We start from the raw sequence: 55,199 nt of genomic DNA, 5'->3' as shown, positions 1-55,199 counted from the left end.
CGTGTCCACGACCTGGAGTCCGCTGATGAAGGTGTACCGGGACGCCTTCGGCGAGGGCGACATCCACGGGGCCGCGGCGCAGGCCGTGATCATCGCCTTCGCCACGCTCCTGCTGTCCTTCGGCTTCCTGCGGGCCGCGAACCGTCGTCAGAAGCAGGAGGCCGCTCGATGAGCTCCCTCGCCGTCCCCCAGGCCGAGCCGGTGGCGGGCAGCGCTCCCGGCACCGCCCAGGACCGCCCGCCGCTGCGCCGCCGGATCTCCCTGATCCCGACCGTCACGCTGCTGCTGGGTGCCGCCTACTGCCTGCTGCCGGTGGCCTGGGTGGTCATCGCGGCCACCAAGTCCGGCGCCGAGCTGTTCTCCACCTTCACCTTCCTGCCCGGCACGGGCTTCGTCGACAACGTCCGCGACCTGAGCGCCTACCGCGACGGCGTCTACTGGGAGTGGATGGCCAACTCCGCCCTGTACGCCGGGGTCGGCGCGCTGCTGTCGACGTGCGTCTCGGCGATCAGCGGGTACGCGCTGGCGACCTACCGCTTCCGCGGCCGCGAGACGATCTTCAACGTGCTGCTCGCGGGTGTGCTGATGCCGCCGGTCATCCTGGCCATCCCGCAGTACCTGCTGCTGGCGAAGGCCGACCTCACCGACTCCTACCTGTCGGTGCTGCTGCCGCAGATCCTCTTCCCGTACGGCGTCTACCTCGCGCGGATCTACGCCGCCGCCGCGGTGCCCGCCGACGTGATCGAGGCCGGGCGCATGGACGGGGCGAGCGAGTGGCGGATCTTCACGCGGATCGCGCTGCCCATGATGATCCCCGGCATGGTGACGGTGTTCCTCTTCCAGTTCGTGGCGATCTGGAACAACTTCCTGCTGCCGTACATCATGCTCAGCGACGACGAGAAGTTCCCGATCACCCTCGGGCTGTTCACGTTGCTGGAGCAGGGCGCCAACACCCCGGCGCTGTACACCCTGGTGATCACGGGCGCGTTCCTCGCGGTGTTCCCGCTGATCGCCCTCTTCCTGGTCATCCAGCGGTTCTGGAGTCTGGATCTGCTCTCCGGAGCCGTAAAGTCATGACCATGAACGCTGCGGGGGGCAGGCGCAGGCCGCCCACGATCCACGACGTGGCGCGCGAGGCGGGTGTCTCGCGCGGCACCGTCTCGCGCGTGCTCAACGGCGGCCACTACGTCAGTCCGGCCGCCCAGGAGGCGGTCAACGCGGCGATCCGCAAGACGGGCTACGTCGTCAACCGGCACGCCCGCTCCCTGATCACCGGGCGGTCCGACTCGATCGGCTTCCTGCTCACCGAGCCGCAGGAGCGGTTCTTCGAGGATCCCAACTTCAACGTCCTGCTGCGCGGCTGCACCCAGGCGCTGGCCGCGCACGACATCCCGCTGCTGCTGATGCTGGCGGGCACGGAGGACGAACGGCGGCGCATCACGCGGTACATCACCGCCGGGCACGTCGACGGGGTGCTGCTGGTCTCCAGCCACTCGGGCGACCCCGTCGCCGAGCAACTGCGCGGGGCGGGCGTGCCGTTGGTGGCCTGCGGCAAGCCGATCGGGCTGGGCTCGAAGGTGAGTTACGTGGCCGCCGACGACCGCGACGGCGCCCGGGACATGGTGCGCCACCTGCTGTCGCTCGGGCGGCGCCGGGTGGGCATGGTGACCGGTCCGCTGGACACGCCCGGCGGTGTCGAGCGGCTCGCCGGCTACAAGGAGGTGCTCGCGGAGGCGGGCCTGGAGTTCGACGAGCGGCTCGTGGTCTCGGGTGACTACAGCCGGGCCAGCGGCGAGGCGGGCGCGGAGCGCCTGCTGGCGCAGGCCGCGGACGTGGACGCGGTGTTCGTCGCCTCGGACCTGATGGCGCAGGGGGTGCTGGCGGCGCTCCAGCGGGCGGGGCGGCGCGTGCCGCAGGACGTCGCGGTCGGCGGCTTCGACGACTCTCCGGCCGCGCTCGCCTCCCGCCCCGAGCTGACGACCATCCGACAGCCCTGGGACCGCATCAGCGCCGAGATGGTGCGGGTGCTGCTGGCGCAGATCGGGGGCGAGGACCCGGCGGCGGTGATCCTGCCGACGGAGCTGGTGAAGAGGGAGTCGACGTAGGGCAGGCGGGTCCCGCCGCCGTCGGGCGGCACGCTCAGTCACGGCGCCGACCGCGCGGTCCGCAGGGCTTACATGGCCGCGGGCGGGCCCGCCGCGGTCGCGGGACCGCCACGGCCACCGGCCCACCGCCCGGTCCCGGCGGGCTTCCGCTCCCGGCGGGCTTCCGCTCCCGGCGGGCTTCCGCTCCCGGGGCGCTCCCGATCCGTCGCGCTTCGGTCCCGGGGCGCTCCCGATCCGTCGCGCTTCGGTCCCAGCGCGTTCCCGCTCCCGGCGCGCTCCGGTCCCAGCGCACCCCCGGTCCCAGCGCGCTCCCGATCCCGGCGGGCCTCCGGTTCTGGGCGGATCTCGGGTTCTGGGCGGATCCCTGGCCCTGGGCGGGCCTCTGGCCCTGGGTGGGCCTCCGGTCCTGGGCGGGCCCTCCAGTCCTGGGCGGGCCCTCCAGTCCTGGTGGGCTCTCGATTCGACGTCAGCGCCGCGCCAGCGCCAGCAGGCTCAGCCCGAACATCAGGACGCCCAGGGGGAGATGGACCGACGGCACGTGCGCGATGCCGAGCACGACCTGGACCGAGGCGAGGGCCAGGAAGCCGGACGCGTGCCAGACGGGACGCGGTGAGCCGCCGCCCGGCTTCCACGCCAGCACCGCGGCGAGCAGGTACAGCATCGACGCGCCGTACATCACGCGCGCTCCGACGCTGTGCAGCATCTCCCCGTGAGGGGAGGTCAGCAGCAGTCCGGCGGAGACCGCCTGCAGGAAGAGGGTCAGGGTCTGAAGGGTGATCGCGGTCCGCAGGAACGAGAATCCGCGCGGTGCCGTCGCCTGGGTGGCCATGCCGTCCCCCTGTTCCGCCCGCCTCGGGGCAGTGGATCGATAAGGTCTCACCAGCCCGACGACGCGGGCCCGCGAAAGGTAAGGCGACGAGGCGACCGGGGGCGGGGATGGCCGGGACGAGCACCGACGAGGTGGCCGCCGAGCGGCGCCAACTGATCAACGTGGCCTACCGGTTGCTCGGTTCACTGGCCGAAGCCGAGGACGCCGTGCAGGAGGCGTACGCACGCTGGTACGCGCTGCCCCGGGCCCGGCAGGAGGAGATCGTCTCCCCCGGCGCCTGGCTGACGACGGTGACCGGCCGCATCTGCCTGGACGTGCTCGGCTCGGCTCGGGCCCGGCGGGAACGCTATGTCGGCGCCTGGCTGCCGGAGCCGCTGCCGGACCGCGCCGAGTGGGACCGCGGCCAGGGGGCCGACCCGGCCGACCAGATGGTCATGGACGAGTCGGTGACCATGGCCTTCCTCGTCGTCCTGGAGTCGATGACGCCGGCCGAACGGGTCGCGTTCGTGCTGCACGACGTCTTCCGTTACCCCTTCGCCGAGATCGCCGCCGTCCTCGGCCGCACCCCCGCGGCGTGCAAACAGCTGGCCGCCTCGGCCCGGAGGCGGGTGGGCGCCGTGCGCGCCCCGGTGACCGCGGCCGGGCAGGCGGACGCGGTGCGGCGGGTCAGACAGGCCTGGGAGACGAAGGACATCGCGGCCCTCGTCGACGTCCTCGACCCGGCCGCCGTGATGACCGCCGACGGCGGCGGCATGGCCGGTGCCGCCCTCCACCCGGTCGAAGGCGCCGCGCGCATCGCCCAGTACATGGTCGCGATCGCCGACAAGGCGCCCGGGCTCGAACTCCTGGAACGCTCGGTCAACGGTGCGCCGGGGCTGGTGGCCCGGCGGGGCGGCGTGGTCCTGACCGTGGCCTCGTTCGACGTCGTGGACGGACGCGTCGCCCGGATCTGGGTGGTCCGCAATCCGGAGAAGCTACGGCCGTGGGGGCGCGAGGGCTGAGTGCGGCGGGTCCGGGCAGACCTGCCGCAAGGGGCACTGCATGCACACTCATGGAACGGCGTGACGGGTGTTACCGTGCACATATGGCAGCGAAAACGGCTGGTGCGCGGCTCGAGGAACGGTGGCGGGACATCCTGTCGGCGCACGCGCGCACGATGTGCGAGATCGACCGGGTGCTGCATCCGCACGGCCTCGGCGCGTCCGATTTCGAGGTCCTGGACATGCTCGCGACCGCGGCGCCCGAGGAGGCCGAGCAGTGCCGGGTGCAGAACCTGGTCGGGCGGGTGCACCTCAGCCAGAGCGCGCTGTCGCGGTTGATCGCCCGGCTGGAGAAGGACGGGCTGGTGACGCGCTCGGTGTGTGTGGAGGACCGGCGCGGGGTGTGGGTGGCCCTGACGCCCAAGGGCCGTGACCTGCACGCCGAGGTGCTGCCGCTGCAGCGGGCGGCGCTGGCCCGGACCCTGGGCGAGTAGACCGCCCGGGCCCGGACGGGGCCGGTCGCCCTACGGGCGTGCCAGCAGGGTGCGTACTCCCTCCGAGGTGAGCGTCAGGCGGTGCTCCGAGCTGCCGTCGATGGTGAGCGACAGGTCGTCGGCCGGCCACTGCGCGGCGAGGGCGCCGAGCGGTACCAGACGGTAGCGGGACACGAACGGCAGCAGCCCTGCCATCTCCATCTCGGAGGTGAACACGGGCACCACGGGATCGCCGCCCGGCTGCTCCAGCACCGGCAGGGCGACCGCCGAGGGGCTGGCGGCGTCGGCGTCGTTCGCGTCGTCGGGCACGGGGATGAGCACGTCGCTGTTGGCGAGCGCGTCCAGAGCCGCCGCGTCCTCCGTGTTCTCGGCGAGGACGTCCAGAGCCCGCTGGGCGGGCGTGGGCGTGGGGTCGTTTGCGGGTGTCTCCATGGCAGATTCCCTGGTAGCGGCGGTCGTGCGGCCTGCCCGGGGCATGATCCGCCCCGGACGCGGTCCTGCTCGCGTACCCGATCGGGACCGGCGCAATCCTGGTGGATCCGCTGGTTTCGTGAGCCCCTGGCCAAGGCCTCGGGGAGGGTGCCGGGACGCCCCGGCAGCGCCTACCGGGGCAGGGCCGGGGCGTCGTCCCCGAGGAAGCGGCAGGGCAGGGCGTCCTCGCTCGCTCCCCCGGCCCCGTCCGGTGCCACGCGGTACACGCCGGCTCCTCTCACGCGGGTGACGGCCTCCGTCGGCGCGCCGTCGGTGAAGAGCGCTCCGGCCCCGTCCTCCACGGCCCAGCCGGCCGGCAGCTTCCCGGTCGCCACGGCCGCACGGTAGGAGGGCCGGCGGCCCGGTTCGCTGTCCCAGTGCGGGCAGACGGAGCCGGGCAGGAGCCCGAGGCCGTCGGAGAGGTGCGTCAGCGGCCCGAAGGAGTCGGTGTGCGAGCCCTCGGCCCAGCAGTTGGCGCCGGCGCTGATGCCGCACAGCAGCGTGCCGCGGTCGCAGGCCTCCCGCAGCAGCCGGTCCACGCCGTGGGCACGCCACACAGCGAGGAGGTTGGCCGTGTTGCCGCCGCCCACGTAGACGACGTCCTGGGCGAGCAGGAAGGAGCGCAGGGCGTCGTCGTCCAGCTCCCGGCGGAACAGCTGCAGGACGGAGGGCTCGCAGGGGCGCGCTGCGAACGCCGCCCGGAAGCGGTCGACGTACGCCGGCGCGTCGCCGCTCGCCGTCGGCACGAAGCAGACCGCGGGCCGGGGCGCACGCGCCCGGGACAGCACCCAGTCGTCCAGCAGCCCGTCGTCGTCGGTGGAGAAGCCACCGCCGAGGAGGGCGAGGCACTGCGGGTGTGCGACGGCCACGGCGTTGCCTTCCCGGAGGGCGGATGCTGTGCGAAGTACCGTGCCGGGCGGCCGCGTTCGGCCGCAATCGATTAAGCGCGGCCCGACCGTTCCCAGCCTTGCCCTCGCCACCCGGCAGGAGCGGCCGCGGCATCTCATCCGCCCCGTCACAAACATGTTGACGACCCCTATGTTACCGGTAACATCATCTGTGCTCCAGCCGTTCGCGCCTGTCCCCCGCCCGCCCCGGTGGGCCGTCCCCCGGAGTCCGTGTGACCGAAGAGCAGACCGCTCGGCGTGCCGCCCCGCCCTCCCCGGATGCCGCCGCTCCGGTCTTCAGCAGGGCGGCCGTGGTCGCCTCCTGCGTGGGCTTCGTGCTCATCGGTGTGCTGCAGGCCCTGTACGGGCCCGCCGTGCCCGCCTTCCGGGCGGAGTTCGGGCTCTCCCCCTCCACCGCGGGGCTCGCGCTCAGTGCCCACTTCGTGGGCGGCGTGGCCGGGGTCCTGCTGTTCGACCGGCTCTACGGCCGGGTCGGCAACCGGACCGTCCTGGGCTGCTCCTACCTGCTGATGGCCCTGGGCGCGGCGGGCTTCGCGCTCGCGCCGCAGTGGGCCGCCGCGCTGGCGGCGGCCCTGCTCGCCGGGATCGGCTTCGGCGGCATCGACTACGGGCTCAACCAGCTGTTCGCCGTGGGCTTCGGCCATCGTTCGACCGCGATGCTGAACATCCTCCACGCCCACTTCGGCATCGGCGCCGTCCTCGCGCCCGCCCTGATCGGCGTGGTCGGTTCCGAGCACTACCCGGCCGTCTTCCTCGGTTTCGCCCTCGCCAACCTGCCGTTGCTGCTGTGCCTGCGGGGCGTGCGGAACGACCCGCCGCTCCCGGACGGCACCGGGACCGGCGGCGGTTCGGTCCTCGGCCGGAGCCTCGGCTCGGTGCTCGCCGTCTTCGTCACGCTCTACGTGCTGCACGTCGGCGTGGAGGCCGGAGTCGGCGGCTGGGAGCCCACGCACCTGGAGACCGTCGGCTACGGCGCGGGCGTCGCGGCCACCGCCACCTCGGTGTACTGGCTGATGCTGACCGTCGGCCGCTTCCTGGTCGCCCCGCTCGCGCTGCGCTTCTCCGCCCCGGCCATCATCACCGTGTCCTGCGCCGGCATGACGGTGTGTCTGCTGGCCGCGACCGTGCCGGCACTGGCGCCGTACGCGTACGCCGGTGTCGGCCTGTTCATCGCGCCGATCTTCCCCACCGGACTGCCCTGGCTGCACCGGGTGGCCCCGCGGGCCCGCCGGGCCGGTGCCCTGGTCATCGCCGCCTCCATGGTCGGAGGTGTCGCCGCCGGGCCGGCGCTCGGCAAGGCCATCGAGTGGTCCGGGGTCCGCGCCGTACCGCTGTTGCTGTGTGGTGTCTCGGCGCTCTGCCTGGCCGCCACACTCTGGCTGATCCGCGGCACCCGTTCCCGCTGACTCCCCTCCCCCCGTCTTTCGAAGGGAAGCCTCCGCATGCCCGCTCTGACGACGACGTCCGACGGATTCCTGCTGCACGGCGAGCCGTTCCGGATCATCTCCGGCGCGCTGCACTACTTCCGTGTCCATCCCGGCCTGTGGTCCGACCGGTTGCGCAAGGCGCGGCTGATGGGCCTCAACACGGTCGAGACGTACATCCCGTGGAACCACCACCAGCCGGACCCGGACGGCCCCCTCGTCCTCGACGGCTTCCTCGACCTGCCCCGGTTCCTGCGGCTCGCCCGGGACGAGGGACTGCACGTGCTGTTGCGCCCGGGGCCGTTCATCTGCGCCGAGTGGGACGGCGGCGGCCTGCCCGACTGGCTGACCGGCGACCCGGACATCCGGCTGCGCACCAGCGATCCCCGTTTCACCGGGGCGGTCGACCGCTACCTCGACCTGCTGCTGCCCGCCGTCCGGCCGCACCTGGCGGCGGCGGGCGGCCCGGTCATCGCGGTGCAGGTCGAGAACGAGTACGGAGCCTACGGCGACGACTCCGCGTATCTGAAGCACCTGGCCGACGCGTTCCGCTCCCGGGGCGTCGAGGAGCTGCTGTTCACCTGCGACCAGGCCGACCCCGAGCACCTGGCCGCGGGCAGCCTGCCCGGCGTGCTGGCCGCCAGCACTTTCGGCAGCCGGGTCGAGCAGAGCCTCGGGCGCCTGCGCGAACACCGGAAAGAAGGGCCCCTGTTCTGCGCCGAGTTCTGGATCGGCTGGTTCGACCACTGGGGCGGGCCGCACCACGTCCGGGACGCGGCCGACGCCGCCGCCGACCTGGACCGGCTGCTGTCGGCCGGGGCGTCCGTCAACGTCTACATGTTCCACGGCGGCACCAACTTCGGCTTCACCAACGGCGCCAACCACAAGCACGCCTACACGCCCACGATCACGTCGTACGACTACGACGCCGCACTCACCGAGTGCGGCGACCCCGGCCCCAAGTACCACGCCTTCCGCGAGGTCATCGCCCGCCATGCGGCCGTACCCGACGAACCCGTCCCGGCGCCCGGGCCGAAACTCCCGCCCACCGAGGTCGAGTTGAGCGGCCGGGCAGCTCTGCTGCCGCTCGCCGGGCCGCCCGTGCGCGCCGACGTCCCGCTCACCATGGACGCCCTCGGGCAGCGCACCGGGTACGCCCTCTACCGCACCACCGTCCCGGTCGGGGGCGACGGCCTGCTGCACTTCGCCGGTGGTGTCGGCGACCGCGCCCTGGTCTTCCTCGACGGTGCCCCGGCCGGAGTCCTGGAGCGCGAACGGCACGACGAGACGCTGCCCGTGCGCGTACCGCGCCCCGGTGCGACGCTGGAGGTCCTCGTCGAGAACATGGGCGGCGTCAACTACGGGCCTCGCATCGGCGCCCCCAAGGGACTGCTCGGACCCGTCTCCTTCAACGGCACCGCCCTGCCGGGCTGGGACTGCCACCCGCTGCCGCTCGACGACCTGGAGGGGGTGCCGTTCGCCCCCGCCGCGGGGAGGGCCGTCACCGTGCCGGCCCTCCACCGCGGCACCTTCGAGGTCGGCACCCCCGCCGACGCCTTCCTCTCCCTGCCCGGCTGGACGAAGGGCCAGGCCTGGGTCAACGGCTTCCACCTCGGCCGCTACTGGAACCGGGGCCCGCAGCGCACCCTGTACATCCCGGGCCCCGTACTGCGCCCGGGCACCAACGAGCTGGTCCTGCTGGAGCTGCACGGCACCACCACCGCCCGCGCCCAGCTCACCGACACCCCCGACCTCGGCCCGGAGAACACCTGGTGACACACCTCCTGCGCGTTCCGGCGCCCGCCGCTCCCCCGCTGACCGGGCATCTGCCCTTCACGGACGCGCCCGGCGTCCCCGACCCCATCGGCATCACCAGCCGCTGGCTCACCCGCGGCGGCCGCCCCTGGTTCCCCGTCTCCGGCGAGTTCCACTACTCCCGCTACCCGCACGGCCAGTGGGAGGAGGAACTGCTGAAGATGAAGGCGGGCGGGGTGACCGCCGTCGCCTCCTACGTCATCTGGATCCACCACGAGGAGATCGAGGGCCGGATCCGCTTCGACGGTGACCGGGACCTCAGGCGCTTCGCCGAGCTGTGCGCCCGTCACGGCCTGGACTTCGTCCCGCGCATCGGCCCCTGGTCGCACGCCGAGGTGCGGGGCGGCGGCCTGCCCGACTGGGTGCTGGCCCGCGCCCGCGCGCCCCGCACCGACGACCCGGCCTACCTGGAGCCCGTCCGCGCCTGGTTCACGGCGATCGCCGGGCAGTTGCGCGGTCTCGACCGGGCGAGCGGCGGCCCGATCGTCGCGATCCAGATCGAGAACGAGCTGTACGACCAGCCGGGCCACCTGCGCACGCTGAAGCGCCTGGCGCAGGAGGCCGGGCTGCGCGCGCCGCTGTGGACGTCGACCGCATGGGGCGGCGTGCAGCTCCCCGGCGACGAACTGCTTCCGCTGTACGGCGGGTATCCCGAGGCGTTCTGGACGGAGGCGGACGGCGGCTGGCCCGACACCTGCCGCAAGCACTTCTTCTTCACCCACGAGCGCGACGACGAGGGCATCGGCGCCGATCTGCGGCCCACGACCGTGCGCGGCGCCGATCCGGCCCCCACGGACCGGTTCCCGTGGGCGACCTGCGAGCTGGGCGGCGGGATGGCCGTGGCGTACCACCGGCGGCCCCGGGTGGAGGCCGCCGACATCGCCGCGCTCGGGCTCACGAAGATCGGCTGCGGTTCGGTGTGGCAGGGCTACTACATGTTCCACGGGGGCACGAACCCGGCGGGCGAGTCCACGACGCTCCAGGAGTCGCACGCCACCGGCTACCCCAACGACCTGCCGGTCCTGACGTACGACTTCCAGGCCCCGCTCGGCGAGTACGGCCAGGTGCGCCCCTCGTACCACGAACTGCGCCTGCAGCACCTGCTGCTGGCCGAGTTCGGGCATCTGATCGCCCCCATGGAGTCCGTGCTGCCGGAGCGGCGGCCGACGGGCCAGCACGACCGGGACACCCTGCGCTGGGCCGTCCGCAGCGACGGCACCGCGGGCTTCCTCTTCGTGACCAACCACCAGCCGCACGAGCCGCTGCCGGACCACCCGGACACGGCGTTCACGGTCGACTTCCCGGCGGCGCCCGCGCTGACGCTGCCCAGCACTCCCGTCACCGTGCCCGCCGGCGCCTCCTTCTGCTGGCCGCTGCGGCTGGACCTGGCCGGGCTGCGGCTGGAGTGGGCCACCGCGCAGCCGGTGTGCACCGTCGAGGCCGACGGGCGCACCGTCCTGGTGCTGGCCGCGACCGACGGCATCGCTCCCGAACTCGCCCTGGACGCCGAGACGGTGGCGTCCGTCGCCACGCCGACCGGGGAGGTCACGCCGGTCAACGGCCGGGTCCTGGTCAGCGGGGTGCGGCCGGGCACCGACGCGCTGGTCGAGGTGGACGCCGCCGACGGTTCACGCGTCGGCCTGCTGGTGCTGGACGCGGCGACGGCCCGGACCGTCTACCGGGGACCGGCCTGGGGAGCCGAGCGGCTGGTGCTGTGCGGGGACGGCGTCGTCTTCGACCGGGACGAGGTACGGCTGCACAGCCCGTCCGCCGAGCCCTCCTTCGCGGTGCTGCCCGCACCGGACTCGCCCCTGCTGGTGGAGGGGTCACCGGTGCGGGAGGTGCCGGACGGCGTGTTCCGCCGCTACCGGGTCGAGGCCGGGCCCGTCGCGCACAGCGTCGCGACCGTCACACGGGTCAGGCCCGCCGGTCCGGCGCCCGAGCCCGTGACCGGTGTGCTGGGCCGGGCGAGTGTGCCCGCGGAGAAGCAGGTGGCGGAGCTGGCCGCCCAGTACCGCGTCGACGTGCCGGAGGACCTGCTGCGGGCCCCCTCCGGTGTGCTGCTGCGGCTGCGCTGGACGGGTGACCTGGCCCGCGCCCACGTGGGGGACGTCCTGGTCGCCGACCAGTTCTACTCGGGCCGGGTCTGGGACATCGGCCTGGACCGGCTGCCCGCCGGGGAAGTGCGGGAGCGGGGGCTGCGGCTGACGGTGCTGCCGCTGGCCGCGGACGCGCCGGTGCACGTGCCGGGACAGGTGGGCGACGCCTGGCGGGCGGCGGGAGTGCAGGGCGCGGAGTGGGTGGTCACCCGCTCCTGGGCGGTGCGGACGGGCTGAGGTCCGGTGGCTTCCGAGGTCCGGCGCGCACCCGCCCGCCTATGCTGTGCTCCTGCCGGGCGGGTCAGCGCCGCCGTACCGACACCGAGGATTCCCCCGCCATGACACCGAGCGTCACCGACGGCCCCGTCCCCAGAGGCCGCAGCAGGCGCAACTTCGCGGGGGCGCGGCCGGTGATGGCCGACGTGGCCCGGCTGGCCGGCGTCTCCAAGCAGACCGTCTCCCGGGTGCTCAACGACCACCCGGCCGTGCGCCCCGAGACGCGCGAGGCGGTCCTGGACGCGATGCGCACGCTCGGCTACCGGCCCAGCCGCAGCGCGCGGTCGCTGGCCAGCGGCCGGACCCGGATGCTGGGGGTGATCTCCTTCGACGCCGCCCGGTACGGGCCCGCCGCCATCCTGACCGCGATCAACACCGCGGCCCAGGAGGCCGGTTACCTGGTCAGCTCCATCGCGCTCGACACGGCCGACCACGACACGGTCGTCGAGGCCGTGAACCGGCTGTCCGCCGAGGGCGCGGACGGCGTCCTCGCGATCGCCCCGCAGCTGTGGGTGGGCCGGGCCCTGGCGGAGACGACCGATCTGGGCACTCCCCTGGTGGTGCTGGAGAGCTCCCTGGACGACAGCACGCCCCTGGTCACCGGCGATTCCCGCACCGGTGCCCGCAAGGCCACCGAGCACCTCCTCGGTCTCGGGCACGCCACCGTCTGGCACATCGCGGGCCCGACCGGCTGGACCTCCGCCGACCACCGGCTGGGGAGCTGGCAGGCGACGCTCCAGGCGGCCGGTGCCGACGTGCCGGCGCCCCTCGTCGGGGACTGGAGCGCCGACTCCGGCTACGAGCTGGGCCGCCGCCTGGCCCGGCGCCCGGAGGTGACGGCGGTCTTCGCCTCCAACGACCAGATGGCCCTGGGCCTGCTGCACGCCCTGCACGAGGCCGGGCGGTCCGTCCCCGGGGACGTCAGCGTCGTCGGCTACGACGACATCCCCGAGGCCGCGCACCTCCTGCCCCCGCTCACCACCGTCCGTACGGACTTCGCGGAGATCGGCACGCGTTCGCTGCGTCTGCTCCTGGACCGCATCGACGGTCCCGGTGACCGCCCCCGCGTCGACACGCTCGTCCCCGTGGATCTCGTGGTGCGGGCGAGCAGCGGTCCGGCGGCGGCGCGCTGACGGGACTCAGCCGGTCCCCTCGGCGGCGGCGCGCCGCCAGGCCGACTCCCTCAGCAGCCGCAGGCCGTTGAGGCCGACGAGGACCGTGGAGCCCTCGTGGCCCGCGACGCCCAGCGGCAGCGGCAGGTTCCCGGCCAGGTCCCAGACGACGAGGCCGGTGATGAACACCCCGGCGATGACGAGGTTCTGGACGACGAGCCTGCGGGCGCGGCGGGAGAGGGCCACGGTGGTGGGAACCGCCGCGAGTTCGTCGCGCACGATCACGGCGTCGGCGGTCTCCAGGGCGAGGTCGGAGCCCGCCCGGCCCATGGCGACCCCGGTGTGGGCGGCGGCCAGGGCGGGTGCGTCGTTGACGCCGTCCCCGACGACCAGCACCTTGCGGCCCGCGCTCTCCAGCTCCTGCACGGCGGCCATCTTGTCCTGCGGCAGCAGCCCGGCGCGGACGTCGGTGATGCCGGCCTCGGCGGCGAGGTGCGCGGCGGCCCGGGGGTTGTCGCCGGTGAGGAGGGCCGGGGCGGCGCCGGTGAGCGTGGTGAGAGCGGCGACGGTGGCGGCGGCGTCCGGGCGCAGCCGGTCGGCGATGCCGAGCAGTCCGGCGGGGGCGCCGTCGACGACGACCAGGACGGCGGTCCGGCCGGACTCCTCCAGTTCGGCCGCCGTCCGCGCGGCCGCGCCGGCGGCGTCGTCCAGCAGCCGGGCCGGTGCGCCGACCGCGATCTCACGGCCGTCGACGACGGCGGTCACGCCCACTCCGGGCGCGGAGGTGAAGTCGCGCGCGTCCGGCAGGTCGAGGCCGCGTGCGCGGGCGGCGTCCACGACCGCCCGGGCCAGCGGGTGCTCGCTGGGCCGCTCGGCCGCCGCCGCCAGAGCCAGCAACTCCCGCTCCTGGAGGCCGGATCCGGGCAGTGGCCGTACGTCGGTGACGCGCGGGCTGCCCTCGGTCAGCGTGCCGGTCTTGTCCAGCGCGACCGCGTCCACCTGGCCGAGCCGCTCCATCACCACGGCGGACTTCACCAGCACGCCGTGCCGGCCGGCGTTGGCGATGGCCGACAGCAGGGGCGGCATGGTGGCCAGGACGACCGCGCACGGGGAGGCCACGATCATGAACGTCATGGCGCGCAGCAGCGCGTCGGTGAGCTGTTCGCCGAAGGCGAGCGGTACGAGGAAGACGGCCACGGTCGCGGCCACCATGCCCAGCGAGTAGCGCTGTTCGACCTTCTCGATGAACAGCTGCGTGGGCGCCTTGGTCTCGGACGCCTCCTCCACCATGCGGACGATGCGGGCGATCACCGAGTCGGCGGCGTCGCGTTCGACGCGGATCCGCAGGGCGCCGGTGCCGTTGAGGGTGCCCGCGAAGACCTCGTCGCCCTGCTCCTTGGCCACGGGGAGCGGCTCGCCGGTGATGGTCGCCTGGTCCACCTCGCTCGCCCCGTCCAGCACCCGGCCGTCGGCGCCGAGGCGCTCGCCGGGGCGGACGAGGACGGTGTCGCCGACGGCGAGTTCCCCGACCGGCACGGTCTGTTCGCCGCCGTCCGGGGTGAGCCGGGTGGCGGTGGCGGGGGCCAGGTCGAGCAGGCCGCGGACGGAGTCTGCGGTGCGGGCCGTGGCGAGTGCCTCCAGCGCGCCGGACGTGGCGAAGATGACGATGAGCAGGGCACCGTCCATCACCTGCCCGATGGAGGCGGCGCCGAGGGCCGCGACGACCATCAGCAGGTCGACGTCGAGGGTGCGTTCCCTCAGCGCCTTCAGCCCTTCCCAGCCCGGCTCCCAGCCTCCCGTGGCGTAGGACAGGGCGTACAGCGGGCCCCACGTCCAGGCGGGGGCGCCGGTCAGCTGGAGGGGCAGCGCGAGCAGGAAGAAGACGGTGGCCGCCGCGGCCCAGCGCGCCTCGGGGAGCGCGAGCACACGGGTACGCCGCCGGGGGACGGCACCGGTACGGGCGGGCTTCGCCCGGTCGACCGGCTGCGGCGTGAGGGTGGAGGTCATCGGGGGTCCTTCGGGCGGGGACGCGGGACTCCTCACCATACAGGAACACATGAAGACTGATTCATGTCTTCATTCCGGCGCCGCCTGCCGGTACCGTCCGGCCCTGCCGTGGACAGCTCTTGCGCAGGTCAGTGCCGCTTGTCAGAGTGACCGGGCACCCCCTGGAGACACTGTGAACGAACACGCCTCAACGGCCGCCCCGGCGGGCCGCGCGCCCACCGTCGCCGACGTCCTGGCCCTGCCCGTCCTGGCCGCCGGGCAGCCCCAGGTCGTCACCGGGCTGGACCGGCTGGACCGGCCGGTGCGGTGGGTGCACATCACCGAGCTGACCGACCCGGCCTCCTTCCTCAAGGGCGGCGAGCTGGTCCTGACCACGGGCATGCCCCTGCCCGACGACGCGACGGGGGTCCGCCGGTACGTCGACGAGCTGACCGAGGTGGGGGCGGCCGCCCTGGTCATCGAACTGGTGCGGCGCTACCACCGCCCGCCCGACGCCCTCGTCCAGGCGTGCCGCGCCCGGGGCCTGCCCCTGGTCACCCTGGCCCGGGACGTCAACTTCCTGGAGGTCACCCAGGTCGTCCACGCGCTCATCCTCGGCAGCCAGGCCGACGCGATGCGCCGGACCCAGCGGATCCACGAGGCGTTCACCGCGCTGACCCTGCGCGGTGCCGGACCGGAGGACGTGGTGCGGGCGGCGGCGGAGATGAGCGGCCGTACGGTCGTCCTGGAGAACCTGGTGCACCAGGCGCTGATCTGCGAGCCGTCGGGAAGCACCGTGCGGGAGGCGCTCGCCGGCTGGGAACGGCGCTCCCGGGCCACCGAGCCCGGCGACCGCACCGAGGTGGGCGGACCGGAGGGCTGGCTCACCGCGCCCGTGTCCTACCAGGGGGAACGCTGGGGCCGGCTGGCGATGCTGCCCGCCGACGGGGCGGCCTTCGGCCCGGAGCACCGCACCGTCCTGGAGAGAACGGCCATGGCCCTGACGGTCGCCCGCCTCATCCACGCCACGCCGTGGGAACACACGGCCCACCGCAACGCCCTGCGGGACCTGGCGGAACAGCGCCACCACTCCCCCGAGGACGCCCGGGCGCGCTGTGCCGCCCTGGGCCTGCCGACGCAGGGCGGAGTCTTCGTGGCGATCCTCGTGGACCTGGGCCCCGGCGGGGACGGCGCCGAGCCGGAGACGCGCCTGCACCGGGAGCTGGGCTCGGCGGGGGTCCCGGCGCTCGTCGGCGCGCTCTCCCCCGGCCGCCTCGGCGTCCTGCTCGCCCTGCGGCCCGGCCGGCCCTGGCGTCCGGTGGCCGAACGGCTCAGCCGCACCGTGCGGGGCCTCGCCCCGGCCGCGACCGTCGGCGCCGGCTCCGAGGTGGCCGACCTGGCCGACACCGCCCGTTCCTTCCGGGAGGCGGCCCGGGTCCTGGAGGCCACCCCGCCCGGCCAGCCGCTCCCCGCGGACCGCTCCTTCCACGAGCCGCCGGACATCGATCTGCGCCGTCTGCTGTACGCCCTGCGCGAGGACACCCGGGTCCAGGACTACACGGAGCGCCGCCTGGGCCGGCTCATCGACCACGACACCCGGCACGGCACCGATCTGCTGACGACTCTGGGCCACTACCTCGACGCCGCCGGCAACAAGACCACCGCCGCCCGGCGCGGCGGCCTGTCCAGGGAGACCATGTACCAGCGCCTGCGCACCGTGGAACGCCTCCTGGACACCGACCTGGAGTCCGGCGAACGCCGCACCGAACTCCACGTGGCCCTCACGGCGTTGCGCGTCCTGCGCGGCGACTGACAGCGGGGGAACCGCGCCGGCGGCCCGGTCAGGTGTCGAAGTCCACCGTCAGCGCCTCCGACACCGGGAACGACTGGCACGTGAGGACGTAGCCCGCGTCGACCTCGGCGGGTTCGAGGGCGAAGTTGCGGCGCATGTCGGCCTTGCCGTCGGTGACCAGGGCGCGGCAGGTGCCGCAGACCCCGCCCTTGCAGGCGAACGGCAGGTCCGGGCGGGTCTGCTGGGCGCCTTCGAGGATGGTCCGCTCCCGGGGCAGGGCGGAGGTGGTGGAGCGGCCGTCGAGGGTGACGGTGACCTGGCTGACCGGGCCGGTGGGGCCCGCCTCGGTGTGCCGGACCTCGCGGACGGGCTCGTCGTCGGCGTAGAACAGCTCCTGGTGGACTCGGTCGGCGGGGACGCCGAGGCCGGCCAGGACCTGCTGGGCGGCGCGGACCATGCCGTGCGGGCCGCACAGCCACCAGTGGTCGGCGGACTCGACGTCGACCAGCGCGTCGAGCAGCGCGGACAGCCGCTCGGCGTCGAGGCGGCCGGAGAGCACCTCGGCCTCGCGGGGCTCCCGGGAGAGGACGTGGGCGAGCTGGAAACGCGTCGGGTACAGGTCCTTCAGGTCGGCCAGCTCGTCGGCGAACATCACCGTGCCGGTGCGGCGGTTGCCGTAGAGGAGGGTGACCGTCGAGCGGGAGTCTGCGGCGAGGACGGACTCGGCGATGGAGACCATGGGCGTGATGCCGGAGCCGGCCGCGACGAGGACGTGGTGGCCGGGGGTGGTGAGGTCGGGGGTGAAGGCGCCGGTGGGGGCCATCACCTCGACGGTGTCGCCGGGGCGTACGTCGTGCACCAGCCAGGAGGAGAAGAGGCCGCCGGGCACCACGCGCACGCCGATGCGCGGGGCCGTGCCGACGGGCGAGCAGATCGAGTAGGAGCGGCGCTCGTCGCGGCCGTCGACCTCGCGCCGCAGGGTGAGCGACTGGCCGGGCGCGAAGGCGAACTCCCCGGCCAGTTCGGCGGGGATGTCGAAGCTGACGGCTGCCGCGTCCTCGCACAGCGGCTGCACGGCGGCGACCCGCAGGGGGTGGAAGACCGGACGGCGGCGGGCACGCGCGCGTGCCGCCGGGGCGGGGGCCGGCTCCATCAGGTCCTCCATCAGATCTCCTTGACGTACTCGAAGGGCTCGCGGCAGGCGAGGCAGCGCCACAGGGCCTTGCAGGACGTGGCGGCGAAGCGGGAGGTCTCCTCGGTGTCCGCGCTGCCGCAGCGGGGGCAGTGCACCGAGCGGCGGATCGGCGACAGCACCAGCGGGACCGGGCCGGCGGCGCGCGCGGGCGCGGCCCCGGGCGGGGCGATGCCGTGCTCGGCGAGCTTGCGGCGGCCCTCCGCCGTGATCCAGTCGCTGGTCCAGGGCGGGTCGAGGACGGTGCGGATCTCCACGCGCGCGTACCCGGCGTCGCGCAGCCGGGCGGCCACGCCGGCGCGCATCTCCGCCATGGCCGGGCAGCCCGAGTAGGTCGGGGTCAGGCTCGCGACCACCGTGCCGTCCTCGGTCAGGGAGACACCGCGCAGCACGCCGAGGTCGGCGAGGGTGAGCATGGGCAGTTCGGGGTCGGGCACCTGCTCGGCGATCCGCCGGGCCCGCCGCGCGTCCAGGAGCGTGGTCACCATGTCGCCTCCGGATGCGCCCGGGCCACGCCCTGCAACTCGGCCAGCAGCGGGGCGAGATGCTCGGTGTGCTCGCCGGAGCGGCCCGAGCCGGGCAGCGGGCGGTAGACGGGCATGGGCAGCCCGGCCGCCTGGGTGACCTGGCGCAGGACGGCGACGACCTCGTCCCGTACGTCGTACGCCGTGAACAGCTCGCCCAGGTAGGGGGCGACCTGCTCCTGGGCCTTGCGCATCCGGCGGTGCGACTCCTCGGTGCCGTCGCCCAGGCGCACGGCCCACTCGGCCGCGTACTGCCGGTGGTACGCCAGTTCCTTCACGCCCTTGGCGGCGATCGCCGCGAGCACCGGGTCGCCGTGGGCGGTGAGCCGCTCGAAGTGCGCGAGGCGCCAGGTGGCGAACACCAGCAGCCGGACGACGGAGAAGGCGAAGTCGCCGTTGGGCAGTTCGGCCAGGCGTACGTTGCGGAAGTCGCCGGCGTCCCGGAAGTAGGCGTAGGCGTCCTCGTCGCGGCCGGTGCCGTCGACCTGGCCGGCGCGGGAGTACAGCAGGCGGGCCTGGCCGAGCAGGTCGAGTCCGATGTTGGCGAGCGCCACCTCCTCCTCCAGCTCGGGGGCGCGGGTGGTCCACTCGGCGAGCCGCTGGGCCGAGACGAGGGCGTCGTCGGCCAGGGTGACGCAGAGGTCCGCCAGTTCGGCGGGGTCGACGCCCTCGGGCACGGTGGTGTCCACGCCGTGCAGGGGGTCCTCGAAGCCGGTGCCGTAGGCCCAGCGGGTGTCGTCCTCGTGTCCCTCGGCGAGGGTCAGGTAGACGTGGTCGTCGCTCATGCCCTCTCCTTCAGATGTGCGGGACGTCGTCGGGGATGTCGTAGAAGGTCGGGTGGCGGTAGACCTTGTCGGCGCTGGGTGCGAAGAAGGGGTCCTTCTCGTCGCGGGTGGAGGCGGCGATGTGCTCGGAGCGGACCACCCAGATGCTCACGCCCTCGTTGCGCCGCGTGTAGAGGTCGCGGGCGTGGGTGAGCGCCATGCGGTCGTCGGCGGCGTGCAGCGAGCCCACGTGGACGTGGTTCAGGCCGCGCTTGCCCCGTACGAAGACCTCGTACAGCGGCCAGTTCTGCTGGTCGGCGGTCATGCCACCGCTCCCTTCCGCTCGCGGGCCGCCTGTTTGGCCGCGTGGGCGGTGGCCGCCTCGCGCACCCAGGCGCCCTCCTCGTGGGCGCCGCGGCGCCGCTCCATCCGCTGGGCGTTGCACGGGCCGTCGCCCTTGATGACCCGCATCAGCTCGTCCCAGTCGGGCGTGCCGAAGTCGTGGTGACCGCGCTCCTCGTTCCAGCGCAGTTCCGGGTCGGGGAGCGTCACGCCGAGCTTCTCGGCCTGCGGGACGGTCATGTCGACGAAGCGCTGGCGCAGTTCGTCGTTGCTGTGCCGCTTGATCTTCCAGGCCATGGACTGCGCGGAGTTGGGCGAGGAGTCGTCGGGCGGTCCGAACATCATCAGCGACGGCCACCACCAGCGATTCACCGCGTCCTGGACCATGTCGCGCTGCTCGGGGGTGCCCCGCATCATCGTCATCAGCAGCTCGTAGCCCTGCCGCTGGTGGAACGACTCCTCCTTGCAGATCCGCACCATGGCGCGCGCGTAGGGCCCGTACGAGGACCGGCACAGCGGCACCTGGTTGCAGATCGCGGCCCCGTCCACGAACCAGCCGATCACGCCGACGTCCGCGAAGCTCAGCGTCGGGTAGTTGAAGATCGACGAGTACTTCTGGCGGCCCTCGATCAGCCGCCCGGTGAGGTCGGCGCGGTCGGCGCCCAGCGTCTCCGCCGCCGAGTAGAGGTAGAGCCCGTGGCCCGCCTCGTCCTGGACCTTCGCGAACAGAATGGCCTTGCGGCGCAGCGACGGCGCGCGGGTGATCCACTCGCCTTCCGGCTGCATGCCGATGATCTCCGAGTGCGCGTGCTGCGCGATCTGGCGGATCAGTGTCTTCCGGTAGCCCTCCGGCATCCAGTCGCGCGGCTCGATCCGCTGGTCCCGCGCGATCGTCGCGTCGAAGTGCTGCTGGAGAACCGGCTCGGTGCCGTCCGCCCCCGGGGGGCTGGAGTGTGTCGTGTCCATCCGTCCCACTTCCCAACCGACCATTCGTTCGGTCCATGGTATGACAATCCGGCGCGCCTTGGTAAGCCCCCGGCCCTTGACAGGCACCCTGGCGACTTGGTTACTTGGCGACGCCGAAGCTAACCGAATGTTCGGTCGGGCTACAAGGTGGTGCGAGAAGTGACCCATACCGCTGACGCGACGCCCGCCCGGGCGATGTTCGCCGCGGACGAGGCCTCCCGGGGCCTCGGGATCGAGCTGCTGGAGCAGGGCGAAGGGACCGCCGTGCTGCGGATGACGGTGACCCCGGCGATGGTGAACGGGCACGGGATCGCCCACGGCGGCTACGTCTTCCTGCTCGCCGACAGCGCCTTCGCGTGCGCCTGCAACAGCCACGGCCCGGTGACCGTCGCGGCCGGCGCCGACATCACCTTCGTGGCCCCTGCGCACGAGGGCGACGTCCTCGTGGCGCGGGCCGAGGAGCGCACCCGGTACGGCCGCAGCGGCCTCTACGACGTGACCGTCCTGCGAGGGGACGAGGTGATAGCGGAGGTCAGGGGCCGCAGCCGCAGCATCAGGAGCACGAGGTCCAAGGAGTCGGGATGACGAGCGAGACGGCCCCCCGGGCCACGGGCGCGGCCGGGCGGCGGGGCGAACCCCTGCCGCCCGAGCTGCTGGACGACGGCGAGCGCCTGACGCGCGAGCGGCTGCGCGAGCTCCAGCTCGACCGCCTGCGCGCGAGCCTGCGCCACGCGTACGAGAACGTGGAGGCCTACCGGAAGAAGTTCGACGAGGCCGGGGTGGCGCCCGGGGACTGCCGCTCGCTGGAGGACCTGGCCCGCTTCCCCTTCACGACGAAGGCCGACCTCAGGGACACCTACCCCTTCGGCATGTTCGCCGTCCCCATGGACCAGGTGCGCCGGGTGCACGCCTCCAGCGGAACCACCGGCCGCCCCACGGTCGTCGGCTACACGGAGAACGACCTGTCGATGTGGGCGGACCTGGTCGCCCGCTCGATCCGCGCCGCCGGCGGCCGCCCGGGGCACAAGGTGCACATCTCCTACGGGTACGGGCTGTTCACCGGCGGCCTCGGCGCGCACTACGGCGCCGAGCGGGCGGGGTGCACCGTGATCCCCGCCTCGGGCGGCATGACGGCCCGGCAGGTGCAGATCATCCAGGACTTCCGGCCCGAGATCATCATGATCACCCCGACGTACATGCTCACCCTGCTCGACGAGTTCGAACGCCAGGGCGTCGACCCGCGGACGACCGGCCTGCGGGTGGGCATCTTCGGGGCCGAGCCCTGGACGGAGGAGATGCGCCGCGAGATCGAGGAGCGGACGGGCCTGCACGCCGTCGACATATACGGCCTGTCCGAGGTGATCGGCCCGGGCGTCGCGCAGGAGTGCGTGGAGACCAAGGACGGGCTGCACGTCTGGGAGGACCACTTCTACCCCGAGGTCGTGGACCCGATCACGGGTGAGGTGCTGCCCGAGGGCGAGGAGGGCGAGCTGGTCTTCACCTCCCTCACCAAGGAGGCCCTGCCGGTCGTCCGCTACCGCACCCGCGACCTGACCCGGCTGCTGCCCGGCACGGCCCGGCCCGCGTTCCGCCGCATCCAGAAGATCACCGGCCGCTGCGACGACATGATCATCCTGCGCGGGGTGAACGTCTTCCCCAGCCAGATCGAGGAGATCGTGCTGCGCACCCCGGACGTGGCCCCGCACTTCCAGATCGAGCTGTCCCGGCGCGGCCGTCTGGACCACATGACGGTCCGCGTCGAGACGCGCCCCGGCACGGACCACGGCCGGCGCGCGTCGGCCGCCGGGGCGATCGCGAAGGCCGTGAAGGACGGCATCGGCATCACCGCCGACGTGTCGGTCGTCGAACCGGAGACCCTGGAGCGCTCACTGGGCAAGCTCCGCCGGGTCAGGGACCTGCGCGGGGAATGACTGCTCGCGCACGGCCTCGGTGAACGCCTCCCGCGCCTCGTCGTAGCCGGTGCGCGGCCGCAGCCACCGGGGATCGGCCGCCAGCAGCTCCCAGCACACGGGGGAACGCGCCACGGCGAGGAGCCGCGCGAGGTCGGCGTCCGGCAGCGCGCCGCTCTCCTTGATCAGGAACTGCAGATGGTCGAGGTCGTCGGGGCGCTCGTCGTCCTCGCGGTCTCCCCAGCCCTCGATCATGTCGTGGGCCAGGAACGCGCAGGAATGAGCGTCGGACTCGCAGTGCTCCGCGTTCCCCGGACACCACTTCGCCAGCAGCGCCTGGAGCGCGGAGCGCACCACCGCCCGCTGGACCGCGTACCGCTCCATCCGCGCGCAGCACTCACGCATCGCCTCGGCATGCCGCACGACGCGGTCCGGCCCCGGCACCCTCAGCGCCGAGCACGCCGTCGTGAGGGCCTCGCTCCGCACGCGGAGCTCCTCCGCGCGGCGCTCGGGCGCCACGTCCGCGAGGGTCCACACCGCGCCGACGAACGCGTCCGCGGCACAGAGGAAGGCCGTCCACGCCTCGCTGCGCTGCGCCTCCAGCCGCAGCTCCCGCTCCGCCACGCGTTGCGCGCGCGCCGTCTCCAGGGCGACGCGGCGCGCGAACCCGCTCTGCCAGCGCGACACCATCACCGCGGCGACCGCGGCCGCCCCCGACAACGCCGCCCCCGCGGCCGAGAAGACGGCGTACACCTGCTCCGAGTCCACGGGCGCAGGATGCCGCCCGGCCGGCTGCCGGCGAGGCGCATGACGGCAACCGTACGCAACGTGTCGTTCCGTGCCCGTGGCCGACCGAAAGGGAGCCACCGGCGCTCAGGAGCAGCACCTCGCCTCCGTCGCCGTGGCGAGCGGGCCGGGAGCGGCCGCCCGGGGACGTTCCGCTTCGGGGGCGGCCGGCTTGCGGATCAGGAGCAGGGCCGCGTCGTCGTGCAGCCGGCCGCCGACGTGGGCCAGCAGTTCGTCGTGGAGGGCGTCGAGGGTCCGGCCCGGCTCGTGGGAGACGTGCCGCTGCAGTCCTTCGGCGAGCGGGTAGAAGGCCCGGCCGCCGTCGCGGGCCTCGGTGACCCCGTCGGTGTAGAGCAGCAGCTGGTCGCCGTCGGCGAAGGGCAGTGCCTGGAGGCGCGGGGTGTGCCCGGTGAGGGCGCGCAGTCCGAGGGGCGGGCCGGGGTGCGCGGGCTCCACCGCCGTCACGCTCCCGGAGGCGTCCACGAGCAGCGGGGGCGTGTGCCCGCAGTTCACCACCTCCAGCTGCCCCGCCCGGGGGTATCCGGCGACGATGGCGGTGACGAAGTCGTCATGGCCGAGGTTCCGCGCCAGGCTCCGCTCGATCCGGTCGACCACGGCGAGGAGATCCGGCTCGTCGTGGGCCGCCTCGCGGAAGACGCCCAGCACCAGCGCGGCGGTCCCCACGGCGGGCAGCCCCTTGCCACGCACGTCGCCGACGATCAGCCGCACTCCGTGCGGCGTGGGTATCAGGGCGTAGAGGTCCCCGCCGATCCGGGCCTCGGCCGCCGCGGCGCTGTAGCGGACGGCCGCCTGGAACGGTCCGACGGTCGGCGGAACGGGCCGGAGCAGGGCGTGCTGGGCGGTCTCGGCGACCGAGCGGACGGCGGCGAGCACCCGTTCGCGGCGCCCGCGCAGGACGCCGGCCAGGCCGCTGGCCAGGGTGACGGCCACCAAGGCCGACAGCAGGGCGGCCAGTTCGCGGCCGGGCACGCCGTCGCGGACGCCGAGGGTCGCGCCGAGCGCCACGGTGAGGCAGCCGATCGAGAGGACCCCGCGCGGACCGTTGGTCGTGGCCGCCAGGGCGGGTCCGGCCGCGAGCAGGGGCAGCCAGATCATCCCCGCTCCGTCGGCGAGGTCGGCGAGCACCACGACGGCGACGACCAGGACGGGCAGGCCGGGGACGCCCGCCGCCAGCTGCGCGAGAGCGCGTCGGCGGGCCGAAGCCCTGGTACCGGTCACTCGATCGCCGAACGGCCCTCCAGGCCGGTGGTCGCCACCACGGTCTCGGGCTTCGCTCATGTTCGCTTCCGCAGTCCTCACCTGTGCGCCGGGCACACTACTGAAATGCCTGTTTCATCCAGAAAAAGGGGTGAGGCAGGACACCAGCAAGGAGAGGATTTTCAGATAGTGAGCGAGAGGCTCCGGGTCACGCGGCTCGCGGTCGGGAGCAGCCGCTCCCGGATCTCCGGCAGGCGGGAGAGCCGGTTCGCCGGCAGGGAGACGCCGAGGGAGCCGAGCGTGTCGCCGCTGTAGACGGGGACGGCGACGCAGACCGTGCCGAGGGTGTACTCCTCCAGGTCCGTGACGGCCGGGGCGAGGGGCGGGGTCTCCAGTCGCCGGAGCAGTTCGGGCAGGCTGGTGATCGTCCGCGGGGTGAGGTCGGCGAGGTGGTGGCGGGAGAGGTAGTCCTTGCGGTCCTCCTCGTCCAGTTCGCGCAGCACGGACTTGCCCAGGGCGGTCGCGTGCCCCGCGTCCTCGAAACCCACCCAGAGGTCGACGCGGGGCGTGCCGGGGCCGTCGACGATCTCGGCGACCCGGATCTCGCCGTCCTCGTAGAAGGTGAGGTAGGCGGCCGTCGCCAGTTCGTCCCGCAGGGCGGCGAGCGTGGGCCGGACGCGGCTGAGCAGCGCCTGCGCACGGCCCGTGGTCTGCAGCGTCTGCAGCCTGTCGCCGAGGATGAACCCGCCGTCGTCCAGTTTCCGCACGTACCCGTCGTGGGTCAGCGTCCGCAGCAGGTGGTAGGCGGTGGCCAGGGGCAGGCCCGTCTCGCGCGCCAGCTGTTTCGCCGGCGCGCCGTTCTCGTGCGCGCTCACCGCCTCCAGCAGGCGCATGGCCCGCTGGACGGAGGTGATGAGCGTAGGGCCGTCTCGCGCACCCATACGACCAGCGTGCGTCAGGCGCACGGCGCGGGCAAGGGCGGGCCGGTGGCGTGATGCCGGTGACCGCGCCGACGGGGGGCGTCGGCTCCGCCCCGCTCGAACCCGTGGACCGCGAGCGGCACCCGGCGGATCCTCTCCACGCCCGTTTCGTGGGGGCACGGGTGTCCCGCTGACCGCGCCGTCGGGAGAGTAGGCCGGAAGCGGACGAGGGCCGCGAAACGCCGCCGTGGTCCTTCGCGGCCCTCCCGTCACGGGCGACCATGCCGTGTCATGGACATCTTGCTCGTCGCCAGCGCGTTCAACAGCCTGTCCCAGCGCGTGTACGCGGAACTGTCGGACCAGGGGCACCGGGTGGACGTCGTCCTCGCCTCGCACGGCGCCGACGCGGTCCGGGCCGCCGTACGCGAGGTGCGCCCGGAGCTGGTCGTCGCCCCGATGCTGAAGTCGGCCCTGCCGGAGGACGTGTGGCAGGAGCACACCTGCCTGATCGTGCACCCGGGGCCGCCCGGCGACCGCGGCCCGTCCGCCCTGGACTGGGCGATCGCCGAGGAGGCGTCCGAGTGGGGCGTGACGGTGCTCCAGGCCGGGGCGGCGATGGACGCGGGCGACATCTGGGCGGACGGGACGTTCCCGGTGCCGCCGGCCGGCAAGAGCGACCTGTACCGCAACGAGGTGTCCGACGCCGCCACGGCCGCCGTCCTGCTCGCCGTGCGGCGGTTCGCGGACGGGTCCTACAAGCCGCGACCGCAGAGCGACCCCGAGGTCCGCGTGGTGTGGCGGGACTACTTCCGCCAGGAGCAGCGGCGCATCGACTGGGAGCACGACGACACCGCGACGGTGCTGCGCAAGCTGCGCGGGGCCGATTCGCAGCCGGGCGTCCTGGACGAGCTGTGCGGCCGGGAGGTGTTCCTGCACGGCGGGCACCCCGAGGACCGGCTGCGCGGACGGCCCGGGGAGCTGCTCGCGACCCGGGCGGGCGCGGTCTGCCGGGCCACCCGGGACGGCGCAGTGTGGATCCCGGAACTGCGCCCCCGCAAGAGCTCCGGCGACCCCGCGCCGTTCCGCCGCCCGGCCGCCTCGGTGCTCGCCGGCTTCCCGGCGCCGCCCGGCAGCGGCCCGGGCATGCCGGGTCCGAACGACCGCCCGTACTGGCTGCCCGAGATCGCCGTCCCGCTCGAACTGCCCCCGGAGCGCACCACCTGGACGGACATCCGCTACCGGCAGCGGGGGGACATCGGCTTCCTGTCCTTCTCGTTCCCGGGCGGGGCGATGAGCACCGTCCACTGCCGCAGGCTGCTCGCCGCCTACCGGTACGCGCTCACCCGCCGCACCTCGGTGCTGGTGCTCGGCGGCGCCCGCGACTTCTTCTCCAACGGCATCCACCTCAACGTCATCGAGGCGTCGAGCGACCCGGCGGGCGAGTCGTGGTCGAACCTCGTCGCCATGAACGACCTGGTCGAGGCCGTGCTGCGCACCACCGACCGGGTGGTGGTGGCGGCCCTCGGGGGCAACGCGGCGGCCGGCGGCGTGATGCTCGCCCTGGCCGCCGACGAGGTGTGGTGCCGCACGGGCAGCGTCCTCAACCCGCATTACCGGAACATGGGCCTGTACGGCTCGGAGTACTGGACGTACTCGCTGCCGCGCCGCGTGGGCGCCGAGGCGGCGGAGCGGCTGACCGGCGAGGCGGTGCCGGTGAGCGCGGCGACCGCCGAGCGGATCGGGCTGGTGGACCGCCTGGTGCCGGTTCCCCCCGCGGAGTTCGCCACCGAGGTCGAGCGCCTGGCCGCCGACGTGGCCGGCGCCCCGGACCTCGCCCGCCGGATCACCACCAAGCACACGGCACGGCACGCGGACGAGCTCCAGCGGCCTCTCGCGGAGTACCGGCGGACGGAACTCGCCCGCATGCGCGCCGTCTTCTTCGACCCCGAGGCCCCGTACCACGCGCTGCGTTCCGCGTTCGTCCGCAAGCTCCCGCACGGCTCCGCCCGTCCGCTGGCCCGGGAAGGCGCGCGGTGAGCGCCCGGCTGCTGGTGGCGGGCGTCGGCAACATCTTCCTCGCGGACGACGCCTTCGGCCCCGAGGTGATCCGCGCCCTGGACCACCGTCCGCTGCCCCCGGGGGTGCGGGTGCGGGACTTCGGCATCCGCGGCATGGACCTGGCGTACGAACTGCTCGACGGCTACGACACGGCCGTCCTGGTCGACGCGGCCGTCCGGGGACACGCGCCGGGCACCCTGTCGCTGATCGAGCCGGAGCTGCCCGGCGGTTCCGCGGCGGCCACTCCTCCCGAGGCGCACGGCATGGACCCGGCAAAGGTCCTCGCCCTCGCCGCCCACCTGGGCGACGAGCCGCTCCCCCGCGTCCTGGTCCTGGCCTGCGAACCGGAGCTGCGGGCACCCGCCGACGAGGACATCGCCCCGGGCGTCAGCGCGACCGTGCGCGAGGCGGTCGGGCGGGCGGTCGCGGCGCTGCACACCATGGTCCCGGTGCTGCTCGCCGACCCGGCGGCCACGCCCGCGTTGAGCCGCCCGGACGAATCCGGCGCCCTGTCCCCGGCCGGGCTGCCAGGGACGGTGAGCGGCGGCGCCCAGGATCGGTAGCGAAACGATTTCCCTACCGACCGCGAGGAGCGGCGCCCATGTGCGATTCCGTGGACGAGGTCACCCGGGCCGTCCTGGCGAGGAACGACGGTCTGGCCGCGGGCCTGCGCGAGGAACTGGCCCGGCGGGCGGTGAGCGTGGTCAACCTGCTGTCCAGCCCGGGCAGCGGCAAGACGGAACTGCTCGGGCGGGTGCTGGCCCGGGCGGTGGAGCGGGGCCTTCCGGTGGCCGCGCTCACCGCCGACCTGGCGACCGAGAACGACGCCGACCGGCTCGCCCGTTCAGGCGCCCCGGTGAAGCAACTGCTGACCGACGGGCTGTGCCACCTGGAGGCGCGGCAGCTGCGCGGCCACGTGGAGGGCTGGCTGCCCGAGGGCACCTCGCTGCTGTTCGTGGAGAACGTCGGCAACCTCGTGTGCCCGGCCTCCTACGACCTCGGCGAGAGCCTGCGGATCGTCCTGATGGCGGTGACGGAGGGCGAGGACAAGCCGCTCAAGTACCCCACGGCCTTCGGGTCCGCCCATCTGGTGGTGCTGACCAAGACGGACCTGGCGGGGCCGGCCGGGTTCGACGAGCCCGCGTTCGACGCCCATGTGCAGCGGGTCAACCCCGGGGTGGAGGTGCTGCGGTCCTGCGCGCGCACCGGCGTCGGCGTGGACGCCCTGCTGGAGCGGGTGCTCGCCGTGCGGGACGGGGCCCCGGTGCACCGGCCTCCGCTGGCGCCGCGCCCGCACACCCACGCCCCCGAGGACGCCGAAGCCGGCCTCGTCCCGTGACCGCGCCGGTCGCGCAGGCGGTGCGCCGCCGCGTCACCGTGCGCGGCACCGTGCAGGGCGTGGGCTTCCGTCCCTTCGTGCACCGCCTGGCCACCGATCTCGCGCTCGCGGGCTTCGTGAGCAACACCGCGGACGGTGTCCTCATCGAGGTGGAAGGCCCGCCGGAGGGCGTCGCCGGCTTCTGCGACCGGCTGGCCGCGGAGCCACCGCCGCTGGCGACCGTCACCGGTGTCGGGGTCGAGGACCTGCCCGTCACGGGCACCGACGGCGCCTTCAGCATCCGCTCCACGGACCGCTCCCCCGGCCGCACCCACCTCCCGCCCGACACGGCGACCTGCGCCGACTGCCTGCGGGAGCTGGCCGATCCGGCCGACCGCCGGCATCGGCACCCGTTCGTCACCTGCACCCACTGCGGTCCTCGCTTCACCATCGCCACCGGGATGCCGTACGACCGGGCGGTGACGACCATGGCCGGCTTCCCGATGTGCGCCGCCTGCGAGCGGGAGTACGGCGATCCCCTCGACCGGCGCTTCCACGCCCAGCCCGTGGCCTGCCCCGGCTGCGGTCCCCGGCTGCGTCTGGTGCCCGCCCCCGGGAGCGGGGTCCGCCCCGCGCGGGACGCCGACGCCCTCGCGGCGGCGCGGGCGCTGCTGGCCGCCGGGCGGATCGTCGCCGTCAAGGGACTCGGCGGCTACCACCTGGCGTGTGACGCCACCGACGCACGGGCCGTCGAGACGCTGCGCACGCGCAAGGCGCGCGGCGGCAAGCCGTTCGCGGTGATGTGCGCGGACCTGGACGCGGTACGGCGGATCGCCGATACCTCCCTCGCCGAGACGGCGGCCCTCACCGGCCCCCGGCGTCCCATCGTCCTGCTGCGCCGGCGCCCGGGGGCGGCGGGCCTCGCGCCCGGTGTCTGCCCCGGTAGCCCGCACCTGGGGGTGCTGCTGCCGTACACCCCCGTGCACACCCTGCTGTTCGGGCTGCCCGACGATCCGCCGGGTCCCCGGGTGCTGGTCATGACCAGCGGCAACCGCTCGGGGGAACCGATCGTCACGGACGACGACGCGGCCCTCGACCGGCTGGCCGGTCTGGCCGACGCCTGGCTCGCCCACGACCGGCCCATCGCCTCGCCCTGCGACGACTCCCTGCTGCGGGTCCGGCCCGACGGCACCGAGCAGGTGCTGCGCCGGTCCCGGGGGTACGTGCCCCGCCCGCTGCGCCTGCCGGTGCCGGTGCGGCCCGCGCTCGCCGTGGGCGGCGACCTGAAGAACGCCCTGTGCCTCGGCGCGGAGGACCATGCCTGGTTCGGCCCGCACATCGGCGACATGGGAGACCTCGCCGGCCTGGCGGCGGCCCGCCGGGCGGAGGCGCATCTGCGGTGCCTGACCGGTGTCACCCCCGAAGTCGTCGCCGCCGACCGGCACCCGGGGTACCACTCGGCGAAGTGGGCCGCCCGGCTGGCCGGGCGCGCCCCCGTGCTCGTCCAGCACCACCACGCGCACCTCGCCTCGGCGATGGCCGAGCACGGCCTCGACGGCACGACGCCCGTGATCGGCGTCGCCTTCGACGGCACGGGCCACGGCGACGACGGCACGGTCTGGGGCGGCGAGATCCTGCTCGCCGACTACCGCGGCTTCCGGCGCTACGCCCACCTCGCCCCCGCCCCGCTCCCCGGCGGGGACGCGGGCGTGGCCAACCCCTGCCGCCTGGCACTGGCCCGCCTGTGGGCGGCGGGGCTGCCCTGGGACGCGGACCTGCCCTGCGTGGCCGCCTGCGCTCCCGGCGAACTGGCCGTACTGGAGCGGCAGATGGCGAGCGGGCTCGCCTGTGTGCCGACCTCGGGCATGGGCCGGCTCTTCGACGCCGTGTCGTCCCTGATCGGCGTGTGCCACCGCGCGGGGTACGAGGCCCAGGCCGCGATGGAGCTGGAGGCGGCGGCCGCCTCGGCGTGGGGCGCCGAGACCTCGGCGTACGCCTTCACCGGCGACCTCGACCCGGCGCCCGTGCTGCGCGCGCTGGTCACCGATCTGCGGCGCGGCACCCCGGCCCCCGTGCTCGCCGCCCGCTTCCACCGCGCCGTGGCGCGGGCCGTCGCGGAGATCTGCCGGCGTGCGCGCCGGGACACGGGCCTGGCCACCGTCGCGCTCAGCGGCGGGGTCTTCGCCAACGCGCTGCTGGAGGAGGAGTGCACGCGGCTGCTGGCCGCGGACGGCTTCACGGTGCTCCGCCACGGCGAAGTCCCGCCGAACGACGGCGGGCTGGCCCTCGGCCAGCTGGTGGTCGCGGCACACCTACGACAGGAGGAGTGACCCATGTGTTTGGCAGTGCCCGGCAAGGTCGTGGCCATCGACGACGGCGCGGACCCGCTCACCGGGCTGATCGACTTCGGCGGCGTGCGGAAACAGGCGTGCCTGGAGTACGTGCCCGATGTGCGGGTGGGTGAGTACGTCATCGTGCACGTCGGGTTCGCGCTCCAGCGTCTGGACGAGGAGTCGGCCCTGGCCTCGCTCAAGCTGTTCGAGGAACTGGGGCTGCTGGAGGAGGAGTTCGGCGACGCCTGGGAGCAGGCGGCGAGGGAGGCGGGCACCGCGTGAAGTACATCGACGAGTTCAACGACCCGGATCTGGCCCGGCGGCTGCTGGACGAGATCCGCGCCACCGCGACCCGGCCGTGGGCCCTGATGGAGGTGTGCGGCGGCCAGACCCACTCGATCATCCGGCACGGCATCGACCAACTGCTCCCCGAGCAGGTCGAGTTGATCCACGGCCCCGGCTGCCCGGTGTGTGTCACGCCGCTGGAGGTCATCGACAAGGCGCTGGAGATCGCCGCACGCCCCGGCGTGATCTTCTGCTCCTTCGGCGACATGCTGCGGGTGCCGGGCACCGACCGGGACCTGTTCCGGGTCAAGGGCGAGGGCGGTGACGTACGGGTGGTGTACTCGCCGCTCGACGCCCTGGAGCTGGCCCGCCGCCACCCGGACCGGGAGGTGGTGTTCTTCGCGATCGGCTTCGAGACCACCGCTCCCGCCAACGCGATGGCCGTGCACCAGGCGCGCCGTCTGGGCGTGGCCAACTTCAGCCTGCTGGTGTCGCACGTGCGGGTGCCCCCGGCCATCGAGGCGATCATGACGGCCCCCGAATGCCGGGTGCAGGGCTTCCTTGCCGCCGGGCACGTGTGCAGCGTGATGGGCACCGCCGAGTACCCGGAACTCGCCGAGCGGTTCGGCGTGCCGATGGTGGTGACGGGCTTCGAGCCGCTGGACATCCTGGAGGGCATCCGCCTGGCCGTCCGCCAGCTGGAGCGCGGTGAGCACCGGGTGGAGAACGCCTACCCGCGGGCCGTGCGCGAGAACGGCAACCCCGCCGCCGTGCGCATGATCGAGGAGGTGTTCGAGGTCACCGACCGCAACTGGCGGGGCATCGGGCGTATCCCGTCGAGCGGCTGGCGGCTGACCGACGCCTTCCGCGCGTACGACGCCGAGCACCGCTTCGACGTCACGGGCATCCGGACCGAGGAGCCCGCCGAGTGCCGCAGCGGCGAGGTGCTCCAGGGGCTGATCAAGCCGACCGAGTGCGCCGCGTTCGGCACCACCTGCACCCCGCGCACCCCGCTCGGCGCCACCATGGTCTCCAGCGAGGGCGCCTGCGCGGCCTACTACCTGTACCGCCGGATGAACGCCTCGTCGCCGCAGACCGGCGGGGCCCCGCAGGAGGAGGTGGCTCCCGTTGCCTGAACGACTCGCCGACGTGGTCGACCCGGCCGGCTGGACGTGTCCCGCCCCGCTGCGCGACCAGGGTGTGGTGGTGATGGGGCACGGCGGAGGCGGCGCCCTGTCGGCGGAGCTGGTGGAGCAGGTCTTCACCCCCGCCTACGGCAACGCCACCCTCGCCGGGCTCGCCGATTCCGCCGTCCTCGAACTGGGCGGCGCGCGCCTCGCCTTCTCCACCGACTCCTACGTCGTCAGGCCGCTGTTCTTCCCGGGCGGCAGCCTGGGCGACCTGGCGGTGAACGGCACCGTCAACGATCTGGCGATGAGCGGTGCCCGGCCCGCGTACCTCTCGGCCGCCTTCGTGCTGGAGGAGGGCGTGGAGCTGACGGTCGTCGAGCGGATCGCGCGTGCGATGGGCGCGGCGGCCGAGACGGCCGGGGTGACCATCGCCACGGGTGACACCAAGGTGGTGGAGTCCGGGCACGGCGACGGGGTGTACGTCACCACCGCCGGGGTGGGGCTCGTGCCCGACGGGGTGGACATCCGGCCGCAGCGGGCGCGGCCCGGGGACGCCGTCATCGTCAGCGGGCCCATCGGCCTGCACGGGGTGGCGATCATGAGCGTCCGGGAGGGCCTGGAGTTCGGGGTGGAGGTCGCCAGCGACACCGCGCCGCTGGCGGATCTGGTGGCGTCGATGCTCGCCGTCACCCCGGACGTCCATGTGCTGCGCGACCCCACCCGGGGCGGCCTGGCGGCGTCGCTCAACGAGATCGCCCGTGCGTCCGGGACCGGTGTCCGGCTGCGGGAGCGGGACCTTCCGGTGCCGGACGCCGTGGCGAACGCCTGCGGCTTCCTCGGGCTCGATCCCCTGTACGTCGCCAACGAGGGGCGGCTGGTCGCCTTCGTCCCGGCGGCGGAGGCGGAAGAGGTTCTGGCGGCGATGCGCGCACACCCGCAGGGGGCCGGGGCCGCGCTGATCGGCGAGTGCGTCGCCGAGCACCCGGGGATGGTGGTGGTCGCCACCGGTCTCGGCGGGACCCGGGTGGTGGACCTGCCGCTCGGCGAGCAACTGCCGCGCATCTGCTGACCCGCGCGGCCACGGGAGGGCCCCGCCGGCATGCGCGACGGCGGGGCCCTCCCGCTAGGCCGGGACCGGCTCGATCCCGGTGATCTCCAGTTCACGGCCGCTGCGCAGGTCGCTGGAGGGCCGGTCGCAGCGCGGGCACCAGAAGAACGGGGGCATGCCCACCGCGAACTCCTCGGCGCACGGGCCGCACCAGGCCTGCGCGGGGACCTGCTCGACCACGAGCCGCGCCCCGGCCAGGGCGGTGCCGTCGCGGGCCACCTCGAAGGCGAAGCCGAGGGCGTCGGGGACGACGCCCGCCAGCTCGCCGACCCGGACGGTCACCGCCGAGACGGCGTCCGTCCCGTCCGCCCGGGCCAGCTCGCCGGCCCGTTCGATGATCGCGGTCGCGATCGACAGTTCGTGCACGGCGGGCTCACGGGTAGCGGTGGCCGGCGCGGAAACCGCCGGACATCCGCCAGATCCGCATCTCCCGCCTCAGGCTGGGGAACTCCCAGGCCAGCAGGCCCAGGGCCAGACCGCCCACCAGGACGGCCTCGGCCTTCAGCACCCGCTGCCCGCTCATCCCGCCCCGCCCTCGCGCGACGGGTCTGCGTGAGATGAGCGCGACGGGGCTGCGGGACATGAGTCTGCGTGCTCGTCGGACCTTCATTGCGGCGACTCCCTGCTTCGTGATCACGGCTGTCATCCCGGCGGGATGTTCGGCATGGTCTCCGCGAGGGCGTCATGCCGCTTCCAGTGGATCCCCGTGGAGCGGCGCGCGTCGGCGGTGCCGTCCTCGTGGTGACCCTTCTGCTCCTCGTACCGTCCCTTGTTGCCCTGGTGCATGCCGGCGACGTGCCGGGGTGTGTCCGGCTTCGCCTGGGCCCGGCCCACTCTGATGCTGCCCATGGGTGTTCTCCTTCCTCGCCTCCGACGTGCGGAGTGCGTGCTCATGGCCGCTCGGTGAGGTCCTCGAAGAACCGCTCGACGGCCGGCCAGATCCGGCCGCCGCCGGACAGGCCCCGCCACTCCCGGCGTACGACGGCGACCATCCGGTAGCAGTCGTCGATCGGCACGATCCAGTGGTGGTCCAGGCCGTGGACGGTGTTCACCAGCAGGGCCTCCACCTCGGGTTCCACAGTCGCGAGCCGCGGACACGTCCGGGCCAGCTCCCGCCAGGCCGCCGCGTCCACCTCCCAGCGCATGGCCCCGGCCGGGCTCGGTCCCTGGGCGGTGACGGTGCCGTCCGCCCGGGGCACGAAGAACACCAGGCCGACGGGTACGCCGAGCGCGGCCGTGTCGACCTCGGGGAGCCGGACCCGGCGCCGGGGCACCAGCCGGTACTGCCCGTCGCCCGCCCCGGCCTCGGCGAACAGCACCGAGCAGGGGCCGCAGGCGCAGCGCACCTCCTCCTGCCCGGTGTCGTACAGGTGGGCGTGCTCCTCGGCGACCGGCGCGGCGCACAGGTCGCACGCCTCGGCCCCGGCCGCCGCCGTGCGTTCGGCGGTGGAGCGGATGAGGCGGGCCAGCGCCCCGTCGGTGGTCACCGTGCGCTCCGGTGCGTGAGGGTGGTCAGGGGCACGAAGGCGGGGGCTTGGGCGGTGTCGGTCAGCGGTTCCACGGCCGTCAGCTCGGGAGCCGCGGCGAGCACCGCCGCCCGGACCGCCTCGGTGACCTCGGAGGTGCCGCCACCGCCACCGCAGCCGGAGCCGCAGCCGCCGCCCGTCGTCAGGCGCACGCGGGCCACTTCGCCCTCCACGCCGGCCCACTCGACGTCCCCGCCCCGCTCCTGGACGGCCGGCCGCAGCCGTTCGACCGCGCGGGCCGCCCGGCGTTCGGCGGGCTCGGGGTGGATGTCGTGCAGCACCAGCAGGTGCCCCAGCAGCTCGTCCTCGGCGAGGCGTGCGGCCAGCTCCCCGTCCGCCCGGTCCAGGACGCGGGCCAGTGCCTCGCCGTAGACCTCGGTCAGCAGCCGGACCGCCTCGGTGGCGGGGCCGGGGAGGGACGCGAGGGCTTCCAGGACCTCGTCGAGCCGGGCGAGCCGGGCCTCGACGTCCGGGTCGGCCAGCCGCGCGGCGGCGGGCTCAGCCATGGTTCGCCCCGTACGTCGGCGAGTGCAGGGTGGTGAGCGTCTTGCCCTTGCCGACGTACATGTGGACGCCGCACGGCAGGCAGGGGTCGAAGCTGCGGACCGTGCGCATGATGTCGACGCCCTTGAAGTCGTCCGGCCCGTTCTCCTCGAAGACGGGCTGGCCCTGCACGGCGTCCTCGTAGGGGCCCGGGGTGCCGTACATGTCGCGAGGGCTGGCGTTCCACGGGGTGGGCGGATACGGGTGGTAGTTGGCGATCTTCTTGTCCTTGATCACCAGGTGGTGGGAGAGGACGCCGCGCACGGCCTCGTGGAAGCCGCAGCCGATCGCCTCGTCGGGCACCTCGTAGTTCTCGAACACCTTGGTCTCGCCGGCACGCACCATGCCCATGGCCTCTTCGAGGAACTGCAGGGCCATGGCGGCCGCGTAGGCGACGAAGTAGGGCCGGGCGCGGTCGCGTTCGATGGTGTTGCTCCAGCGCGGGATGCGCCACTCCAGGGTGGTCTCCGGCAGGGACTCGCCCTTGGGCAGGGAGATGCGCACGCTGTGGCCGGTGGACTTGACGTACGGGGTGTCGACCAGGCCGCTCAGCGCGGTCGACCACAGGCGGGCGAGCGGGCCGCCGCCGGTGTCGAGGGCGAGGTGGTCGCCGGTGCGCTGGTCGAACCAGCGGGGGCTCATCACCCAGCTGTACTTGTCGTCGAAGTCGCGCTTCTGCGGCACCGGGACGGTGGTCTGGTTCCACGGGTGGCGCATGTCGACGGGGTTGCCGAGCGGGTCGTGGGTGACGAAGGGCGATTCGTTGACCCAGTCCTCGTAGTAGGAGCTGCCCAGCATGATGCGCAGGCCGAGGTTGATGTCGACGAGGTTGTTGGTGACCAGTTCGCCGTCGACGATGATGCCCGGCGTGACGTACATGGCCTTGCCCCAGGTGTTCATCGACTCGTAGCGGTAGTCGACGACCTTGGGGTCCTGGAAGGCGCCCCAGCAGCCCAGCAGGACGCGGCGGCGGCCGACCTCCTCGTAGCCGGGCAGGGCCTCGTAGAAGAAGTCGAAGACGTCGTCGTTCATGGCGACGGCCTTCTTCACGAAGTCGATGACCCGCATGAGGCGGCTGAGGTAGTCGGTGAAGGCGGTCGGCTGCGGCATCGTGCCGACGCCGCCCGGGTAGAGCGTGGACGGGTGGACGTGCCGCCCCTCCATCAGGCAGAACATCTCGCGGGTGACCCGGCTGACCTTCAGGGCCTCCTTGTAGACCTCTCCCTCGAAGGGGTTGAAGGCCTTCATGATGTCGGCGATCGTGCGGTAGCCGTGGATCTCGCCGCGGGGCGCCTCGGTGCGCTCGGCGCGGGCCAGCACCCCGGGGTTGGTGGCCTTGACCATCGCCTCGCAGAAGTCCACGAAGACCAGGTTGTCCTGGAAGATCGTGTGGTCGAACATGTACTCGGCGGCCTCGCCGAGGTTGACGATGTGCTCGGCCAGCGGGGGCGGCTTGACGCCGTAGGCCATCTGCTGGGCGTAGTCGGAGCAGGTGGTGTGGTTGTCGCCGCAGATGCCGCAGATCCGGGACGTGATGAAGCCCGCGTCGCGCGGGTCCTTGCCCTTCATGAACACCGAGTAGCCGCGGAACAGCGACGAGGTGCTGTGGCATTCGACGACTTCCCGGTTGGCGAAGTCGATCTTCGTGTAGATGCCCAGGTTCCCGATGATCCGGGTGATCGGATCCCAGGACATGTCCACGAGCTGTGGCGGTTTGCGCTCGGTGGGCCGGGCCTCGGTGGTGGTCATCTGCGGTACTGCCCCTCACGGTCGGTGGTGTGGTGGGTCGCGGGTCTCATCAGGGCCGCCAGCGCGGGTCGTAGCCGCTGGTCAGCTTGCGCTTGTTGTGACGCCACTTGGGCTCGTGGTTGACCAGCTCGTTGGTCATGCCGCGCAGCCGGCGGATGACGGCCCCGTACGGCTTGATGGCCAGGGACGACAGGGTGCCGCCCGGGGGTTCGTCCATGAACGGCATGAACGCGTCGGGGAAGCCGGGCATCGTGCAGCCGATGCAGATGCCGCCGACGTTCGGGCAGCCGCCGATGCCGCCCATCCAGCCGCGCTTGGGCACGTTGCAGTTGACGACCGGCCCCCAGCAGCCCGTCTTCACCAGGCACTTGGGCGAGTTGTAGTCCTTGGCGAAACTGGCCTGCTCGTAGTACGCGCCGCGGTCGCAGCCCTCGTGGACCGTCTTCCCGAACAGCCACTGCGGGCGCAGCATGTGGTCGAGCGGCGGCGGGGGCGCGGAGCCGGCCGCGTGGTAGAGGACCCAGATCAGGGTCTCCATGAAGTTCTCGGGCTGGATCGGGCAGCCCGGCACGTTGACGACCGGCAGCCCGGCCTGGGAGGTGTAGTCCCAGCCCAGGTAGTCGGCGAGGCCCATGCAGCCGGTGGGGTTGCCGGACATGGCGTGGATGCCGCCGAAGGTGGCGCAGGTGCCGGCGGCGACCACCGCCCAGGCCTTGGGGGCGAGTTGGTCGATCCACCAGTTGAGGGTCTGCGGCTCGCCGGTCTCCGGGTCGTTGCCGAAGGACGTCCAGTAGCCGTCGCCCTCGATGATGTTCTGGTTGGGGATCGAGCCCTCGATCACCAGGATGAACGGGGCGAGTTCGCCGCGTACGGCCGCCCGGTAGGGGGCGAGGAAGTCCTCGCCGCCCAGGCTCGGGGAGAGCACCTTGTTGACCAGGTTCACCTTGGGCAGGCCCGGGATCAGGCCGAGCACCAGGTCCTCGATGGAGGGCTGGTCGGCGGCGGTGAGCGAGACGGTGTCGCCGTCGCAGCTCATCCCTTCGGAGATCCAGAGGATGGTGATCTCGTCTATGCCCTGCCGGTCCTCGGCCCGCTCGGGCTCCTTGCTGACTTCGGTGGTGCTGCTGTGCGTTGTCATGTCACTCGGCCTCCGCTGCGGGGGTCTCGGAGTCGGTCGTGTGCCGCGTCTGGGCCGCGGCGGGAGCCGGTGCCGACGGCTCGTCCGGGGATCCGGCGGGCCCGAGGGGTTCGAGCTCGTCGGGCCGGAAGTAGTGGAAGCGGCCGTACCAGGAGTGCAGTTCGGCCGCGGGATCGTCGTCGAGGGTGACGGCGAGGTGCACGCTGCCGTCGACGTCGTGGAAGACGGCGGCGACCTCGGCGGTCCGCCCGGCCAGGAACATGTCCTGGGCGTCGGCGCCGCGCCCGCGGGGGCGCAGCCGGACGCGGCTGCCGCCGCCGAGGGGGACGCCGTCGACGAGCACGGTGTCGGTGGACGGGGAGAGGCCGTCGTCGGCGCCCTCCTGCCACCAGGAGGGGCGGTCGGCGGGCGCCGGGGCCGGCGGGGCGGACGACGCCGAGGCCGGGGCCGGCGGGGCGGACGACGCCTGGGCCGGCGGGGCGGACGGTGTCAGGGAGCGGACGGCGCCGTGCAGTCGTTCGAAGACCTCCTGCGGCATGGTGTCGACGCGGTCGAGGATCGCCGCCGCCCTGGGGTCGGTGGCCCGGGCCTCGCGTTTCTCCTCGTCGGTCAGCAGCATCGTGCGCAGCGTGAGGATCTCGTCGATCTCGGCGGCGTCGTGCAGGTCGCCCGGGCTCTCGGGGGCCACCTGGGGGTGATCGGGCAGGATGATCGGGGCGGACAGCACGACGCGTGCGGGCTCCTCGGCCGTACCGCCGAGGACGGGGAAGGTGAACTCGTTCCGGCAGGCGCGCGCGTGCGCCCGGAGGTCCGTGGGCGGGTCGATGAGCGAGACGAACTCCACGCCGTCGCCGCCGACGAGGGTGTGCGTGGCGATGAGGGCCCGGCGCAGGGCCTCCTCACGCGAGGCCGTCGGTGCCGGCGCGGGCGCCGTGTTCGTGGTCCGTACGCGCAGCCGGCACAGGTCGTCCGAGAGCCGCTCGGCGGTGACGGTGGTCTCGGCCCGTACCTCTTCACGGTGCCGTACCACCCGCCCGGTGCCCCCGGGCAGTGGCTCGACGTCCTCGCCGGCCGCGGCGCCCACCGCGACGGTGCGGCCGCCGCGCAGGAGTTCGTCGAGCGGGACCTCGACGGCGGCTTCGCGCGGTACGGCCTCGTCGAAGGTCAGGTGCACGGTGCCGTCGTCGGCGCGCAGCGACTCGACAGGGCGGTGTTCGGTGTCCCGCACCTGCTTGCGCTGCATCTGGAGGTAGCGGATCCGCACGCGTACGGAGGCGCTGCCGGGCCGCCGGATCCGCAGCAGGCACTCGGTCCGCTGGTACCAGGAGTCGGCGGAGCCGGAGACACCGGGGACGACGGGGCCGTCGGACTCCACCCAGTCCCGGGGGAAGAGCACTCCGAACTGCCAGCGGACGCGGTTCTTGGCCGAGGAACGGCGGTAGGGGTAGAGGAGGTAGCCCTCGTAGAGGACGGCGTCAGCGACGGCACTGAGCTGTGCGAGGTCGGACGGGTCCCCGCCGCCTCGCGCGGCGGCGCTCCCCGTGCCGACCCCGACCGCTGCTTCCGCCATCGCGCCTCCTCGTCCCGGTGTGCATGCGCATGCCTTCCACCACGTTCACACCGGCCATCCACCGTCGCCTCCTCCGGCGGAGCGGCACTGGGCTGTTCGGGTGCAGGGGGGAGACGGCGGGGTGCACATGACGACGGCCCGTCGGCGGCGGGGCGCGACGGGCCGGTGTCGGGATCCGGGGAGGGAGGCGTCACCGCTGCCCGTGGGACAGCCGGCGGGCCAGCACGGGGATGATCACCGCGGCGGCCACTCCGTGCGACACGGCCAGGACGACCTGCGTGGAGGTGGCGGTGTGCGGGGCGACGGCCGGCCCGGCGAGGGACAGCGCGGTGAGGGCGACCGTGGTCATCGTGAAGGTGCGGGCGGGCCGCCGGGCCCAGCGGGCGAGCGCCACCGCGAGGACGACGCCGGCGACCGACCAGAGGACCACCCCGCCGAAGAAGCCGCCCACCGGGATCTCCGCGGCCTCCGTCGCCCCAGGACTCGCCGCCTCCATGGGGACGCCCGCGGCCCGTGCGGCGAGGGCGAACACCTCCGTCACGACGGCACCGGCGAGGGTCGCCAGGATGCCGACCAGCCAGACGGGGCGTGCGGAGAGGAGGCCTTCGGTGCGTGCGGCCCGGGTCTGAGGTGTCGTCACACTCATGTCACTGTCTCCTGCGAGGTGTTGGGGCTCGGTATGCCTTACGGAGGGGTGGACCGGGCGGCGCGGTGGAACTCATCGGTGGCGGAGGACGTTCTCGAGGGGACGCGGTTCGTCCGGATGGCACAGCTCACCCGCACGTTCCGGCGCGTCTCGGGAACACGTCACCCCATGGACCAGCCGATGAACCTCCCCCGCCCCACCACGAGCCCCGCCGTCACGACCCTGGCCGACCCGCTGGTCAACAAGGGCACCGCCTTCAGCCGCGGCGAACGCGAGGCACTCGGTCTGGACGGCCTCCTCCCACCCGCCGTCGAGACCCTGGACGAGCAGGTCGCCCGGGCTTATGAGGCGTTCCGCAGCTACGACAAGCCCCTGAACCGGCACATCTATCTGCGGCAGCTCCAGGACACCAACGAGGTGCTCTTCCACCGTCTGGTCACCGAGCACCTGGAGGAGCTGCTGCCCGTCGTCTACACACCGACGGTGGGTGAGGCCTGTCAGCGGTTCAGCGAGATCTACCGAAGGCCGCGGGGGCTGTTCCTGACCTGGGAGGACCGGCACCGCTTCCGGGACATCCTGCGCAACCGCCCGCACCCGGACCAGGACGTGGACGTCATCGTCGTCACCGACGGCCAGCGCATCCTCGGCCTGGGCGACCAGGGCGTCGGCGGCATGGGCATCCCGATCGGCAAGCTCAGCCTCTACACGGCGATCGGCGGCATCCACCCCGCCCGCACCCTGCCGATCCTGCTGGACGTCGGCACGGACAACGAGGACCTGCTCGACAACCCGCGCTACCTGGGCCGCCGCGCCCGCAGGCTGACCGGCGCCGAGTACGACGAGATGATCGAGGCGTTCGTCTCGGCGGTCGAGGCGGAGCTCCCCGGGACACTGCTGCAGTGGGAGGACTTCGCGACCGCCCACGCCCATCCGATCCTCGCCCGCTACCGCGACCGGCTGCTGACCTTCAACGACGACATCCAGGGCACGGCGGCCGTCACGCTCGGCGCCCTGTCGACCGCGGCGGACGTGGCGGGCACCCCGCTGCCCGACCAGCGCCTGGTGATCCTGGGCGCGGGGTCGGCCGCCATCGGCGTCGCCGACATGATCCGTACGGCGATGATCGACGAAGGGCTGTCGGAGGACGAGGCCACGCGGCGCTTCTGGATCCTCGACGTGGACGGCCTGCTGGTGTCCTCGCGGTCCGAGCTGACGCCGCAGCAGCGGAGGTTCGCCCGCGACGACGACGAGGTGTCCGACTGGGACGGCACCGGTCTCGCCGAGGTGGTGCGCCGCGTGGAGCCGACGGCGCTCATCGGGCTGTCGACGGCGCACGGCGCGTTCACCGAGGAGATCGTCCGGCAGATGGCCTCGACCTGCGAACGGCCCGTCGTCTTCCCGCTCTCCAACCCCACCTCCCACTCCGAGGCGGAACCCGCCGACCTGACCCGCTGGACCGACGGACGGGCGCTGATCGCCACCGGTTCGCCCTTCCCGCCGCTGACGGTGGACGGACGCGAGGTGCCGGTGGCGCAGTCCAACAACGTGTACGTCTTCCCGGCCATGGGCCTCGCGGTGACGGCAAGCGGCGCCACGCGGGTCACCGACCGCATGTTCGTGGCCGCCGCCCGGGCCGTCGCGCGGTGCGCGGTGCGGGCGGCGGACGGTGACGACGGGCCCGTTCCCCTGCTGCCGCCCCTGGCCGGCATGCGGGAGTCCGCACGCGAGATCGCCCTGGCCGCGGCCCTGGCCGCCGTGGAGGACGGCGTGGCCCCGCAGGCCACGGAGGAGGAGCTGCGCAAGGCGGTCGCGCGGGCGCAGTGGACGCCCCGCTACGCGGACTGAGCGCCGTCGGGTGTCCGCCCTCCGGGGGTCGTACTGTCTGGGGCAGGACGGTCGACCCGTGGAGGCATCGGCAGCATGGACCAGCACCAGCCCCTCACCGGCGACGCGCTGGACGCGGCCGCGGAGGCCTTCGAGCGGCTGCGGCCCCGGCTGTTCGGGATCGCCTACCGCGTCCTGGGCAGCGTGTCCGAGGCCGAGGACGTGGTGCAGGAGGTGTGGGTGCGCTGGCAGGGCGCCGACCGGGAGGCGGTGCTCGACCCGGGCGCGTTCCTGGCGAAGACCACCACCCGGCTGGCGATCAACGTGGCCCGGTCGGCGCGGGTCCGCCGCGAGGCCTACGTGGGGCCCTGGCTGCCCGAGCCCGTGGACACCGGCGTCGATCCGCAGGTCGGCGCGGAGCGCGGCGAGGCGCTGGAGCTGGCGGTGCTGCTGGTCCTGGAGCGGCTGAATCCCGTGGAGCGGGCGGCGTACGTGCTGCGGGAGGCGTTCGACTACGCCTACGACGAGATCGCGGACATGCTCCGGCTGAGCCAGGCCAACACGCGGCAGATCGTATCCCGGGCCCGCAGGCGCCTGGACTCCGAGCGCCGTGAGCCGGTCGACACGGCACAGCACCGGCGTCTGCTGGAGGCCTTCGTCGCCGCCGCCCGGGACGGTGACGTCGCCGCGCTGGAGAGCGTGCTGTCGGCCGACGTCGTGGCCTACGCGGACGGCAACGGCATGCGCGGCGTGGCCCGGCTGGAGATCGTGGGGACCGGGCGCGTGGCCAGGGTCACCGCCTTCGCGCGGAAGTTCTTCCCCGGGGCCGAGTACCGCCTCGTGGAGGCCAACGGGCAGCCCTGCCTGCTGCTCGTCCGCGACGGGGCCGCCGTCGCCCTGGTGAGCGCCACCGCGGGGCCGGACGGCATCGACGGGCTCTACTGGGTGCTGGCGCCGGACAAGCTGCGGGCGTACGAGCGGTCGGCGCGCAGGGGCGCCGGCCGCCCGTAGCCGGTGGGTCAGTTCTGCTTCAGCCACTCCTCGTAGCGGGTGGCGGCGAGGTGCGCGATCCCGTCGCCGGTGAGCACGTCGGGCATGCCCGCGAACAGGCCGGCGGTCTCGTCGGTGACGACGGTGCGGCCGTCCGGCCTGACCGCCAGGGTGATCTCGCCGAGCCGGTCCAGCCCGTGGACCTCCGGGCCCGCGATGTCGCGGATGCCGTTCGACGGCTCGCCCTGCGCCGCCTCGGCGACGGCCGCGGCCACGTCGGCGGAGGCGATGGGCCGCAGCCGCGTGGACGGCAGCCGCACCTCGGTGCCCTCCGTGGACATGTTCATCACCGGCGCGATGAACTCGAAGAACTGGGTGGCGCGCACGATGCTGTACGGCACCCCGCTGCCGCGCGCGGCGTCCTCCTGGGCGACCTTCGCCTCGTAGTAGCCGTAGCCGGGCACCCGGTCGACGCCGACGATGGACAGCACGACGTGGTGGCGGACGCCCGCCCGCTGCTCCGCGGCGAACAGGTTGCGGGCCGAGCGGGTGAAGAACTCCAGGGCCGGCTCGGCGTCGAAGGACGGCGAGTTCGACACGTCCACGACCACCTCGGCGCCCCGGAGGGCCGCGTCCAGGCCCTCGCCGGTGAGTGTGTCGACGCCCGTGGAGGGGGCGGCGGCCTCGGCCGTGTGACCACGGTCGCGCAAGCGCGCGACCACCTGTGAGCCGATGAGCCCCGTACCGCCGACGACCACGATCTTCATCACTGTCTCCTGTCGCTGGTTGCTGTTTCACCGGAAAGACAGGACGGCGCCCGGATCTGTGACAGCCTGCCTGGGATCCGTACCGCAAGTCGTCCCCGGGAGTCCTCGCATGTTCCGCGGTCTCAGTGCCTTCCCCCTCACCCCCACGACCGAGGAGGGCATCGACGAGCGGGCGTTCAGCGCGCTCGTGGCCCGGCTCGCGGCCGCGGGCGTCGACTCCGTGGGGGCTCTCGGCTCGACGGGCGGGTACGCCTACCTCACCCGCGAGGAGCGCGCCCGCGTGACGGCGCTCGCGGTGGAGGCCGCCGACGGGGTGCCGGTCATGGTCGGCATCGGGGCGCTGCGGACCGCGCAGGTCCTGGCCCATGCCGAGGACGCGCAGAAGGCGGGCGCGTCCGCGGTGCTGCTCGCCCCGATGACGTACCAGCCGCTCACCGAGGACGAGGTGTTCGGCCTGTACGAGGACGTCACCCGGGAGCTGTCGGTGCCGCTGTGCGTGTACGACAACCCCCGCACCACGCACGTCGACTTCACCGACGAACTGCACGGCCGTATCGCCGGGTTGCCGAACGTCGCCGCCGTGAAGATCCCGCCGGTGCCCGGCGACCGGGCGGCTGCCCGGCAGCGCGTCGCGGCGTTGCGGGCGCTGCTCCCGGAGACCGTCGCCGTCGGCGTGAGCGGCGACTGGTCGGCGGCCGCCGGGCTGAACGCCGGCTGCGACACGTGGTACTCGGTCATCGGGGGCCTGTTCCCCCGCACGGCGCTCGCCCTCACGCGTGCCGCCCGGAGCGGTGACGCCGAGGGTGCCCTGGACCGCTCGACGCGGCTGGAGCCCCTGTGGGAGCTCTTCCGCGCGTACGGGGGCCTGCGGGTGGTGTCGGCGGCCGCCGCGCACCTGGGCCTCGCCGCCGAGCCGAACCTGCCGCTGCCCCTGCGCGGCCTGCCCGCCGACGCCCGGCGCCGGCTGGTGACGGTCCTGGAGGACCTGGAGCTGGACGCGACCGCGTGAGCAGCCGATGGGTCGTCGGGCGGTAATCAGCCCATGGGTCGCCCGGCATACCAGCCCATGGATCGTCCGGCGCGATCGGCGGACGGTCTCCCGCGGTGATGGCCGTACGGCCGGTGGCCGTGGTGTGGTCCGTGCGCCAGGCGCTGCCGGGGGGGCGTGCCGGCGGCCCTGGATGAGGCCGCCGGCGCAGGGCATCACTGTCGGCCGCCGCGCCCCGGAGGCGGAGAGGCTATGCGCGGGGCCCGGGCTGCAGGACGGCGAACAGCCCCCGGGCGCGCGTGCCGTCCGGCAACTGCCAGGGACCGGTGACATGGCCGATCGCTCCCTGCGGCGGGAGAGGCCGGTCGTCCGGCGCCGGCCGCAGGACCCGCTGCAGGCGGAGGGTCGGACCGTGGGACGTGGTCAGTTCGGTGCCTTCCCGGTCGTCGGTGACGGACAGGGCCGAGTCCGCGTCGGAGAAGACGGGGCCGTCACCGGTGAAGGAGACGTTGACCTCCCGGTCGGGGGCATCGCTGGTGTTCTGGTCCTGGGCCTGCGTCCGCCCCTCGATCAGCGCCGCCAACTGGGCCGCCAGCACGGGGTCGTGGCAGCCGTCGTAGGCCCAGCGCCGCCCCAGCACGCCGTGCTCCATGGTGCCGACGAGGGCGTGTTCCGCGCCGTCGAGCGGGGCACCGCGGTAGGTGAGCGGCACCAGATAGGCGGCCGGGTGGGGGCCGGAGCAGTTCGTGGACGCGGAGGTGTCGGTGACCACCATGAACTCGATCCCGACCTCGCCCTGCGGATCGTCGAGCCGGAAACCTCCGGCCTTGGCCAGCACCGGTTCGGCCGCGCCACCGCGGTACCAGGGGCGGGAGGGCAGCCAGGGGGCGAGCAGTTCCAGCTTGGTCGGCTTGAGGGTGGTGTGGTGGATGACGGCCATGCCGAGAAGTCCCTTCCGAGGGGGCGTGCGGGCAGCTACACCCTTTCAGGCGCGCCGTTTTGGGGGCGCGACCGGTGGGCGGCTGCGAGGTCGGCGAGGACCTCGACGGCGCGGTCGATCTCGGCCTCGGTGTTGTAGTAGTGCGGCGAGAGCCGCAGCAGCGGGTGGACGCCCCGGGCCTCGGTGTCGAACTGCGTCTGCGCGGGGTCGGTGGTGCTGACGTTGATGCCGTGCGCGGCGAGGGCGGCCGCGGTGTCGGCCGTCGCCATGGTGTCGATCTTGCAGGTCACGATGGCGCACCGCTGAAGGCCGAGGTCGTAGGTGGTGATGCCGGGCACGGCGTCCAACTGCTCGCGCAGGCGGGCGCCGAGGGCGAGGGTGCGTCGGCCGATCTCGTCCATGCCGAGGTCCAGGGCCTGCCGGACGGCGGTGCTCAGGCCCAGGACGCCGGCGTAGCCGGCCTCCCACGTCCCGAAGCGCCGCGCGCCGTCGTTCCAGGTGAATCCGCGCCTGCCGTCCCAGGTGGCCGCGGCGATCTCGATCACGTGCGGCTCCAGGAAGGCGAGTGCCTCGGTGCGCACCCAGAGGAAGCCGGTGCCACGCGGGCCGCGAAGGAACTTGCGGCCGGTGGCGGTGAGCATGTCGCAGCCGATCTCGGCGACGTCCACGGGGAACTGGCCGACGGACTGGGTGGCGTCGAGGAGGAAGGGGACGCCGGCTGCGCGGGTGACGCGTCCGACCTCGGCTGCCGGGTTGACCAGGCCGCCGCTGGTGGGGACATGGGTGAGGCCCACCAGCCTGGCGCGGTCGTCGATCAGGTTCGCGAGGGCGGTGGTGTCGAGCCGGCCGGACTCGTCGTCCGGGACGACGACGATCTCGGCTCCGGTCCGCCGGGCGGTCTGCAGGTAGGCGAGGACGCCGCTGCCGTACTCGGCCCGGCCGGTGAGGATGCGGTCGCCCGGCTTGAACGTCATGGCGTAGAACGCGGCGTTCCAGGCGTGGGTGGAGTTGTCGAACAGCGCGATCTCGTCCGCCGTGCCGCCCACCAGCCGCGCGAGGTGCCCGTAGGTGGCGTCGATGCGGTCCCGTTCCTGGTCCGCGGCCTCGTAACCGCCGATCGTGGCCTCCAGCTCCAGGTGGGAGGTGACGGCCTGGAGCGTCTGCCGCGACAGCAGGCCCGCGCCCGCGTTGTTGAGGTGGATCCGGTGCGCGGTGCCCGGGGTGTCCCGGCGGAGCGCTTCGATGTCCATGTCCTGCTTGCCTCCCTCGTGCGGCGTTGCTTGCGTTCACGCTTTCAAAGCAGGTCCCTTCAGTAAAGTGAATGTTTCTGGAGAAGACAGGTCACGGAATCTGATGGATTGCGGAGGTGGGGCGTGTACAACCTGCGCCGTCTGGTGGTGCTGCGGGAGCTGAAGCACCGGGGGACGCTGGCCGCCGTCGCCTCGGCCATGTCCTACAGTCCCTCGGCCGTCTCCCAGCAGCTGACGCTGCTGGAGGCCGAAGTCGGCGCCCCGCTGCTGGAGCGGGAAGGCCGGGGGGTCCGGCTGACGCCGCAGGCGGAGATCCTCGTCGCGCGTACGGAGAAGGCGCTGCGGGAGCTGGAGCGCGCCGAGGCGGAGATCGCGGAGTCGCTGCGGGAGACCTCCGGGGTGATCAGGGTCGCGGCCTTCCAGACGGCGATGCTCGCGCTGATGCCCGTCGCGTTGACCTGGCTGCGGGAGAACCACCCCCGGATCAGGGTGGAGGCCACGCAGGCGGAGCCCGACACCTCGCTGCCCGGTCTGCTCACCCGGGACTTCGACCTGGTGATCGACGAGACCTTTCCCGGGCATGCGCGGCCGGCCCTCCACGCGGAGTTCGAGCACCATCTGCTGGGCGAGGACGCCATGCGGCTGGCGGCGCCCGCCCCGGTGGGGTCGCTCGCCGAACTGGCCGAGCACCCTTGGGTGATGGAACCCGCCGGCACACCGGCCCGGGCATGGGCGAGGGGCGTCTGCCATGCCGCGGGGTTCGAGCCGGACGTCGTCCACGTGTCCGCGGACATGCTGGTACACGCACGGCTGGTCGAGGAGGGCCACGCGGTGGCGTTCCTGCCCGACATGCTGTGGTTCGACCGCACGCCCGGTCTCTTCCTCGACGGCTCCGCGGGCGATGTCCGCACGGTGCTCGCGACCGTGCGCGCCGGGGCCGGGGAGCATCCGCTGATCCGGGCCTTCCTCACGGCGATCCGCCACGCGATGGACGCGCGGGCCACGCGCACCGGGTGACGGGGAGCAGCGGGTGACGGCGCTCAGCGGCCGGGTGCTCCCGCCGTGTCACCGGACGTCGGTAGCGTGACCGCCGTGAGGGTGGGAACCGAGGAAACCCGGCTGGTCGTGCTGCGCGGCAACAGCGCCTCGGGGAAGTCGTCCGTCGCGGCCGGTCTCCGCGAGAAGTTCGGCCGCGGACTGGCCCTCGTCGGCCAGGACAACCTCCGCCGCGTCGTGCTACGCGAGCGGGACCGGCCCGGCGCCGCGAACATCGGCCTGATCGATCTGACCGCCCGCTACGCCCTGGACGCCGGGTACCACGTCGTGGTCGAGGGCCTCCTCTACGCCGACCACTACGGCGACATGCTCGCGCGGCTGCGCGCCGACCACCGCGGTCCGACCCACGGCTACTACCTGGACGTGCCGTTCGACGAAACCCTCGCCCGGCATGCCACCAAGCCCATCGCCGACGAGGTCACCGAGGCGCAACTGCGCGACTGGTACCGCCCACGCGACCTGCTGCCCGACGGCCACGAGACCGTCGCCCGCATCATGTCCGACACGGGCCTGGCCCAGCTGCCCCCACTGGACCGCTGACCGGGGACGGCTCGGCGATTCCGCGAGGGGCGTGTGTTCCCGGGTCGGGCAGCGAGCGTGTCCGGCGGGCGATCAGGCACCGGCTCGGACGTGGGACAGCACGTGGTCGGCCAGCTCCCGCGGAGTCAACTCGCCGTCCAGGAACGTCGTGTCGGCGGGCAGCGCGTCGGCCGCGGCCACACACGGTTCGATCCTGTCCTTGCACCAGCGCCGGACCCGTTCGTCCCGCGCGGGATCGTCCGGTGTGAAGCTCCGCCCGTCGATCCGTTCTTCCAGGACCTGCCGGGAGACCTTGAGGAAGAAGTGGTGAACCTCGATGCCCGCGCCCTTCAACGCGCCGAAGATCTCACCGGCGTAACCGGGGTCGACCAAGGTCATCGGGACCAGCACCGGGCGGTCGTACTCCTCGACCAGCCCCACCGCCAGGTCGGCGACCTGCCTGCGCCACAGCCGGAGGTCCTGGAAGTCGCCGGTCGGCACCTCCACGATCTGCCGCAGCACATAGCCCACCAGCTCCGGGTCGTAGACCAGCGCCTCGGGCCAACGGGTACGCAACTCCTCCACGAGCGTGGTCTTCCCGCTGCCGAACGCGCCGTTCACCCAGACGATCAACGCTTCCCTCCCTGCCCGGTCGCCGAGCAACCGGTCGCGGCCCAACCCTTTCGCACTCCCGCGCTCCTGACGGGTGGTTAGCGTAACCACATGCCGTCACTGAGCCTGCGTCATGCGGTATGCCCCCGGCCCCCCGGGGAGCCCCCGTCCGCCTGACCGAGGCCGTGTCGGACGAATGAACCTCCACGGGCCCCGGCTCGTTCACCCGACGACGACCCCACCGTGCCGTCCGGGTCTGCCCCGCACGGCAGTCAGCCCCCAGGACCGGGAGAGACGCATCATGAGCCTGCACGAGTCGTGCCCCTACCGGGACGGCAGGGTGGTCATCGATGCCGCCTTCAAGGCGGACGCCCCCGCGCGTTACGCCCGGCTGCGGGAGCTGGGCCCCCTCCACCCGGCCGAGTTCCACCTGGGCCTGAGGGGCTGGGTGGTCGTCGGCTACGACCTGGCGCGGGAGGCGCTGACCCACCCCGCCTTACTCAAGGACGCCACGCCCGCCGCCGAGGCCCTGGCCGCCGCCGGCTACGTCCTCCACCAGCCCAAGGTCGGCCTCGGAGCGCAGATGATGGAGGCCGACCCGCCCGAGCACACCCGGCTGCGCCGACTGGCGTCGGCCGCCTTCACCCCCCGGCGCACCGCCGAACTGGCACCGCGCATCGAGCAGATCGCCCACGACCTGATCGACGCGCTGCCACCGTCGGGCGAGGTCGACCTCGTCGAGGCCTTCAACGCCCCGCTGCCCGCCACGGTCATCGCCGAACTCCTCGGCATCCCGCGGGAGCACCACCTCGACTTCCGACGCTGGTCGGGACTGGCGCTCCGGGTGGCCTCACCCGAGCACCGTCCGGCGCTGGCCGGCCTGCACGGACTGCTGGCCGACCTGATCGCCGCCAAGCGCCGCCACCCCGAGGACGACCTGCTGTCCGCCCTGGTCGCCGTACGCGACGAGGAGGACGGCCGGCTCTCCGAGGAGGAACTCGTGGGGACGGCCATGATGCTGGTCGTCGCCGGCCACGAAAGCACGGTGAACCTGCTGGGCAACGCCCTGCTGGCCCTGCTGCGGCACCCGGACCAGCTGGAGCTGCTGCGTGAGCGGCCCGGGCTGATGCCGGGCGCGGTGGAGGAGTTCCTGCGCCACGACACCTCGGTCGAACGCTCCACCAGCCGCTACGCGTCGCAGGACCTGGAGTTGGGCGGGGTGCCGATCCCCCGAGGGAGCATGATCGTCGTCGCTCTCGGCTCGGCCGGGCACGACGCCCCGCAGGCCGAGGGGGACGACCCCGCCGGTCTTGACGTGACGCGGCCGGGCGCCCGCCATCTCGCCTTCGGGCACGGCATCCACTACTGCCTGGGAGCGCCTCTCGCCCGGCTGGAGACGGACATCGCCCTGCGCACCCTGCTGTCCCGTGTCCCGGAACTCGCACTCGCCGCCCCGGTCGACTCGCTCGACTGGATCGGTTCCGGGATCATCCGCGGCGTGCTGTCCCTCCCGGTGCGCTACCGCGTCGGCTGACGGCCCGGGTACGAATGTCCTGAACCCTTCGGCCATGCGCCGAGGCCCGTTGTTAGGCTGTTGGCGGAATTGACCATGCACCGAGGAGTCACAGACGTGGTGGGTGAAGACGACATCTCCGGGTGAGATCCGGATCTGACGGCCACCGGACGCGCTGAGGAGCGCCGCCGACGTGGCCGGTTCGTCGTACCCCTTTTTCACCCGTCTGCCGGGGCAGAGCTCTGTCTGCCCTCAGTTCCTTCGAGGTCGCCTCCATGTCCGATGCCGCCATCGTCTGCTCGAACCTCTCCTTCGTCTGGCCGGACGACACCCCGGTCTTCGACGACCTGTCCTTCACCGTCACCGCCGGCCGTACCGGCCTGGTCGCCCCCAACGGCTCCGGCAAGAGCACACTGCTCGGGCTGATCGCCGGTGAACTCAAGCCCGTCGGCGGCTCGTTGGCCGTCAACGGCACCCTGGGCCACCTCCCGCAGAGCCTGCCGTTCACCGGCGAGCTCACCGTCGCCGAGGTGCTCGGCGTCGCCGAGGTGATCCGCGCGCTGGACGCCGTAGAGTCCGGGGACGTCGGCGAGGAGCACTTCACCGTCATCGGCGACGACTGGGACATCGAGGAGCGCACCCGCGCCCAGCTCGACCGTCTCGGTCTCACCGGCCTCGCTCTGGACCGCCGTCTGGACACCCTCAGCGGCGGCCAGGTCATCTCCCTCGGACTCGCCGCCCAACTGCTCAGGCGTCCCGACGTGTTGCTGCTCGACGAGCCCACCAACAACCTCGACCTGGAGGCCCGGCACCGGCTCTACGACGTGCTGTCGGACTTCAACGGCTGTCTGCTCCTGGTCAGCCACGACCGCGCGCTGCTCGACCGCATGGACCGCATCGCCGAACTCGGGCGTGGTGAACTGCGCTTCCACGGCGGGAACTTCACCGCGTACGAGGAGGCCGTGCGCGCCGAGCAGGAGGTCGCCGAGAAGAACGTCCGCAACGCCGAGCAGGAGCTGAAGCGGGAGAAGCGGGAGATGCAGCAGGCCCGCGAGCGTGCCGAACGCCGCGCGAGCAACGCCGCCCGCAACCTCAAGAACGCGGGCCTGCCCCGGATCTTCGCGGGCACCATGAAGCGGGGCGCGCAGGAGTCCGCGGGCCGCGCCGGGCAGGTGCACGCGGGCCGGGTCGGTGAGGCCAAGGCCCGGCTCGACGAGGCCGGACGCGCGCTGCGCGAGGAGCAGCGGCTCACCCTGGACCTGCCCGACACCCGGGTGCCCGCCGGCCGCACCCTCTTCGTCGGCCGGGGCATGCAGGTCCGCCTCGGCGACAGGCCGGTGTTCGCGGAGGACGGCGTGGACCTGACCGTCCGGGGCCCGGAGCGCATCGCCCTGACCGGGCCCAACGGTGCCGGCAAGACCACCCTCATGCGGCTGCTCACCGGCGAACTCGCCCCGGACAGCGGGGAGATCAGGCGCCATGACGGCCGTATCGCCTACCTTTCACAGCGCCTGGACCTGCTGGACCTGGACCGGACCGTGGCGGAGAACTTCGCCGCGTACGCCCCGGAGCGGTCCGAGGCGGAGCGGATGAATCTGCTCGCCCGCTTCCTCTTCCGGGGTGCCCGCGCACACCTCCCGGCCGGGGTGCTGTCCGGTGGCGAGCGGCTGCGCGCCACCCTGGCCTGTGTGCTGTGCGCCGAACCGGCTCCCCACCTGCTCCTGCTCGACGAGCCCACCAACAACCTCGACCTGGTCGGCGTGAGCCAGCTGGAGAGCGCCCTCGACTCCTACGAGGGCGCCTTCATGGTGGTCAGCCATGACGAGCGGTTCCTCGCCGAGATCGGGATCAACCGCCGGCTGCGGCTGGCCGACGGGACGCTCCAGGAGACGGGGGCCCCGGCGGTGTGAGCCGCCGACGTGCCACGTGGCCCGCGTCCGAGGCCGTACGCCCGGCGGGCCGACCCCCGACCTCGGAGGACGGACACCCATGCCCCGGCCCGCTCTGCTCGCCCACGACCTCGTCCGCCACCTGGGCGGCCGACGCGTCCTCGACGGCGTCTGCCTGACCGCCTCCCCCGGCCACCGCATCGGCCTGATCGGGGAGAACGGCGCCGGCAAGTCCACCCTGCTGCGGGTGCTCGCCGGTGTGGACGCACCCGACGCGGGAAGCGTCACCCGCCCCGACGGCCTCGGCTTCCTCCACCAGGAGCTGCCGTACGACGCCGGGTCGACCATCGCCGCCGTGCTGGACGAGGCGCTGCGTGAGGCCCGCGAGGACCTCACCGAGCTGGACCGGCTCGGCGGGGAACTCGCCCGGTTCCCGGAGGACGATCCCCGCCACCGGGAACTCCTCGACGCCTACGGCAGGCGGCTGGAGCAGGCCCAGGACCGGGAATCCTGGGACGCCGACCGCCGCGCGGCCCTGGCCCTGGACGGCCTGGGCCTCGGCGCGCTCGGACACGACCGCACCCTCGGTTCGCTCTCCGGCGGGCAGCGCGGCCGCCTGGCCCTGGCCGCGCTGCTCGTCCGCCGGCCCCCGGCCCTGCTGCTGGACGAGCCGACCAACCACCTAGACGACGAGGCCGCCGCCTTCCTGGAGGAGCAGCTCCGCGGCCTGCCCGGGGCCGTGGTGCTCGCCAGCCACGACCGGGCCTTCCTCGACGCCGTCTGCACCGATGTGATCGACCTGGACCCGGCGGTGGACGGTCCGGTCCGCTACGGCGGCGACTACAGCGCCTACCTGTCCGAAAAGCGCGCCGAGCGGGAGCGCTGGGAGCGGCGGTACGCCGAGGAGCAGCAGGAGCTGGAGCACCTGCGCCGCTCGGCGGGGGTGACCGCGCGCCGGGTCGCCCCGGACCGCGGGCCGCGCGACAACGAGAAGATGGGCTACGGCCACCGAGGGGGCCGGGTGCAGAGCCAGATCTCCCGCCGCGTCCGCAACGCCACCCGGCGCCTGGCGGAACTGGAGCGCACTCAGGTTCCCGAGCCGCCACGCCTGCTGCGCTTCGCGGCCGGGGATCTGGCGGCGCGGGCGGAGGAGGCACCGCAGCCGCTGGTGGCCCTGCGGGACGTACGGGTGCCCGGCCGGCTCGCGCTGGACGCCCTGGAGGTCGCGGCGACCGACCGGCTGCTGGTCACGGGCGGCAACGGGGCGGGCAAGTCCACCCTGCTCGCCGTGCTCGCCGGGCGCCTCCCCGCCGAGGGCGAGGTGCGCCGGCGCCGTCGGCTGACGGTGGGGCTGCTCACCCAGGACACCGAGTTCGAACGGCCCGACCGTACGGTCGGCGACACCTACGAGCTGTCGCTCGGCCCGGAGCGGGCGGAGAAGGTGCCGCTCGGCTCACTGGGCCTGATGCACGAGGCGGACCTGGGCAAACCGGTCGGGCACCTGTCCGTGGGGCAGCGCCGGCGGCTGGCCCTGGCACTCCTGGTGGCCCGCCCGCCGCACCTGCTGCTGCTCGACGAGCCCACGAACCACCTCTCGCCGCGCCTGTGCGACGAACTGGAGGCGGCACTGGGCACCGGCCCGGGCGCGATCGTGGTCGCGAGCCACGACCGCTGGCTGCGGCGGCGGTGGCAGGGCCGCGAACTGCGTCTGGAGCACCGCTGGGGGTGACCGCAGCCGCACGCGCCGGCGGTCCGGCACGCGAGCGACGGCAGACGGGGGTGCGGGCGCGGCCGTGACGCTCCTTGCGGCACACCGCGGTCACTGGTCAGGATGGTGATGTGCATCGTGACCATGTCTTCGTGTGCGGACACCCGGCCCTCGACTTCGCGGCCACGCTCGGTGCCCGTCGCTCGACGCGGTCCGAGCTGTTCGTGACGCCGGAGCGGCTGAACGCCTGGTACCTGGAGTCCGGACTCGTGGACGCGATCACCCCCGGCGGGGAGGACGACGTCCGGGAGGCGATCACCGTGCGCGAGGCCGTCTACCGGCTGGTCACGAACCGCCGCCTCGGTGAGGAGTACGACCGGGAGGCGCTCGCCGTGGTCAACGCCGCCGCTCGCAGGACACCGGTGACCCCGCAGCTCACCAGGACGGGCCGGCACACCGACGCGACTCCGGAGCAGGCCCTGGCCACCGTCGCCCGGCAGGCGGTGGAGCTGCTCGGCGGGCCGGACGTCCCGCTGATGAAGGAGTGCGGCAACCCCGAGTGCACGCGGGTCTACCTCGACCGGTCGCGGGGCATGCGGCGGCAGTGGTGCGGCATGGAGTCCTGCGGCAACAGGTTCAAGGCGGCCGCCTACCGCGCACGCAAGAGGTCGGCGCCCGCCGCGGCGAAGCGCTGAGCGGGCAGGGCGTCATCGGGCGAGGGCGGTGCCGGCCCCGGCCCGAACCCAGCGTCACCCGGACCGACGAAGCGGGCCTGGCCGAGGAGCTGCGCCGGGCCGCCCGCCAGGGCTTCGACCTGGCCATCGAA

Annotated in this window: 53 protein-coding genes (1 of these 53 running past the window's edge); 28 read left to right on the top strand and 25 right to left on the bottom strand. The window is 73.7% G+C overall.

Annotation, left to right across the window (positions count from 1 at the left end; genetic code table 11):
• The 3 genes in view from ABZ948_RS28285 to ABZ948_RS28275 are tightly spaced (each overlapping or abutting the next) and all read left to right on the top strand, a layout consistent with a single transcriptional unit that may run on beyond the window.
• A protein-coding gene (locus tag ABZ948_RS28285) for a carbohydrate ABC transporter permease (RefSeq protein ID WP_359764098.1) crosses the window boundary here: on the top strand, positions 1 to 172 show its final stretch. 755 nt of this gene lie to the left of the window's left edge; the window shows 172 of its 927 coding nt (coding positions 756-927); its start codon lies off the left edge, out of view; its stop codon occupies positions 170 to 172.
• A complete protein-coding gene (locus ABZ948_RS28280; RefSeq protein ID WP_359764096.1) occupies positions 169 to 1,077 on the top strand; it encodes a carbohydrate ABC transporter permease in 909 nt (302 codons plus the stop codon). The genes ABZ948_RS28285 and ABZ948_RS28280 overlap by 4 nt, the downstream gene beginning before the upstream one ends.
• A complete protein-coding gene (locus ABZ948_RS28275) occupies positions 1,074 to 2,105 on the top strand; it encodes a LacI family DNA-binding transcriptional regulator (protein ID WP_359764094.1) in 1,032 nt (343 codons plus the stop codon). The genes ABZ948_RS28280 and ABZ948_RS28275 overlap by 4 nt, the downstream gene beginning before the upstream one ends.
• A 466-nt stretch (positions 2,106 to 2,571) precedes the next feature.
• Here the strand turns inward: ABZ948_RS28275 and ABZ948_RS28270 are convergent, their stop codons facing one another.
• Positions 2,572 to 2,934 carry a hypothetical protein gene (locus ABZ948_RS28270; protein ID WP_359764092.1) on the bottom strand — a complete coding sequence of 121 codons (363 nt, stop codon included), beginning with the start codon at positions 2,932 to 2,934 and terminating at the stop codon, positions 2,572 to 2,574.
• Positions 2,935 to 3,041: 107 nt separating this feature from the next.
• Here ABZ948_RS28270 and sigJ point away from each other — a divergent pair, with 107 nt between their 5' ends.
• Both sigJ and ABZ948_RS28260 read left to right on the top strand, forming a co-directional pair.
• Entirely contained in the window at positions 3,042 to 3,935 is an 894-nt protein-coding gene (gene sigJ / locus ABZ948_RS28265) for an RNA polymerase sigma factor SigJ (protein ID WP_359764090.1), read from the top strand.
• A gap of 83 nt (positions 3,936 to 4,018) precedes the next feature.
• On the top strand, positions 4,019 to 4,408 hold the full coding sequence (locus ABZ948_RS28260; protein WP_359764088.1) for a MarR family winged helix-turn-helix transcriptional regulator: 390 nt from the start codon (positions 4,019 to 4,021) through the stop codon (positions 4,406 to 4,408).
• 30 nt (positions 4,409 to 4,438) lie between these two features.
• Here ABZ948_RS28260 and ABZ948_RS28255 read toward each other — a convergent pair whose 3' ends face one another.
• Together ABZ948_RS28255 and ABZ948_RS28250 are read right to left on the bottom strand one after the other, a co-directional pair.
• Positions 4,439 to 4,840 carry an SseB family protein gene (locus ABZ948_RS28255; protein ID WP_359764086.1) on the bottom strand — a complete coding sequence of 134 codons (402 nt, stop codon included), beginning with the start codon at positions 4,838 to 4,840 and terminating at the stop codon, positions 4,439 to 4,441.
• Positions 4,841 to 5,010: 170 nt separating this feature from the next.
• On the bottom strand, positions 5,011 to 5,748 hold the full coding sequence (locus tag ABZ948_RS28250; RefSeq protein WP_359764083.1) for a Type 1 glutamine amidotransferase-like domain-containing protein: 738 nt from the start codon (positions 5,746 to 5,748) through the stop codon (positions 5,011 to 5,013).
• A gap of 251 nt (positions 5,749 to 5,999) precedes the next feature.
• On the opposite strand from ABZ948_RS28250, the gene ABZ948_RS28245 reads away from it, so the two are divergent.
• From ABZ948_RS28245 to ABZ948_RS28230, 4 genes are all read left to right on the top strand, one after another.
• A complete protein-coding gene (locus tag ABZ948_RS28245; RefSeq protein ID WP_359764081.1) occupies positions 6,000 to 7,193 on the top strand; it encodes an MFS transporter in 1,194 nt (397 codons plus the stop codon).
• A 36-nt stretch (positions 7,194 to 7,229) separates the two neighbouring features.
• Positions 7,230 to 8,987 (top strand): glycoside hydrolase family 35 protein, encoded by a 1,758-nt coding sequence (locus ABZ948_RS28240; RefSeq protein WP_359764079.1) that lies wholly within the window; start codon positions 7,230 to 7,232, stop codon positions 8,985 to 8,987.
• Positions 8,981 to 11,362, top strand: a complete 2,382-nt coding sequence (locus tag ABZ948_RS28235) for a beta-galactosidase (RefSeq protein WP_359764108.1) — start codon at positions 8,981 to 8,983, stop codon at positions 11,360 to 11,362. Before ABZ948_RS28240 ends, ABZ948_RS28235 begins: the two co-directional genes overlap by 7 nt.
• Before the next feature lie 101 nt (positions 11,363 to 11,463).
• A complete protein-coding gene (locus tag ABZ948_RS28230; protein ID WP_359764077.1) occupies positions 11,464 to 12,534 on the top strand; it encodes a LacI family DNA-binding transcriptional regulator in 1,071 nt (356 codons plus the stop codon).
• Positions 12,535 to 12,540: 6 nt separating this feature from the next.
• Here the strand turns inward: ABZ948_RS28230 and ABZ948_RS28225 are convergent, their stop codons facing one another.
• Positions 12,541 to 14,520: a heavy metal translocating P-type ATPase gene (locus tag ABZ948_RS28225; RefSeq protein WP_359764075.1), complete on the bottom strand. Its 1,980-nt coding sequence runs from the start codon at positions 14,518 to 14,520 to the stop codon at positions 12,541 to 12,543.
• 172 nt (positions 14,521 to 14,692) lie between these two features.
• Here ABZ948_RS28225 and ABZ948_RS28220 point away from each other — a divergent pair, with 172 nt between their 5' ends.
• Positions 14,693 to 16,312: a PucR family transcriptional regulator gene (locus tag ABZ948_RS28220; RefSeq protein ID WP_359764073.1), complete on the top strand. Its 1,620-nt coding sequence runs from the start codon at positions 14,693 to 14,695 to the stop codon at positions 16,310 to 16,312.
• A gap of 28 nt (positions 16,313 to 16,340) precedes the next feature.
• On the opposite strand, the gene paaE is transcribed toward ABZ948_RS28220, so the two are convergent.
• From paaE to paaA, 5 genes are read right to left on the bottom strand one after another with little or no spacing between them, the layout of a single operon-like run.
• Entirely contained in the window at positions 16,341 to 17,456 is a 1,116-nt protein-coding gene (gene paaE, locus ABZ948_RS28215) for a 1,2-phenylacetyl-CoA epoxidase subunit PaaE (RefSeq protein WP_359764071.1), read from the bottom strand.
• Complete coding sequence (paaD, locus tag ABZ948_RS28210) at positions 17,456 to 17,971, bottom strand: 1,2-phenylacetyl-CoA epoxidase subunit PaaD (RefSeq protein WP_359764069.1); 516 nt, start codon at positions 17,969 to 17,971, stop codon at positions 17,456 to 17,458. The genes paaE and paaD overlap by 1 nt, the downstream gene beginning before the upstream one ends.
• The gene (gene paaC / locus ABZ948_RS28205) at positions 17,965 to 18,792 is read right to left on the bottom strand and encodes a 1,2-phenylacetyl-CoA epoxidase subunit PaaC (protein WP_359764067.1); all 828 of its coding nucleotides are present in this window, start codon (positions 18,790 to 18,792) and stop codon (positions 17,965 to 17,967) included. The genes paaD and paaC overlap by 7 nt, the downstream gene beginning before the upstream one ends.
• A gap of 10 nt (positions 18,793 to 18,802) precedes the next feature.
• Positions 18,803 to 19,096 carry a 1,2-phenylacetyl-CoA epoxidase subunit PaaB gene (paaB, locus tag ABZ948_RS28200; RefSeq protein ID WP_031119329.1) on the bottom strand — a complete coding sequence of 98 codons (294 nt, stop codon included), beginning with the start codon at positions 19,094 to 19,096 and terminating at the stop codon, positions 18,803 to 18,805.
• Positions 19,093 to 20,079 (bottom strand): 1,2-phenylacetyl-CoA epoxidase subunit PaaA, encoded by a 987-nt coding sequence (paaA, locus tag ABZ948_RS28195; RefSeq protein WP_359764065.1) that lies wholly within the window; start codon positions 20,077 to 20,079, stop codon positions 19,093 to 19,095. The genes paaB and paaA overlap by 4 nt, the downstream gene beginning before the upstream one ends.
• Positions 20,080 to 20,274: 195 nt before the next feature.
• Between paaA and paaI the strand changes: the two genes are divergently transcribed.
• Complete coding sequence (gene paaI, locus ABZ948_RS28190; protein ID WP_359764106.1) at positions 20,275 to 20,664, top strand: hydroxyphenylacetyl-CoA thioesterase PaaI; 390 nt, start codon at positions 20,275 to 20,277, stop codon at positions 20,662 to 20,664.
• A complete protein-coding gene (paaK, locus tag ABZ948_RS28185; protein ID WP_359764063.1) occupies positions 20,661 to 22,010 on the top strand; it encodes a phenylacetate--CoA ligase PaaK in 1,350 nt (449 codons plus the stop codon). The genes paaI and paaK overlap by 4 nt, the downstream gene beginning before the upstream one ends.
• On the opposite strand, the gene ABZ948_RS28180 is transcribed toward paaK, so the two are convergent.
• The 3 genes from ABZ948_RS28180 to ABZ948_RS28170 form a co-directional block, all read right to left on the bottom strand.
• The gene (locus ABZ948_RS28180; protein ID WP_359764061.1) at positions 21,966 to 22,757 is read right to left on the bottom strand and encodes a hypothetical protein; all 792 of its coding nucleotides are present in this window, start codon (positions 22,755 to 22,757) and stop codon (positions 21,966 to 21,968) included. The two genes, paaK and ABZ948_RS28180, sit on opposite strands and share 45 nt — an antisense overlap.
• Positions 22,758 to 22,862: 105 nt before the next feature.
• Positions 22,863 to 24,074 (bottom strand): PP2C family protein-serine/threonine phosphatase, encoded by a 1,212-nt coding sequence (locus ABZ948_RS28175; protein ID WP_359764059.1) that lies wholly within the window; start codon positions 24,072 to 24,074, stop codon positions 22,863 to 22,865.
• Positions 24,075 to 24,175: 101 nt separating this feature from the next.
• Positions 24,176 to 24,934, bottom strand: coding sequence for an IclR family transcriptional regulator (locus ABZ948_RS28170; protein ID WP_359764057.1), 759 nt, complete (start codon positions 24,932 to 24,934; stop codon positions 24,176 to 24,178).
• Positions 24,935 to 25,204: 270 nt separating this feature from the next.
• Between ABZ948_RS28170 and ABZ948_RS28165 the strand changes: the two genes are divergently transcribed.
• The 7 genes from ABZ948_RS28165 to hypE are packed head-to-tail and all read left to right on the top strand — an operon-like array spanning position 25,205 to position 33,106.
• Positions 25,205 to 26,950, top strand: coding sequence for an enoyl-CoA hydratase-related protein (locus ABZ948_RS28165; protein ID WP_359764055.1), 1,746 nt, complete (start codon positions 25,205 to 25,207; stop codon positions 26,948 to 26,950).
• Positions 26,947 to 27,534 (top strand): hydrogenase maturation protease, encoded by a 588-nt coding sequence (locus ABZ948_RS28160; protein WP_359764053.1) that lies wholly within the window; start codon positions 26,947 to 26,949, stop codon positions 27,532 to 27,534. The genes ABZ948_RS28165 and ABZ948_RS28160 overlap by 4 nt, the downstream gene beginning before the upstream one ends.
• 38 nt (positions 27,535 to 27,572) lie before the next feature.
• Positions 27,573 to 28,310 (top strand): hydrogenase nickel incorporation protein HypB, encoded by a 738-nt coding sequence (gene hypB / locus ABZ948_RS28155; protein WP_359764051.1) that lies wholly within the window; start codon positions 27,573 to 27,575, stop codon positions 28,308 to 28,310.
• Entirely contained in the window at positions 28,307 to 30,619 is a 2,313-nt protein-coding gene (gene hypF / locus ABZ948_RS28150; RefSeq protein WP_359764049.1) for a carbamoyltransferase HypF, read from the top strand. The genes hypB and hypF overlap by 4 nt, the downstream gene beginning before the upstream one ends.
• 3 nt (positions 30,620 to 30,622) lie before the next feature.
• Complete coding sequence (locus tag ABZ948_RS28145) at positions 30,623 to 30,904, top strand: HypC/HybG/HupF family hydrogenase formation chaperone (protein WP_359764047.1); 282 nt, start codon at positions 30,623 to 30,625, stop codon at positions 30,902 to 30,904.
• A complete protein-coding gene (gene hypD, locus ABZ948_RS28140; protein WP_359764045.1) occupies positions 30,901 to 32,043 on the top strand; it encodes a hydrogenase formation protein HypD in 1,143 nt (380 codons plus the stop codon). The genes ABZ948_RS28145 and hypD overlap by 4 nt, the downstream gene beginning before the upstream one ends.
• Positions 32,036 to 33,106 (top strand): hydrogenase expression/formation protein HypE, encoded by a 1,071-nt coding sequence (gene hypE, locus ABZ948_RS28135; RefSeq protein WP_359764044.1) that lies wholly within the window; start codon positions 32,036 to 32,038, stop codon positions 33,104 to 33,106. The genes hypD and hypE overlap by 8 nt, the downstream gene beginning before the upstream one ends.
• Positions 33,107 to 33,160: 54 nt before the next feature.
• Here the strand turns inward: hypE and hypA are convergent, their stop codons facing one another.
• The 9 genes from hypA to ABZ948_RS28090 form a co-directional block, all read right to left on the bottom strand.
• The gene (hypA, locus tag ABZ948_RS28130) at positions 33,161 to 33,511 is read right to left on the bottom strand and encodes a hydrogenase maturation nickel metallochaperone HypA (RefSeq protein ID WP_359764042.1); all 351 of its coding nucleotides are present in this window, start codon (positions 33,509 to 33,511) and stop codon (positions 33,161 to 33,163) included.
• A gap of 7 nt (positions 33,512 to 33,518) precedes the next feature.
• Positions 33,519 to 33,728: a hypothetical protein gene (locus tag ABZ948_RS28125; RefSeq protein ID WP_359764041.1), complete on the bottom strand. Its 210-nt coding sequence runs from the start codon at positions 33,726 to 33,728 to the stop codon at positions 33,519 to 33,521.
• A gap of 59 nt (positions 33,729 to 33,787) precedes the next feature.
• Positions 33,788 to 33,994 carry a hypothetical protein gene (locus ABZ948_RS28120; protein ID WP_359764039.1) on the bottom strand — a complete coding sequence of 69 codons (207 nt, stop codon included), beginning with the start codon at positions 33,992 to 33,994 and terminating at the stop codon, positions 33,788 to 33,790.
• 41 nt (positions 33,995 to 34,035) lie between these two features.
• Positions 34,036 to 34,632 carry a DUF5947 family protein gene (locus tag ABZ948_RS28115; RefSeq protein ID WP_359764037.1) on the bottom strand — a complete coding sequence of 199 codons (597 nt, stop codon included), beginning with the start codon at positions 34,630 to 34,632 and terminating at the stop codon, positions 34,036 to 34,038.
• Positions 34,629 to 35,177, bottom strand: a complete 549-nt coding sequence (locus ABZ948_RS28110) for a NifU-related iron-sulfur-binding protein (RefSeq protein WP_359764035.1) — start codon at positions 35,175 to 35,177, stop codon at positions 34,629 to 34,631. Before ABZ948_RS28110 ends, ABZ948_RS28115 begins: the two co-directional genes overlap by 4 nt.
• On the bottom strand, positions 35,170 to 36,963 hold the full coding sequence (locus ABZ948_RS28105) for a nickel-dependent hydrogenase large subunit (RefSeq protein WP_359764033.1): 1,794 nt from the start codon (positions 36,961 to 36,963) through the stop codon (positions 35,170 to 35,172). Before ABZ948_RS28105 ends, ABZ948_RS28110 begins: the two co-directional genes overlap by 8 nt.
• A 49-nt stretch (positions 36,964 to 37,012) precedes the next feature.
• Positions 37,013 to 38,101: an NADH-quinone oxidoreductase subunit B family protein gene (locus ABZ948_RS28100; protein ID WP_359764031.1), complete on the bottom strand. Its 1,089-nt coding sequence runs from the start codon at positions 38,099 to 38,101 to the stop codon at positions 37,013 to 37,015.
• A gap of 1 nt (position 38,102) precedes the next feature.
• Positions 38,103 to 39,671 (bottom strand): hypothetical protein, encoded by a 1,569-nt coding sequence (locus tag ABZ948_RS28095; protein WP_359764029.1) that lies wholly within the window; start codon positions 39,669 to 39,671, stop codon positions 38,103 to 38,105.
• A 190-nt stretch (positions 39,672 to 39,861) separates the two neighbouring features.
• A complete protein-coding gene (locus tag ABZ948_RS28090) occupies positions 39,862 to 40,317 on the bottom strand; it encodes a DUF6069 family protein (RefSeq protein ID WP_359764027.1) in 456 nt (151 codons plus the stop codon).
• 168 nt (positions 40,318 to 40,485) lie between these two features.
• Here ABZ948_RS28090 and ABZ948_RS28085 point away from each other — a divergent pair, with 168 nt between their 5' ends.
• Together ABZ948_RS28085 and ABZ948_RS28080 are read left to right on the top strand one after the other, a co-directional pair.
• A complete protein-coding gene (locus ABZ948_RS28085; RefSeq protein ID WP_359764025.1) occupies positions 40,486 to 42,162 on the top strand; it encodes an NAD-dependent malic enzyme in 1,677 nt (558 codons plus the stop codon).
• A gap of 75 nt (positions 42,163 to 42,237) precedes the next feature.
• Positions 42,238 to 43,152 (top strand): RNA polymerase sigma-70 factor, encoded by a 915-nt coding sequence (locus ABZ948_RS28080; protein ID WP_359764023.1) that lies wholly within the window; start codon positions 42,238 to 42,240, stop codon positions 43,150 to 43,152.
• 8 nt (positions 43,153 to 43,160) lie between these two features.
• Here ABZ948_RS28080 and ABZ948_RS28075 read toward each other — a convergent pair whose 3' ends face one another.
• A complete protein-coding gene (locus tag ABZ948_RS28075) occupies positions 43,161 to 43,898 on the bottom strand; it encodes an SDR family oxidoreductase (RefSeq protein WP_359764021.1) in 738 nt (245 codons plus the stop codon).
• 109 nt (positions 43,899 to 44,007) lie between these two features.
• Here ABZ948_RS28075 and ABZ948_RS28070 point away from each other — a divergent pair, with 109 nt between their 5' ends.
• Positions 44,008 to 44,907, top strand: coding sequence for a dihydrodipicolinate synthase family protein (locus tag ABZ948_RS28070; RefSeq protein ID WP_359764019.1), 900 nt, complete (start codon positions 44,008 to 44,010; stop codon positions 44,905 to 44,907).
• Positions 44,908 to 45,136: 229 nt separating this feature from the next.
• Here ABZ948_RS28070 and ABZ948_RS28065 read toward each other — a convergent pair whose 3' ends face one another.
• Together ABZ948_RS28065 and ABZ948_RS28060 are read right to left on the bottom strand one after the other, a co-directional pair.
• Positions 45,137 to 45,826, bottom strand: coding sequence for a maltokinase N-terminal cap-like domain-containing protein (locus ABZ948_RS28065; RefSeq protein WP_359764017.1), 690 nt, complete (start codon positions 45,824 to 45,826; stop codon positions 45,137 to 45,139).
• A gap of 35 nt (positions 45,827 to 45,861) precedes the next feature.
• Positions 45,862 to 47,076, bottom strand: a complete 1,215-nt coding sequence (locus ABZ948_RS28060) for an aminotransferase class V-fold PLP-dependent enzyme (protein WP_359764015.1) — start codon at positions 47,074 to 47,076, stop codon at positions 45,862 to 45,864.
• A gap of 123 nt (positions 47,077 to 47,199) precedes the next feature.
• Between ABZ948_RS28060 and ABZ948_RS28055 the strand changes: the two genes are divergently transcribed.
• A complete protein-coding gene (locus ABZ948_RS28055) occupies positions 47,200 to 48,093 on the top strand; it encodes a LysR family transcriptional regulator (RefSeq protein WP_359764013.1) in 894 nt (297 codons plus the stop codon).
• 66 nt (positions 48,094 to 48,159) lie between these two features.
• Positions 48,160 to 48,672 carry an AAA family ATPase gene (locus ABZ948_RS28050; RefSeq protein ID WP_359764011.1) on the top strand — a complete coding sequence of 171 codons (513 nt, stop codon included), beginning with the start codon at positions 48,160 to 48,162 and terminating at the stop codon, positions 48,670 to 48,672.
• Between the two features lie 72 nt (positions 48,673 to 48,744).
• Here the strand turns inward: ABZ948_RS28050 and ABZ948_RS28045 are convergent, their stop codons facing one another.
• Complete coding sequence (locus tag ABZ948_RS28045; RefSeq protein WP_359764009.1) at positions 48,745 to 49,284, bottom strand: AAA family ATPase; 540 nt, start codon at positions 49,282 to 49,284, stop codon at positions 48,745 to 48,747.
• Between the two features lie 280 nt (positions 49,285 to 49,564).
• On the opposite strand from ABZ948_RS28045, the gene ABZ948_RS28040 reads away from it, so the two are divergent.
• The 4 genes from ABZ948_RS28040 to ABZ948_RS28025 all read left to right on the top strand — a co-directional run bounded on the left by ABZ948_RS28040 (position 49,565) and on the right by ABZ948_RS28025 (position 55,068).
• The gene (locus tag ABZ948_RS28040; RefSeq protein ID WP_359764007.1) at positions 49,565 to 50,797 is read left to right on the top strand and encodes a cytochrome P450 family protein; all 1,233 of its coding nucleotides are present in this window, start codon (positions 49,565 to 49,567) and stop codon (positions 50,795 to 50,797) included.
• Positions 50,798 to 51,051: 254 nt separating this feature from the next.
• Positions 51,052 to 52,686 carry an ABC-F family ATP-binding cassette domain-containing protein gene (locus ABZ948_RS28035; protein WP_359764005.1) on the top strand — a complete coding sequence of 545 codons (1,635 nt, stop codon included), beginning with the start codon at positions 51,052 to 51,054 and terminating at the stop codon, positions 52,684 to 52,686.
• A 79-nt stretch (positions 52,687 to 52,765) separates the two neighbouring features.
• The gene (locus ABZ948_RS28030; protein WP_359764004.1) at positions 52,766 to 54,394 is read left to right on the top strand and encodes an ABC-F family ATP-binding cassette domain-containing protein; all 1,629 of its coding nucleotides are present in this window, start codon (positions 52,766 to 52,768) and stop codon (positions 54,392 to 54,394) included.
• A gap of 110 nt (positions 54,395 to 54,504) precedes the next feature.
• Complete coding sequence (locus tag ABZ948_RS28025) at positions 54,505 to 55,068, top strand: CGNR zinc finger domain-containing protein (protein WP_359764002.1); 564 nt, start codon at positions 54,505 to 54,507, stop codon at positions 55,066 to 55,068.
• Positions 55,069 to 55,199: the final 131 nt, after the last annotated feature.

Source organism: Streptomyces olindensis, assembly GCF_040645895.1.
Taxonomy (GTDB): Bacteria; Actinomycetota; Actinomycetes; order Streptomycetales; family Streptomycetaceae; genus Streptomyces; species Streptomyces olindensis.
Note: the sequence above shows the minus strand (reverse complement) of the source record. Positions and strands in the feature narration are given on the sequence as shown.

Bases quoted from the DNA above. Each gene is read 5' to 3' on its own strand.
- ABZ948_RS28280 (WP_359764096.1), top strand. From the start codon at position 169: ATGAGCTCCCTCGCCGTCCCCCAGGCCGAGCCGGTGGCGGGCAGCGCT.
- ABZ948_RS28275 (WP_359764094.1), top strand. From the start codon at position 1,074: ATGACCATGAACGCTGCGGGGGGCAGGCGCAGGCCGCCCACGATCCAC.
- ABZ948_RS28270 (WP_359764092.1), bottom strand. From the start codon at position 2,934: ATGGCCACCCAGGCGACGGCACCGCGCGGATTCTCGTTCCTGCGGACC.
- sigJ (WP_359764090.1), top strand. From the start codon at position 3,042: ATGGCCGGGACGAGCACCGACGAGGTGGCCGCCGAGCGGCGCCAACTG.
- ABZ948_RS28260 (WP_359764088.1), top strand. From the start codon at position 4,019: ATGGCAGCGAAAACGGCTGGTGCGCGGCTCGAGGAACGGTGGCGGGAC.
- ABZ948_RS28255 (WP_359764086.1), bottom strand. From the start codon at position 4,840: ATGGAGACACCCGCAAACGACCCCACGCCCACGCCCGCCCAGCGGGCT.
- ABZ948_RS28240 (WP_359764079.1), top strand. From the start codon at position 7,230: ATGCCCGCTCTGACGACGACGTCCGACGGATTCCTGCTGCACGGCGAG.
- ABZ948_RS28230 (WP_359764077.1), top strand. From the start codon at position 11,464: ATGACACCGAGCGTCACCGACGGCCCCGTCCCCAGAGGCCGCAGCAGG.
- ABZ948_RS28225 (WP_359764075.1), bottom strand. From the start codon at position 14,520: ATGACCTCCACCCTCACGCCGCAGCCGGTCGACCGGGCGAAGCCCGCC.
- paaE (WP_359764071.1), bottom strand. From the start codon at position 17,456: ATGGAGGACCTGATGGAGCCGGCCCCCGCCCCGGCGGCACGCGCGCGT.
- paaD (WP_359764069.1), bottom strand. From the start codon at position 17,971: ATGGTGACCACGCTCCTGGACGCGCGGCGGGCCCGGCGGATCGCCGAG.
- paaC (WP_359764067.1), bottom strand. From the start codon at position 18,792: ATGAGCGACGACCACGTCTACCTGACCCTCGCCGAGGGACACGAGGAC.
- paaB (WP_031119329.1), bottom strand. From the start codon at position 19,096: ATGACCGCCGACCAGCAGAACTGGCCGCTGTACGAGGTCTTCGTACGG.
- paaA (WP_359764065.1), bottom strand. From the start codon at position 20,079: ATGGACACGACACACTCCAGCCCCCCGGGGGCGGACGGCACCGAGCCG.
- paaI (WP_359764106.1), top strand. From the start codon at position 20,275: ATGTTCGCCGCGGACGAGGCCTCCCGGGGCCTCGGGATCGAGCTGCTG.
- paaK (WP_359764063.1), top strand. From the start codon at position 20,661: ATGACGAGCGAGACGGCCCCCCGGGCCACGGGCGCGGCCGGGCGGCGG.
- ABZ948_RS28175 (WP_359764059.1), bottom strand. From the start codon at position 24,074: ATGAGCGAAGCCCGAGACCGTGGTGGCGACCACCGGCCTGGAGGGCCG.
- ABZ948_RS28170 (WP_359764057.1), bottom strand. From the start codon at position 24,934: ATGGGTGCGCGAGACGGCCCTACGCTCATCACCTCCGTCCAGCGGGCC.
- ABZ948_RS28165 (WP_359764055.1), top strand. From the start codon at position 25,205: ATGGACATCTTGCTCGTCGCCAGCGCGTTCAACAGCCTGTCCCAGCGC.
- hypB (WP_359764051.1), top strand. From the start codon at position 27,573: ATGTGCGATTCCGTGGACGAGGTCACCCGGGCCGTCCTGGCGAGGAAC.
- ABZ948_RS28145 (WP_359764047.1), top strand. From the start codon at position 30,623: ATGTGTTTGGCAGTGCCCGGCAAGGTCGTGGCCATCGACGACGGCGCG.
- ABZ948_RS28125 (WP_359764041.1), bottom strand. From the start codon at position 33,728: ATGTCCCGCAGCCCCGTCGCGCTCATCTCACGCAGACCCGTCGCGCGA.
- ABZ948_RS28120 (WP_359764039.1), bottom strand. From the start codon at position 33,994: ATGGGCAGCATCAGAGTGGGCCGGGCCCAGGCGAAGCCGGACACACCC.
- ABZ948_RS28110 (WP_359764035.1), bottom strand. From the start codon at position 35,177: ATGGCTGAGCCCGCCGCCGCGCGGCTGGCCGACCCGGACGTCGAGGCC.
- ABZ948_RS28105 (WP_359764033.1), bottom strand. From the start codon at position 36,963: ATGACCACCACCGAGGCCCGGCCCACCGAGCGCAAACCGCCACAGCTC.
- ABZ948_RS28100 (WP_359764031.1), bottom strand. From the start codon at position 38,101: ATGACAACGCACAGCAGCACCACCGAAGTCAGCAAGGAGCCCGAGCGG.
- ABZ948_RS28095 (WP_359764029.1), bottom strand. From the start codon at position 39,671: ATGGCGGAAGCAGCGGTCGGGGTCGGCACGGGGAGCGCCGCCGCGCGA.
- ABZ948_RS28090 (WP_359764027.1), bottom strand. From the start codon at position 40,317: ATGAGTGTGACGACACCTCAGACCCGGGCCGCACGCACCGAAGGCCTC.
- ABZ948_RS28085 (WP_359764025.1), top strand. From the start codon at position 40,486: ATGGACCAGCCGATGAACCTCCCCCGCCCCACCACGAGCCCCGCCGTC.
- ABZ948_RS28080 (WP_359764023.1), top strand. From the start codon at position 42,238: ATGGACCAGCACCAGCCCCTCACCGGCGACGCGCTGGACGCGGCCGCG.
- ABZ948_RS28075 (WP_359764021.1), bottom strand. From the start codon at position 43,898: ATGAAGATCGTGGTCGTCGGCGGTACGGGGCTCATCGGCTCACAGGTG.
- ABZ948_RS28070 (WP_359764019.1), top strand. From the start codon at position 44,008: ATGTTCCGCGGTCTCAGTGCCTTCCCCCTCACCCCCACGACCGAGGAG.
- ABZ948_RS28065 (WP_359764017.1), bottom strand. From the start codon at position 45,826: ATGGCCGTCATCCACCACACCACCCTCAAGCCGACCAAGCTGGAACTG.
- ABZ948_RS28060 (WP_359764015.1), bottom strand. From the start codon at position 47,076: ATGGACATCGAAGCGCTCCGCCGGGACACCCCGGGCACCGCGCACCGG.
- ABZ948_RS28040 (WP_359764007.1), top strand. From the start codon at position 49,565: ATGAGCCTGCACGAGTCGTGCCCCTACCGGGACGGCAGGGTGGTCATC.
- ABZ948_RS28035 (WP_359764005.1), top strand. From the start codon at position 51,052: ATGTCCGATGCCGCCATCGTCTGCTCGAACCTCTCCTTCGTCTGGCCG.
- ABZ948_RS28030 (WP_359764004.1), top strand. From the start codon at position 52,766: ATGCCCCGGCCCGCTCTGCTCGCCCACGACCTCGTCCGCCACCTGGGC.